Raw genomic sequence first — 44,215 nt, 5'->3', positions numbered from 1 at the left:
CCAGGATCAGGTGGGCGTGTAGGGCTATGGCTTTGCTTGGCATGAGTTATTATCTACATAGATTTGGTATTACTCCAGCACCCGCCACAGATACCAGGCCGCATGGGAGCGGTAGGGCCGGAAGCGCTCTCCCAGGGCTTCTAGCTCCTGTCGCTGGCTGAGGCCATATAGCTTCTGGGCCCCTTTGCGGATGCCCAGATCCAGCACGGGCCATACGTCGGGGCGACCCAAACCAAACATCAAAAACATCTGCACCGTCCAGACCCCAATGCCCTTGACCTGGGTCAGGTGGCCTATCAGCGCCTCGTCGGGCAGGCTTTCAATGCCCTGGAGGCCGCCTTCCAGGGCAAAGCGCGACAGGTCCTGCACGTAGCGGGCCTTGGCATAAGATAGCCCCACCGCGCGCAGGTCTTCGGTGGGGGCCTGGTAGAGCACCTCGGGCTCGAGCGCAAAGCGGCCCGTCAGGCGACGCCAGATAGTATCGGCGGCCTTGCCCGAAAGCTGCTGCCCCACAATCGAGCTCAAGAGCACCACATACGGCGGGCGCAGCGGGAAGGGGTGGGGCGCAAAAGGTGCGGGGCCGTGTTGCTCGGCCAGCCTTTGCATGGTGGGATCCGAAAACACCACCCCAAGCCTGGACGACCTCGAGCGGGCCATACTCAGGTGCCGCCCTCCCGCTTCCACTCCCCCGACTTACCCCCGGACTTATGCAAGAGGCGCAGGTCGGTAATTTCCAGGCCCTTGCTGGCTGCTTTGAGCATGTCGTAGACCGTGAGAGCGGCGATGGCGCAGGCCGTGAGGGCCTCCATCTCCACCCCGGTCTCGGCCTTGGTTTTGACGGTCGCGCTGATGTATACCCTGGCTTCTTCGGGCACAAAACGAAGTTCCACCTTCGCGCTGGTGATGGGTAGCGGGTGGCACAGGGGAATCAGCTCTCCGGTTTTTTTGGCGGCCATGATACCGGCAAGCTGGGCCACGCTTAGGGGGTCGCCCTTCCCTACCCCGCCTTCCCGCAGTGCCCCCACTGCTTCCGGGGTGAGCCGCACGGTGGCCTCAGCGGTAGCAGAGCGCAGGGTGGCAGTCTTTTCACTTACGTCCACCATGCGCGGCTTGCCGTCTTCAAAATGCGTGAGTTTACCCATAGCAAAAGCCTAAAGCCAAAGCCCGCTGGACGCCAGACTCTGGTCGGGGTGGGGTTATGCGAAATACCCTTGATTTGTTCTTTTTCTGGGGCACCCGCCTGAAGCGCGGGCAGCAACAGCCTGAGAAATGATGGTACTCTACCCATCCCTAACGGAACGATTCAGGCGGGGTTCATATTCAGATGTCTTTTCGCTCAAAAATCAGCAGGGCCAGCACCGCAAAGCCCACGGTGTAGATGATGAGCAGGGGCAAGCCCAACCCCACTGTATCCGGGCGGATATAGAGGTCGAGGTAGCTGGTCAGCAGGAAGGGTTGGATGGCGGGAAAGGCCACCAGCAGGCGCATCAACAGCAGGGTCGAGACCGCTGCCAGGGCCGCCGAGGTGGTGCTCAGGAAAACCACCGCATACAGCATGGCCAGAGCCGAAAGGGGCCAGAGCACCACGCCCGCCAGGGCATGGGCCTGCAATAGCTCCATCAGCGCCCCCGCGGGGGTGAGCTGGCCCACACCGGCAAAGCTGCCCGGGCCCAGGCCGGTGCCTCCGGTAAAACTCCCCAGGCCAAAGGGCAGGCCTGCCAGCAACGAGCCGACCAGGCTGGTGGTAAGCAAAATGAAGGGATAAGCCAGCACCACGAAGATTTTGGCCCCCAGCAGGCGGCTGCGGGGGCTGGGGCGCAGCAAAACCGACTTGAGGGTGCCCATCGAGACCTCCGAGCCCAGCACCTCGGCGGCAGCCATGGCGGTCAGGAAGGGGAACAGGAAGTCCATGCCGGTCAGGAGCGAAAGTGCCGGCACCTGCCAGCCCGAAACTAGCTCGAGGCCATACTGCGCCCGCAGCCCCGGCGCAAAGGCCCACAAAATGGGCAGCACCAGTGCCGCCAGCAGCCCAATCTGCACCGAGCGCAGCCGCACCAACTTGCCAAATTCCCAGATCAATACCCGCAGCATGCTTGGCTCCTTCCAGCAGGGCAACGGTAAAACTTCGAAGGGTGTGGATGGGTAGGCGGGAGGGGTAGGGGGCCTTGCATCTGTCTTTTTTCCGGGCCAATGGCCCAGGCCCCTAATCTCTGGCTAGGCATTTTTCACCCTTTCCCGGTAATAGTCGTAGAGGTCGAAGTAGTCGGGCTCCAAAAACTGCACCTGGTAGTTCTCACGCACCAGCGCCGCCAACGCCACGTTGGGCGAGCCCTCGAAAATTACGTTCACGTCGCGCAGGCTCACGTTTTGCACCCCGGGCACAGTTTTGAGGAAAGCTGCCGCTCTGGGCGGGTCGTCTACCCGCAGGCGGTAGGTTTCGCCCTTGGTGCCCAGCCTGACCTCCTCCAGCAGCCGCCCACCGCCCAGAATGCCCACCCGGTCGGCGTAGGCCGAGACCTCGCGCAGGTGGTGGGTGGACAGGAGCACCGCCACCCCCTTCCAGGCCAGTTCGGACAGAATCTCGTGCACCTTGCTGATGCCCTGGGGGTCGAGGCCACTGGTGGGTTCATCCAGAATGAGGATTTGCGGCTCGTGCAGAATGGCCGAGGCCAGCCCCAGGCGCTGGCGCTGGCCCAGCGAGTAGGTACGCACCGGTTGGTCGGCTACGGCCAGCAGCTCGAGCCGCGCCAGCACCTCGCGGATGCGGGCCTCGGCGTTGGCCATGCCGGTCAGGAAGGCCACCATCTCGAGGTTTTGCCGCCCGGTCATGTGGGGATAGAAGGCCGCCGGAGCCTCCACCACCGCCCCCAGCGCCCGCCGGGCTAGGTAGCCCCCGTTGTAAATGTCCTGCCCCAGCATCCACACCGCCCCCGAGGTGGGGAAGGCCAGGCCCGTGAGCAGGCGGATCAGGGTGGTCTTGCCAGAGCCGTTGGGCCCGGCCAGGGCGTAGACCTCGCCCGGCTGCACGGCAAAGGTAATGTTCTCCAGCACAGGTTTGCGCCCGTACTTTTTACCCAGTTGCTGGGCCTCGAGGGCAGCCCCAGGGGTGCTGGTTGCCACAGTTCCACTCATGGGAGTGATTATACGTACGCAAGGTGCAAGGATATGTTTACCGCAGGCGGGCTGGTCTGTGGTAAAAACCGGCCTGTTGGTGTGCTGGTAAGCGCTGCGGGGTTACTGGGAGTAGACTGTAAGGCGTGATTTTTTTGCTCGAGCAAGCCCCACCGCTGGCCGCCGAGATGGGCGAGGTAGCCGACCTGCAAAAGCTTTTTGCGGCGGGCCTGGCTGTAACACCCACCCTGGTGCTGGTAGGGGTGGAGGCCGAGTTTTACCAGCTGGCCAACCTGGCCGAGCAGATCCGGCGGGCCTTTGCGGGGGTGTTTGGCGCCCGGCTGGACGAGGAAAAACTGGAACAGGCCTGCGCCTTTGCCGAAAAACTGCTGCGCGAGTCGTACCTGCTGCCCGAGCGCGCCGACGAAATCAGGGCCGCTTTGCCAGAAGGCCTGGTGCTGGTGCGCTACGCGGGCGAGTCCCCTTTTGGCCTCGAGGCCGGCAAACAGGAAACCCTCTGGGCGCTCAAGCGGCTGTGGGCCAGCCGCTGGCAGGTGGATGCGGTGCTTTTGCGCGAACCCGAACTGGCCCCACCGGAGGTAGCCAGCCTGGTGCAGGTGGTGGGCGATGCGCTCTCCCCCGATGAGGCGCTGTCGGTTCAGGCCGGCCAGGTATTGGGGCGCCAGGCCCAAGTCTGGGTCAGTCAGGGCAAAATAGTACGGGTGCTGTGAGGGGCCGCAGGAGCGAACCATGTACGACAGCCACCTGCACACGCCCCTTTGCAAGCACGCGGTGGGTACGCCTGCCGAGTACGTCCAGGCTGCCCAGAAAGCTGGCCTTCTGGGCATCGTCATGACCGACCATAGCCCCATGCCGGCCTGGTTCGACCCCGAGGTGCGTATGGAGCTGGGGGAGCTGCCCTTCTACCACGCCATGCTGGAGCGGGTGCGGGCCGAGGCCGGTGATTTTTATGTGGGGATTGGCCTCGAGGCCGACTTTCACCCCGGTACAGAGTATTTCGTGCAAAGGCTTTTGGCCCAGTACGACTACGATTACGTCATCGGCTCGGTGCACTACATCGGGGCCTGGCCCTTCGATAACCCGCGCTATGTGGTCGAGTTCGAAGAGCGCGACCTGCGCGAAGTCTACCGGGCCTACTTCAAGCTGGTAGCCCAGGCCGCCCACACCGGTTTGTTTCACGCCATCGGCCACCTGGATCTGCCCAAGGTGATGGGCTACCGCCCCCCCCAGGGCTATGCCGACCTGGCCGAGGAGGCCCTGGAGGTTATCGCGGGCGAGGGGCTGGCCCTGGACGTCAACACCGCCGGCTGGCGCAAAAAAGCCGCCGAGATTTACCCCAGCCCAGAGCTATTGGCCCGGGCCCGGGCCCTGAACATCCCGGTGGTGCTCGGCTCCGACGCCCACCGGCCCGAGGATGTGGCCCACCGTTTTGCCGACGCGGTCGAAATTTTGCGTGCCGCGGGCTATACCCAGGCGGTGGTGTTCAAAGCCGGAAAGCCTGTGGCCTATGCTTTAGGCTAAGGTTATGAACCGGAAAGACCTGGCGGGGATGCTCGAGTACGCCGCCGACCTGATGGAAGTGCTGGGCGAGGGCGAGTTTCGGGCCAAGGCCTACCGCAACGCAGCCCGCAATCTGGAGCAACAGGAAACCGACCTGGCCGAGCTGGCCGCGCGGGGCTTTAAGGGCGTGCCGGGGATAGGGCCGGCGCTGGCCCCGATGTTGACCGAAATCGTCCAGACCGAGGAGTTTCCCTACCTGGCCGAGCTCGAGGGCCGCATACCGCCGGGGGTGCTCGAGCTCTTCCGGGTACAGGGCCTAGGCCCCAAGCGCATTCGGGCGCTATGGGACAACGGGGTGGGGAGCCTGGAAGAGCTGGTAATTTTTGCCGAGCAGGGCAAAATTCGCACCCTGCCCGGCTTCGGTGCCAAAAGCGAGGCCAGCCTCCTGGAAGCGGCCCGCTACGCCTTGAGCAACATGCGCCGGGTGATGCTGCCAGTAGGACTCGAGGTAGCCCGGCTCCTGCTGGCCGATCTGGAACATGCAGGCCTCAAGGCCGAACTGGCCGGCAGTGTGCGGCGCGGCCTGGAAACCGTGGGCAATGTGGATCTGGTGGTGGCGGGCACCCCCGCGCAGGTGCGTGCGGCGCTGGGCCGCTTTGTGGAGGAAGCGCAGGGCGAGGTGCTGCTGGGGCGGCTCGAGGGCCTGCCTTTGCGGGTTTTCTGCACCCCTGCCGCATCTTTTGGTTCGGTGCTGGTGCAGGCCACCGGTTCGCGGGAGTGGCTCGAGGCCCTCGGGCCTGTCCCCACCTCGCTTGCCAGCGAAGAACAGGTGTTCGAAGCACTCAAACTGCCCTTTGTGCCCGCTTACTGGCGGGAGAAGGAACACATCGGTCTGCCCGCGCCCCAGGCCACGCTGCAACCGCCACAGCTACGGGGCCTGATACACGTGCACTCGACCTACTCCGACGGCAGCGCAACCCTGCGCCAGATGGCCGAGGCCGCCCTGGCCCAGGGCTTCGAGTACATGGTTATCTGCGACCACTCCCAAACGGCAGCCTATGCCGGGGGCCTGCGCCCGCAGGATGTGCTGCGCCAGTGGGCCGAAGTGGAGGCGCTCAACGCCGAGCTGGCCCCCTTTCGCATCCTGCGCGGCATCGAGTCCGACATTCTGCCCGATGGTTCGCTGGACTATCCCGACGAGCTTCTGGCCCAGTTCGAGGTGGTGGTGGGCAGCCTGCACGCAGGGCTGAACCTGGGCAGGTCAGAACAAACCCAGCGCCTCTTGCGTGCCCTGGACAACCCCTACCTGAGCATCCTGGGCCACCCCAGCGGTCGCCTCTTGCTGCGGCGCAAGGGGGCCGAGGCCGACTGGGAGGCGGTGTTGGAACGGGCGCAGCAAAACCAGAAGGTGGTGGAGTTCAATTGCAGCCCCTACCGCCTCGACCTGGACTGGCGGCTGATGCTGGCCTGGCGCGACCGCCTCAACTTCTCGCTGGGCCCCGACGCGCATAGCCTCGAGGGCCTCGCCGACGTTCAGTATGGCCTGCTGTTTGCCCATAAGGCCGGCCTGCACCCCGACCGGATCATCAACACCTGGCCCGCCGAACGGCTGCTTGGGCTCAAGAAGATGGCCTAGCCCTAGGGGTTGGTCTCGGCCCCTACCAAGAGCTCGGCCTCGCGTTGCAAAAAGGCCTTCAGCACATCGGTGATGGTAATGATACCCACCAGCTTGCCCTCGTGCACGACCGGCAGCCCCCCCACCTTGTGCTCGAGCATCAGCTTGGCAGCCGCCTGGAGGGGTAGGGTGTCGGAAACGGTGATGGGGTCGCGGGTCATGATTTCGCCCACGGTGAGCTTAGAAATCAGGTAGTTGAGTTCCCAGATGGAAAGCGAGTTGGCATCCGAGGGCATGGCTTCTTTGAGGTCGCGGTCGGTAACGATGCCAACAACCCGATCTTCTTTGACCACAGGCAAGCGACGGAAGCCCCCTTTCTTCATGATTTGGGCGGCTTCGGGCACCGTAATTTCCGGCGTGACGACCTCTGGGTTGGGGGTCATAAAATCTTTGACCAGCATTGTGAGCACCTCGAGCTCAGGCTACTACACAAAACCGGGGGCAGATGTCTCTGGCTGCCAACGACCTGGGGCCCTAGCCTCAGGCTGTGCAGAGCTGGCGGTTCTAAAGACGACAGCTATCGCTTGCGTTTACTGCTACCCCCCAACAAGCCGCCCTGCACCCCCGCACAATGCGCTGCCCCTCACGGCTGGTCAGGAAGCCTATCGCGCTGGCGAAAACCAGCAGCGCCAATCGGGGGGAGCGCTGAAATTCTTGGGGATCGCCGCTTGCTGCTCTAGCCGGCAGGGAAAGCGTGCTCTAGGTAAGCCCGAATCTTTCCCCTTCGCCTGCACCCAGCCAGGCCCCAGGGCTTCCGGGCCGCAAGCTTGCGACAGCCCCCTTTAGTAAACCCGTCCCCCCAGCGGCACCTCGCGCTCGACCGAGAGCAGCACCACCCGCCCCTGTTCGTCGGGCAGGCCCAGCACCAGCACCTCGGACTTGAAGCCGGCAATGTTGCGTTCGCCTAGGTTGGTCGCGCAGATGACCAGCCGCCCCACCAGGGCCTCAGGGGTGTAGAGGTCGGTAAGCTGGGCACTGCTTTGCTTTACGCCAAACTGACCCAGGTCTACCCATAGCTTATAGGAGGGCTTGCGGGCTTTTTCGTGAGGCTCGGCCCTTTGAATACGTCCGACGCGCAGCTCGAGGGCCTGAAAAGCATCGTAGGGCGTCATGAGGCCAGTGTCCACGCCCCATTGCCCACAGTCAAGCCTGCCCCTGGTGTCAGGTCTTACAAAACTTTTGCATTTAGCTCTCCTGTGTTATTCTCTGGGGTGCGTCCTCGGTCTGACGCGGCGCACCAGCGTGAACCGGGTCAGGGCCGGAAGGCAGCAGCCCTAAGCGCCACGGAGCGGGTGCCGTCAGGGAGCCGGGGACGCTTTTTTTGGCCATCACAGGGCACCAGAACACGGTGTCCCCATGCTTTTAAGCGTTTTCAAGCAGGCAATTAAACCTGCCAACGGTAGACTAAACTGGGACAGTTGCTGCGCCTAAATTGCTTATCGTGGCCTTCGCTTTTTTGCCGCTGCACAAAAACGAGAAGTGCGCGTGACGTTGTTATTTGGTTATCAAAATCAACCGCTTCTCACCCAGCAGCACCGTATACTTCGCTCTGGGATGTTGCAGCGTTATTTGTTGCGCGAAACGTTGTCGCTGTATCTGCTGGGTGTGCTGCTATTCGTTGGGCTCATCACCTTCGACCTGCTCTCCTCGCTCTCGGGGGCCTTTTTGCGGGCCAAGACCCCTGTGGTTGAAATTGTTCAGATGGTGGCCTACCGGGTACCCTACACCCTGGGCATTGCGTTGCCGCTGGGTCTGGTGTTTGCCCTGCTGGTAGCCCTGGCCCGCTGGATTCGCCAGTCCGAACTCAAAGCCACCTATGCCGCCGGTGTTCCCCCGCGCACCTTTATTGGGCCGGTGCTGGTGCTGGGGCTGGTGGTGGGGGCTGTGGTGCTGTTCAACGAGGGCTGGCTCAAACCCATTGCCCAGGAGCGCTTCGAAGCATTGCAGTACAAGATTTACTACGGCTCTGAGCCTTCGGGCGTGCTAACCGACCGCACCTACACCCCCCAGGGCCTGGGTGTCTATTACGCCCAGCGCATCTATCCGCCTGCCCAGGGCGAGGGCGGTTCTCGCTTGGAAGGCATCCGGGTGGTGGAACCGGGCGGTTCGATCTGGAGCGCCGAGCGGGGTGTCTGGGTGAACGGGGCCTGGCGCCTGCAAAAGGCCTATCGGGTAGACCCCAGCGGCAAAATCTACCAGGAAGACGAGCACCCCCTGCCCTTCCCTGTCGGGGTACAGCCCAGGGCCATCTCCTACGAAGCCATGCGCATGCCCGACCTGCATGCCGTAGCGAAAGCCGACCCCGCCGCGCAGTTTCCCCTGGCCCGTCGGTACGCCAACGCAGCCGGGGCAGTGGTGCTGGCCTGGCTGGCCATTGTGATTGGCCTTTCGCTACGCGAGTCGGCCTGGGCCTTTATTGCCGTGGTAGGGCTTATTTTTGGCTACTGGACGCTTTTTACCCTATCGGCCCAGTTCGCCCGCTTCGACCTGTGGGGTGCTTATGGGGCCTGGCTGCCCAATATCGTGTATGGAGGGCTGGCCCTCCTTGGCACCTGGAGGCTAGCCCGATGAACCTGCCGGGTAAAGCTATTTGGAAGCGCAGCGCCGCAGAGCTCGGGAGGTTGCGGTGAACGTGCTCGACCGCTACCTGATCAAAGAGGTGGGCGCCTATGTGCTGGGGGCCCTGGCGGTGGTGGTGCTGGCCTTGCTGGGTGGCGCTTTATACGAGGTGCTGGCCCCGCTCCTGGCCAGGGGGGCCGACCCCTGGGTGGTAAGCCAGTACCTGGCCTTCCGGGTGCCCGAGGCGCTGGTACGCGGAACACCGCTGGCCTTCCTGTTTGCGCTCTTGCTGGTGCTCTCGCGCATGGGCGAGGAGTCCGAACTCAAGGCCATGCTGGCCGGAGGAATTTCCAAGCTGCGGGTGCTGTTTCCACTGCTGCTGCTGGGCACTTTTTTGTTTGTGGCGTGCCTGGTGGCAGCCGATAGCCTGGTTCCGCGAAGCCTGCAGCAAGGGCAAAACGTGCTGCGGCAGGCGGTGCTGCAAAAACCCCGGGCTTTGCTCCAGCCCGGCACCCGGCTGGTGGACGCCTATGGGCGCATTGTGTACGTGGGCCAGGTAAGCGATACCGGCATCGGCAAGGTGCGGGTCATCACTTCCGAGGAAATTCTGGTAGCCGAGAAGGGCCGCTTCGAGCAGGGCACGCTGGTGCTTTCCGAAGGAATGCGGGTGACCTACGGAGGGGCCCGACCCCGCACGGTCGCACGTTTTGAGCAGGCCACGGTTCCGCTGGTGGAGCTTTCCCTCGAGCCCCCCGGCGGTCTGTTTAGCCTGACCGTGGCCGAGCTGCGTCAGCGCATCGCCCAGTACCGCGCCCAGGGGCTGCCTTACCACGCCGAGCTGACCGCCCTGCACCGCAAGTGGGCCGAGCCCGCGGCGGTCTACTCCTTCGCTGTTTTTGCCGTGGGGCTGGCCTTCTTCCTGCTGGGGGGTAGCCGTAGCCTGGGCATGCTGGGGGTGGTGGTGCTCACCTTCATCTACTACGCCACCTGGAGCGTGGGGCGCATCATGGGTGAGCAGGGGGTGCTGCATCCTATTCTGGCGGCCTGGGGGCCCAATTTGCTCTACGCGCTGGCCGGACTGGCCCTTTTGCGAATGGGGAAGCGATGAAGAGCCGCAGAAAGCAAGGAGGCAGGGGGCACCAAAACGCAGCCCTTGCGCTGCTGGTATTGCTCTTGCTCGGGTGCTTCGCACCTGCCTTAGCCCAGGAAAGCGAGCAGGCCCCCACCTCGGGAGGCAAAAGGCTAAAAATCCTCGAGGCCGAGCGCTTAGAGCTGCGCAACGAGGCGGGCGAGGAGCTGGTGATTCTGGTGGGCAGTCCGGTCAAGATGGACCGGGACGGCGAGAGTATCGAGGCGCCTAGGGTCATCTTTAACCGCACCAAAAAACGCCTGCTGCTTTTGGGCGGGGTGCGATACCAGGACAAGCAGGGCCAGCTGATCGAGGCCCAGGAACTCGAGCTCTTCACCGACGACGAAAGCTTCGAGGCCATCGAGGTAAAGATCGAGTCGGGCGAGTTTTTTCTGAGTGGCCCCATCTGCCAACGGGCCGCCGGGCAGATTCTCTTGCAGGAAGGCTACCTGACCCCCTGCCAGCGCTGCGAGCAGGAGGTGGCCGACTATGCCTTCCAGGCCCGTGAGGTGGTGCTCTACCCCGGCGACCGGATCATTGCCCGGGGGGTGTGGGTCTTGTTGCGCGGCGAGCGCACCCTGTACCTGCCGGTGCTGCTTTTGTTTTTGAACGAGCGGCGGCCCAAGCTCGAGTTCGGCCAGAGCGAGAGCGACGGGGTGTTTGTGAGTGCCGACCTGCCCTACGTCTCCGACTTTGGCATCGGCTTTACCCTGCTGCGCTACTTCGAGCGGCGCGGCTGGGGCTTTGGCTTCGACCACTATGGGGTAGGAGCGGCTCAGGAGCGCTACCAGTTTCTGTACCTGCCCCCACCCGCCGGGCTGGTGCTGCCCGACAGCGACCCGCGCAAGGACGGCATCTTCAAGTACCGCTTTAGCTACAAGCTCGAGGAGCCCGGGTGGCGGCTGGAGGGGCAGGTTCTGCGCGACGATAGCCCACAGGCCGAGCCGCGTTTTTTGCAGGGGGCGGGGGGCCAGCCCGACTACACCACCTTTTTGCTTGAAGGGGCCACCCGGCAGACCCCCGCCAACCCCGAGCCCCTCTACCGCCTGACCCTGGACGGCTACATAGACCACAACCCCCTGGCCCTGCCCAACGAGCGCACCACCCCCAAACGCCTACCCGAGGCCGAGATCACCTTTCCCCGCGGCCTCGAGGGTGAGTTCCGGCTCAACGGGCGGGTCTTGCTGGGCTATTACGAGGCCCCCAGCAACCCCCTCAACCGCAGCGCCCGGCGGCTGGGGCCTTACATTGGGGCTGGGCGGCTGTGGGTGGAGCACCGCAGCAGCTACCGCCCGGCCACACCTCCCTGGCCTGGCTTTAGTTTTAGCGTTGAAAACACCTTTATTGGGCGCTACTACAGCACCCAGAACTTCGACCAGAACGAAAACCCCACCGAGTTCGAGCGCCTGATCCGCTGGAGCACCCGCGCCAGCCTGGGCCAGACCCTGGGGGCCTTGGGGGTGAACCTGAGCGTGAGCCGCAACGTGGTGGAGGGCGAGACCCCCTTCCAGTTCGACTTCGAGCGGCCCCAGCGCAACAGCCGCCTCGAGGGCTCCTTTAGCTTCAACCCCGACCCTATTTTTTCCTTTACCGCACGGGCCAGCCGCGACCTCGAGCGCCGCATCTTCGACCCCCTCGCCGAGTTCACCCTCAGCTCGCGCCCCTTTCCCTGGCTCAGCTTGACCGCCAGCGCCAGCCGCGACATAGAGCTGGGCCGCTGGGGCCTGTTGCGAGGCAGCCTGGCTCTCTCGCCGGCCCCCTTCAGCCTGAACCTGAGCTACGAGCGGCAGCTCGAGCTGGGCCTCGACCGCCTGCTCAGCCTGAGCGCCGCCTACAACCCCCAGCCCTTCAACTTCTCGCTGCGTACCGGCTACCGCTACTGGGAGGTGCAGGAAAAAGAAACCCGCCCCCGCGATCAGATTCCCCTGATTGCCCGCTACGACCCGCTCGAGCTGGCCGCCAGCTACAACCCCCCCGGCAACACCACCTCGCTCACCCACAGCCGCGACCTGAACAACGGACAGGCCATCCGCAGCGAGCTGAACGTGTTCTTGCAAGAACCCCCCAACTCCTTCCGTTTGCGCCAGAGCCTCACCCACCCCTACACCCCCCTGCCCTCCTTTGCCAACCCCAACCCCCTCCCCACCCCTGGGCTGCTGGACGGCCTGGCCCAGCTCACCCTGAGCCTGCACACCTTTGTGTTTACCCACAGCATCGGCTTTAGCCCCGGCAGCGAGTCCCGCTTCCGGCTGGGCTACCAGTACAGCGCCGACCTGGTGCAGGCCGACCTGCTGTGGAGCTACCGCGAGGGGCTTCTGCGCAACCCCCGCCTGGCCTTGCGGGCAGCGGTGCGCGAGCCCGAGGTTTTTATCAACGAAATTTCGGCGGAATTCCACCTCCCCGAAAGCGAGAACCCCCTCACCCCCGAGGACGACACCCAGGCCTTCCTGCGCTTTTTGCGTTTCCAGGGCGAGCTGGAGTTATTCCCCGCGCCCCTGCGGCCAGAAGACCCCCCCGGCCTCTCGCTGCAGGGCTTTGTGGGCCTCGAGCGCCTAACGGACAACAGCGGGCGCTTCCGCGTTACCCTGCGCGAGTTTGGCCCCACCTTTAGCTTTATGGGCCAGGAAAAGACCCGCCTGTTTTTTCGCATCGTCTGGAACGCCCCGGAAAGCGGGGGGGTAAACCCCAGGCAGTTCTTTTTGCCCAACCTCGAGGGCACCATCCTGCGCCCGCGCTTCGAGTGGATAGTTGACCGTTGCTGCTGGGCTTTCCGGGCCAGCCTGGACGCCCTTAAGCAGGAATTCAAGTTTTCCTTTGCCCTGGGGGGCGATGCCGCCGAGTTTTTGCTCAGCCAGAACAACATCGTCCTGCCCGGCGGCATCAAACTTCCCAGCCCTGGAGGACGTTAGATGAAGCGGCCTGTCCACGCCCTGACCCTAAGCCTGCTCGGCACCCTGGCGGCCTGCACGGGCAGCAGCGAAGAACCCACCCGCGCCCTGCTGGTAGCCGCAATCAACAACCCCAGCAGCCTCACCTACCAGATACGCTTTTTCCAGAGCAGCACCCTGCAGCCCGGCAATTTCGACCCGCCCCGCCGGGCGGGTAGCTGGGACATAGACGAGCCCATCGTAACGCTGCTCTACCGCCGCAGCCTGGACCCAGGGGTAAACGACCAGCTCTGGGTGCTGACCCCAAGCCGCCTGCGCCGGTACAGCGCCAGCAACCTGAGCGTGGACGATGTGGGCACGCCCCAGCTCGACGGCTTCGACCAGGCCCTGAATGTGGACTGCAGTGGGGGCTATCTGCGCCAGGGGCAGAGCCGCATCCTGCTGGTCTGCCCGCCTGCCACCCCAGCACGCCCCATCGAGGAGTACCGGGCCTGGCTGATTCCCTTCACCGCCACCGCCCTGCCCAGCCCCATCGACTTTCTAAACCCCAACCTGGTGCGCCTGAGCACACCCGCCCGGCTCACCCTGGGCCCAAACGACCAGTTGCTCTACCTGACACCCAGCCAGTTCGGGCAATACGATTTCGTTAACCCCTTTATCGAACGGCCCCTGAGCCTGAGCGGCTCGAGCCCCACCGACCTGATTTTTGCCAACGGCCAGGCCCTGGGCCTCTTCGACGACAACGACCCCACCAGCACCGATACCACCCTGGCTACCTGGAACCTGAGCCCCACCGGCGAGGTAGGGCTGGTGCGGGACAGCAGCATCGCGGCCCGCTTTTTTGCCAGGGGGGCGCCCCCGGTGTTTGTGCTGGGCAGCGGGCTGGCCCGCTTCGAAGGGGGCTTGCAGCTGCCACGCGAAGCGGAGACCGGACTCTCGCGCACCGCACGCTACCGCACCGCCACTGTGGGTATCGATCAGTTTCTCTACGCCGCTCGAGAGGACAGCCCCACCCTCGTGGTAATTGACCTGACCGTCAACATCGCCAGCGCCCTCACCAGCGCCGGTGTGCGCTCCTCCCCGCTGGGCAGCCTCCAGGAGCGCATCAGCGGGCTGGCCTTTATCCCGGTAGAGTAGCCGGGTGCCCCTGTACTCCCTGGCGGGACTGGGGTAGTTTGGGGGCATGGAGATTCACCACATCGGCATCGCGGTACAGGATTTGCAGGAGGCCGCCAAACCCTACCTCGAGCTGGGCTACACCCTCGAGGCCCAGGGCCAGGTCGAGAGCCAGGGGGTCGAGGTCTGGATGCTCAAGAGCGGGCCGAGCCGGCTCGAGCTCTTAAAGGCCACCCGCCCCGACTCAGCCATCGCCCGCTTCATCGAGAAGCGCGGGCCGGGCCTGCACCATATCGCCCTTGCCACGCCCGACATTGGGGCCGAACTCAAGCGGCTGGCTTCCAGCGGCGTCCCGCTGATTGACCCCACACCCCGCCCCGGTTTTGGGGGCCACCAGGTGGCGTTTATTCATCCCAAATGGTCGGGTGGGGTGCTGGTGGAGCTGGTGGAAGCCCATAGCTAGGTCACTCGGCCTTGCGCGTGGGCCAGCGTAGGTTGCCCGAGCGGTAGGCCCGCCAGGCCGCCAGCACCACCCCAAACCCCACCCCGGCCAGCAGAATCAGGTAGACGTAGCGCTCGAGGTGGGGGATTTTGGAGCCCACATAGTAGGCCGCCAGCGTAAGGCCCTGCGTCCAGAGCAGGCTCCCCAACAAACTCAGCACAAAAAAACGCGGCCAGGACATCTTCACGGTGCCGCACATAAAAGGCACCACCGCCCTGAACACCGGTATATAGGGGCCAATCAGGATGGAAAGCGGGCCAAAGCGGGCCATAAAGCGCCGGGTGCGCTCGAGGTCTTCGGGCTTGACCTTTGCCCGGTCGAGCAGCGCCAGCCCCACCTGGCGCCCCAGGTAGTAGCCCAGGTTGTTGCCCAATAGCGAGCCTAAAAACAAGGCCAGCAAGGCCCACGGCAGCTGTAGCTGCTTGGCGGCTGCCAGCAAGCCCACCGCAATCAGCAACGAATCACCCGGCAGAAAAAAACCCACCAGAAAACCTGTTTCTACTAATACCGTAGCAAAAATTCCCAGATAGCCCACGGCCTGCACATAGGCGGTTACATCCATGTGCTCCACCCTAACGCAAAAGACGCTCTATCGGCAAGCAAATTTGAACTATTCCATTTTGAAAGCAGTAATCGCTATCTTAGCGGGGCGGGAATATTTGCAGCTCGAGCACCCGGCCCCTGGGGCTGCGGCTGGCTGCGTAGACCAGGCTCTCGCCGATCTCGGCGGGGTCTACCCAGGCCATGGGGTCGGCATCGGGCATCTCTTTGCGGTTGGCTGGGGTATCCACCGTCCCCATCGGGTAGACAATGGCCACCCGTACTGCGGTGCCCGCCAGCTCGGCATCCAGCGAGCGCAGGTAGGTTGCAACCGCGGCTTTGGCGGCTGCGTACAGGGCTACCCCTGGCCCCACCCCATGCCAGGCAGCGGCAGCAGAAATCCCCGCGATAAAACCATCTTTTTGGCCCAGCAGCTCTGGCAAAATGGCCCGGGTCATGTAAAAAAGGGTGCGCATATTGAGGTCAAACATGCGGTCATACAGGCTGGGTTCGGTATCTTTGATGGGTGAAAAAGCAAAGCCACCCACGGTATGAATAAGGCCATCCACCCGGCCAAAGTGGGCCTTTACCTGGCGCACCAGCATCTCGGCATCGGGGTAGTGGGTCAGGTTGGCCACAAAGGCCCGCCCCCCCAGCTCCTGGGCCCGCTCGGCGATGGTGGTTTCGTAGGCATCGGCCAGGGCCAGCCTGGCCCCGGCCCTGGTAAAAGCCTGGGCAATGGCCCCCGCAATGGCCCCCCCACCCCCAGTGAGGATAAAAACCTTATCTTGCAGCGCTTGCATCCTTCAATTATGCGCCCTCGAGCAATCCGTTGCCTGTTCACACGCTTACATTCGCAAAGCCCAGGCCATCACCCCCATGGCCTTGCTGGGTGTTCCAGCAGCGCCCGGGATTCATGTGCTTGCGTCCAGCCCAAATCGGCAAGCAACGCCCCGCAGACCCACCCGCGATGTTTCGGGTGCGGTTCAGCGCACAATGTGAAGCAAGCGGGTCATTTTGCCCTTGGGCCTTGAATATGATTCAATCAGGGGGGCTTTGTGCACCCCACCGGCAAACTTGCAGTTCCGGCAGTTGATGGCAAAAACTGCGCTTAGGAGGTTTATGGCAACGAAAAAAGTGGTATTGCATCGCCTGGTAGGACACCGGTTTGTAGGCATCAACGAGCAAGGCGACAGGGTAATGGTAGACGGCGACCAGCCCGCGACCGGTATGCGCCCCATGGAACTCTTGCTGGCCGCGCTGGCTGGCTGCACCGCCTACGATGTGGTGGACATCATGGGGAAAAAGCGCCAGCCCCTGGCCCGTTACCGTGTGGAGGCGGTGGGTGAGCGGGCCGAGGAGCACCCCAAGCGCTTCACCCACATTGTGGTGACGCACTATGGCGCAGGGCCCAACGTCACCCGGGAAGCCCTCGAGCGCGCCGTAGAGCTCTCCCACACCAAGTACTGCTCGGTCTCGGCCACCCTGAACGCCCACATCGAGACCCGGGTGGTGGTGGAGCCCTGGCAGGAGGAAGCCCAGCCCCAAAGCGCCCCGTAGCGGCTTACCTAGGCCCAGCAGAAAAAGCCAAGACCGCGGCAGATGCCCTGCTCTGGCAAGAAAAACCTGCTGAGCAAGGCGCCAGCACAGAAGGTGGCAACCCCCGCCAGGCCAGCCTAGGCGGATGACCAAACCTCGTTCAGGGCTGCCTCCAGTTCGGGCCTTTCGAGCCTGAGCACCTCACCAAAGCGCAGGTACACCAGCCGCACCTCTGGCTCGATATTCCAGGCCTGGCGAATGGCTGCCAGGTAAATTCCCAGTTGAAAGTGGTAACGCTCGGGCCTGACCTCGAGGTCGGTTTTGTAATCTTCCAGGAACCACTGCGCCCCCACCCGGTACAGCCGGTCAATCACCCCCTGCCAGACCGTAGAACCCAGGGGCAGGGCCACCGCAAACTCGGGGTAGTCTTCGTCGCGGGGCCAGGGCAGTTGCTTGCCCAGCAGGTCATGGTAGCCCCGCAGCAGGGTTTGTACCTCATGCAGGATGCCCGCACGCTCGCTGGGGTCGTAGGGAAACATCACCTCCTGGGCCTCGAGGTTGGCAAGGTGGGTGGGGTTATCAGGGCTCCAGTTTTGACCGATGGCATAGTGCACCAGCGTCCCGATGGCCCGCGCCCGGCCCGGCAGGGCCTCCCCTTCCTCGGGGTCGGGTAGGGGCAGGGGCTCGGCTTCGAGGCGCTTCAAAGCCGAGGGCGAAAAAAGCAGAGGAAAGGGCTCGGGCTCGAAGCGGGCATTTACCCAGGGCGAAGCCTGAAGGGGCGCGGGGGGACTCGAGGCGGGCGCTGGCGGCACCGGCTTAAAGGGCCAGGTTTGCAGGAGGAACTCGGGCCTATGGAAGGGCTTGCTGGCTGGGCCGAGTTCTAAGGCCTCGAGCACCCTGCCCCAGCCTTCTGGCTGGCCTTCGCTGGCGCTGGCCGTAAGCAGCAGGGTGTCGCGGGCCCGCGAGGCCGCCACGTACAGCAGACGATAGCTCTCTTCTTCCTCCAACCGCTTGACCTGCTCTTTAAAGGCCTCAAACTGGGGGGTTTCTGGCAGGGCCACCCACTGGGTCAGCCGGTCGGTGCGCGCAACCTCCTGGGCAGTGCCCAGGTAGAGGGGCTGGGACTGGTGCGTATTCCTTCTCCCCAGGTCGAACACCGCCACCAGCGGCCATTCCAGACCTTTGGCGCGGTGGATGGTCAGAATCTGCACCCCCTCACCCGACTGGGGCACGTCGCCCGCATCGGCCTGGCGCGAGAGCAGCTCGAGCCGCTCCAGCAGGCCCTCGAGGTTCTGCGGCGGGCGTGGGGCAAAGTAGAAGAGCAGCGCATCCACGTTCTCGCGGGCGCGCGGGTCCAAAAAGTCGTGGTAGGGCCGGCCCGCCATCAGGGGCTCGCGAATGAGGAATTTGAGCGCCTCGAGCGGGGCTTCCAGCCGCAGGCGGGTTTGAATCTGGCGCAGACGCTGGTAGATGCTGGGCCAGTGCTGGGCCAGGCTACGCAGGGGGTCGTCGGCGCGCAGCACACTTTCAATCTGGGCCAGCTCGAGCGGCTTGAGGGGGCCATCCTCGGTGTGCTGCCCAAAAGGACTGCGTAAAAAAACCGCCAGCGACACGCCCCGGGGGTCGAGGGCCGCCCGCAGGGCGTGGTACAGGTCGCGCACCTCCTGCCGCTCGTAGTAGCCCCGCCCCTGCAGGAGCACATAGGGGATCTGGGCTGCCGCAAAAGCCTCTTGCAAAAAAGGTACGCTGTTGTAAGAGCGCACCAGCACGGCCATCTTGTCGTACTCGATGGAAGCACCAAGCTCCCGGAGCCGCTGGGCCAGCACCCAGGCCTCCTGCTTGCGTAGCGCGTCGAGGGGTGCTCTGCCCGCCACCCAGTGAATCTCCAGCCGCCCCTTTTCGGGCCGCTGCCCCTCCACCGGCGGGGCTTCCTCGGGGCCAAAGCCCATACCGTGGGCCGCCAGGTGCGCGGTCAGTCGGTTCAAAAAACGCACCAGAACCTGGCTGTGCCGGTAGGTGCGGGTCAGGGGGGGTTGGAGCTGGCCTTCCTGCAGGGCTTTGCGAAAGACGGCCACATCGGCATTGCGAAAAGCATAGATGGACTGCTTGGGGTCGCCCACGATCTCGATGGACAGACCGGCCCGCTCGAGGGCTGCAAAAAAGGCCCCTTGTAGGGGGTTTACATCCTGGTATTCGTCTACCAGCAGAATATGCACCCGCTCCAAAACGCGCTTAATCGCCCCTGGGTGGCGGGTCAGCTCCAAAGCCCTGCGCTCGAGCTCGGAGGGCGAAAGCAGGTTGGCCCCCAGGCGGGCTTCGTAGGCGGCGTAAAGGGTCTGGTAGACCCGCAAAAGCTTCTGGTTGGCTTCACCCTCGGCAGGCTCGAACACCTCGGCTAAGGAGCGCTTGGAAAAAAGGTGCAGCAGGGGCTCGGTAAGCTCGTCGGAGACCAGGCCATAAAGCGGGTGGCCCTGGTCAGTAGCCAGATACCGCAGGGTGCTCCACTCCTCCTCCCACAGGGCCACCGCTTCCCAGTCGCCCAGCAGGGAAAAGTCGGGGTCGAGGTGCAAAAGCGGGGCCGCCAGGCGCAGGCACTGGCCCATAAAGCCGTGGATGGTGCTGAGGGTGGCGCCGGGGAGCTCGCGCATGGCCTCCCTAAAGGCTTCGGTAGCGCCCGGCGAAGCCACAAAGTCCAGGTGTCGCCCGTGGGTCAGGACTTCCTCGATGGCCCAGCCCACCCGCACGCGCAGCTCGTCGGCGGCCTTGCGGGTAAAGGTTACCCCCGCGATGCGGCGCAGGGGTGTACCCGAAGCGATGAGCTCGAGGTAACGCAAGACCAGGCTGGCGGTCTTGCCGGTTCCGGCGGAGGCGACACGGACTTTCACAAGCGTGGGTCGGTATAGTCCTGATTACAGGCCATCAGCAAAAAAGCTCGAAATCCTTCTAGACTCAAGTAACCCGCTGCCATCAGCACCATGATATCTTCAATCTCGATGGCTGGGCGGCTGGTGTAATAGCCGTTTGCGTGGAGTGTGGTTTCAACAGCCAACCAGGCCGTTCGCTTATTGGCATCGTTAAAAGCGTGGTTTTTGACCAATTGAAAACCAAGGGCTGCTACTTTTGTAAAGAAGGTAGGGTAAGCATCCTGCCCACCCGCACTCGAAATCGGCGCGTGCAAGGCAGACTGTAAGGCCCGCACGTCCCTAACCCCCTCCAATCCGCCGAAGCGCACCAGGGCGTTGAGGTGTAACGTTGCAATCAGCTTTCCTGTAGGGTAACGGTGGCCTTTATAGCGATAAAAAAAGCTAGCGCTGGGCAAGGCCACGTAATACCTCGGTGTTACGCTCCAGGGCTTCGGCAATGATGCGCTCTTGTTCTTCTGGGGTAATCTCCTCGAATTCGACGTCCTCAACCTGAGGCAGCTCAACAGACGAGGCAACTTCCAGCAGAATGGGCTTGGCTTCGGTAGCTGACATGTAGCTCCTGTCAAAAAAAGTATATCAGGATACTGCTAGAATATCGAGCTATAGAGGGCTTGTGTGAGATACGCCAACATCAATGGAACCATCGTTGCACACGACCAGGCCAGCCTGCACATCTCCGACCTGGGCCTGCGGCGGGGGTATGCGGTATTTGAGTTTTTTCGCGTCTTGCGCGGCATCCCCGTATTTCTGGAAGACCACCTCGAGCGCTTCGAGCGCTCGGCCCAGCTTTTGGAGCTCGAGCCCCCCTTCAGCCGGGAAAAACTGCAAAACCTCATCCTCGAGCTTATCCGGCTCAACGACCTGGAGCAGGGCGGCATCCAGATGCTGCTTACTGGGGGCTACTCCCCGGACGCCTTCACCCCCACCACGCCCAACCTGGTCATCACGCCCATTGCCGTTACACCGCCCCCGGCCCAGCTCTATGAGCGGGGGGGCAAGGTCATCCTGCACCAGAACCTGCGCGAACTGCCCGAAGCCAAAACCACCGACTACCTGGTAGCAGTACGGTTGTCTAAGCGGGTGCGGGCCGAGGGGGCCACCGAGGTGATTTATCACGATGGCACCTGGGTCTCGGAAGGGGGCCGCAGCAGTCTTTCCATCATCAAGAATGGGGTGCTCCACACCACCCGGGAAGGGGTGCTGCCCGGCATCACCCGCAAGCACCTGCTGCAGGTGGCCCGTCCCCTGCTGCCCATCCTGGAGCAGCCCATTGCCCTGAGCGAGCTACTGGAGGCCGACGAGGTACTCCTGACCGGGGCCACCCGGCAGGTGATGCCCATCACCCAGATTGAAGATAAACCCGTGGGCAACGGCCAGGTGGGGCCTTACGCCCAGGCCCTGATGGCGGCCTTTCAGGCGCACCTCGAGGCCTACCTCAACCAGCGCGCGGTACTGCAATAAGCGCCCCCGGCGTAAGGTTTGTTGTACACACGAATATCCGGCGCCTTTTGTGCTGGGTAAATCGCGCTGCATACCTGGCAGCGCAATTGTGTGCAGGCCAGGAGGCTGTAAAGTCCCAAAGGGCATTTGAACTTGTGGACACCAGCTCGCCAAATAGAATGTCGGTGTATGAAAACCCATCATATTTTTGCCCTGCTGGCCCTTATATTCTCCGCCTGCGCCCCTTCTAACGTGGCGCCACCCGGTGCCATTGGCTACCAGAACGCCTTTGTGCCCTTTGTATCTACCCCTCAAGCCGCCAGGTTGCAGTCTGGTGGAGGTGCGTCCCTGGGCTTGCGCAGCGGCCCCGAGGGTTTTGGGTTTCAGTACATCCTGGGGCCCTGGGGCGCCGACCTGATTGTGGCCCCAAGGGGCGGCTCTTCGGCTTTTGCTCGAGCCTCGTATCTGCAAGAGGGATGGGCCGCCGCCTTTAGCGTTGCCTGGGAGACCTACTCCACCTACCGCTACGACGGCTCCACCTACGTCTACGAGGCCGTAAACAGCGGAGGCGTTGGGCTGGACGTGGGATACTACTGGCCCATCTCCCTGGAAACCGGCCAGGGCTACATCGGACCTCGTTTGTATAACTACGTGCAGTGCAATAGCCGCGACAATAACCCCCTGCGTTGCAGCGGGTTGCGTTTGAACCCCGGTTTTACCATTGGGGTTAACCTGCCACTGGGCCGCTTTATAGCCGCTCCAGAAATTTCGCTTTTCCTGCTGCCCCCCGACGAGTATTTCAGCGTGCCCCGGCTGGCCACACCCTTTAGCTTCTCGCTTTCGTTCAGGTTCTAAACCGAACGCTTCGGGTGTGGTTCGCATTACCCCAGTCTGCCTTCGCGGCACACATCCTTAACATTACAGCTCCGGCAGCGAAAACCGGGGTTGGGTTCGACCACCCCGGCTTTGTACTGGGTGTAGGTTGCCTGCGCCCTGTCCAGTAGCGCCTTCAGGGTATTCCAGAGTTTTTCGATGGGCTTGCCATAAAGCAGCACCGGCTTGCCCAGCACCGGCCAGGCCCACAGGTACACCCGCTGGACACGGCCCGGGTAAGCAGCCAGCAGGTGGGCCGCAGCCCAGCGCTCGCTCCAGCGGTTTCGCACCTGCTGTTCGGCATCTTCGGGGCGGGTTTCGGGGGCCACGAAGCGGTAGATGTGCACCTCGCCCCCCTTGCGCAAAACCCCGTCCAGACGTGCTTCCAGACCCCGACCCTCCAGCTTGAAGCCCAGGTTGAGTTCGCCCAGAAGGCTGTAATGCTGGCGCATCCAGCCTTCGGTCTGGGGGAACTGCCGGGCCAGGGCCTCGAGGCGGGCCGGCACCAGCTTTTCGGCCTTGCGCAACTCGCGTACCCACTGCTGCCACCACAGGGGCTCCTCTTCTACTGGCGTGAGTTGCTGGGCCCAGAATTGAAATCCGCACTCGTGGTAGTGGCGCAGGTTTTCCACCCGCGGCGAACCCAGGTTCACCTGCCCCAGTGGGGCCTTGTAGCCTCCGTTCTGGGCCAGCTCGAGCGGGCTGGCGGGTGGCAACTCGGGCAGGTAGGGTGGGTGAGGCCCCACCAGGATGGGCTCAGGCTCCAGCGGCCCTTCCTGGCTGGCCTCGGGGTAGGTAACGATAACCTCGTCGGCGCGGGTTTTTAGTTCGTGCAAGAGCAGCCGGTCGCGCCCCATAAAGCGCCTGGGCAGACTGCCCCCCGCCCGCCCCAAGGCCTCCTCGAGGCTCACCCGCCACTCCTCGGGAATGAAGTAGTCCTCCTGCTCACCGCTGCTGTAGGCCCCCTCCACCGCATAGGTCAGGTAGAGCTTCTTCCAGCGCTGCCCCGAGGCCAGGTTGGGGGTGAGCACCGCCACCCCCCCGGGCGGGCGGTGGGGCTCATAGGTCTCGGCCAGCAGAGCCGCCCACCAGTGGCGAAAATCGGGGCCGCTACCGATGCGGTGCGCCTCGAGGGCCCGTTCCATCAGGCTGGCCCGGCGTGGGCTGTGACGCACTTCCGGCAGCGAGTCCAGCAGCTCTTCGGCCCAGGCCAGCGAGGGGTGGAGGGTGGGCTGGTGGTTCTCAAAAACCGAGCCCTCCTCTCCGGGAGACCGCAAACGCGAGAGCCACGCGGCCCATACCGCTTGCATCCCCAGCTCGGCGGCCAGGCGGGAGATGGCCTCGAAACCCACCAAACCGCGCTCGAGGGCCGCCCGGCCCAGAGGGGCCAGGTCGGGCACAGCCAGCAGGCGGGTGGGGGTGGGGTAGTCGGGCAGCTCGAGCAGCTCGAGCAAAAGCCGGCCCTCGGGGGTGTCGGCGGCAGTACGGGGCAGGTGTTCTATAAGGGGCAGGCCGTACTCATCGGCCAGGGTGAGCAGCGCAGGAATCCGCGACTCCGGCGCCACCACGGCCACCTCCAGGGGCTTCATTCCCTGTGCCAGGTCGCGCTTGATGGCCCGCAGTACCCAGCGGGCCTCGCTCACCGGGTTCTGGGCGCGGTAGACCTGGGTGGGAATAGGCCGGTGGGAAAGTTCCTGGTGGGCTGCGAATCCAGGCGGGGCTTCCGGCAGGCTAACCCAGAGCGGAACATAGCGGGACAGGGCCAGCAAAAGCCGCAGTTCCTGGACGCTCAGTTCGCGGAAACCATCCACCACCACCAGGTCGGGCTCGAGCTGGGCCCGGCCCTGTTCCAGCAGCTCAAGTGCCCCCGCGCGAAAGTCGTCATAGTCCCAGCGCCCCCAAATCTGCTTGAGTTCCTCATAGCGGGCATACACCACCTGCAGGCGCCGGGTTTCTGGCCCCAGGATGGGAATCTCCTCGGGCCCGACCCCGTTGCGCTTGGCCTCGGCGATGGCCCGGCTGAACAGGCGGGCCTCGCCAGGGCTGGGCAATGGGCTGTCATCCGATAAAAGCGCCTCCCCCACCAGCGCCACCCGGCCCGGCCCGGTCAGGATGGGCTTCAGGCCAAAGCTGGCCGCCAGCAGCCGGTAGTAAAGCTGCTGCGAGCTGAGCACCTCGAGGCCCAGCGTTGCGCCCTGTTCGGTGGCCCGGCGGTAGACGTAGGCTTTTTGCGCGGGCAAACAAACCCACCAGACCCGCTTACGCTGCCGCAAATAGGCCTGGGCGACCTCGAGCAGACAGGTGGTTTTGCCAGAAGCAGGGGGGCCCACAATCAGGTGCACGGCCTCACTATAGCGGCCATCTTGGCACCCCGTGAAGCATCGAGGGTAGCCCATCACACTCTGTATTTGTGAAGAGCGCTCTAACGAATCGCCGGCTCCACCGCCGGAAAGCGCACCGGCGAGCGCTGGTAGGCCGTCAGCCAGCGGGGGTCGGAGAGGGGCTCGAGGTTCCTTCCCAGCGCCAGCACCCCCACCACCCGGCCCTGGAAGGTCAGGAAGCAGCGATACCCCCTGGGCTCCACCACATACCAGTTGCCCAGGTTGATGTTTTGCAGCACATTTGCAAAGCGGCGGGCCAGTTGGTTACGCAGCCGCACGGCATCCTGAGCCGGACGCTCGAGCGCCACCACCGCAATCTCCTCGAGTCCCAGTGGAACCGGGGTCAGGTCTATGTTGACCGTTATACGGCTTACCGGAAAGCCATCGCTCCCCAGCACCACCCGCAGCAAGAAGCGCTGGGGTGCAGCCCGCTCGGCATAGGCAAACTGGGGGCGCAGGGTCTGGAAAATGGCCTGACAGCGATCCAGCACTGCCGGGTCGTGGGACTGGGCCAGGCCAGCGGCTCCAGCCACCACCAGCATGACCGCCCAGCACCGCACGCTCCCCCCTACTCCCGCACCCCAAACAGCGAGCCCAGGCACATCTCGTCGGTAGTACCCTCCCCCCAGGTCATATAGCGGGGCTGCAAAGGCTCCCCACCGGGGCCGGGAATAGCCGATTTATTGTCGTAGACACAGGTTACCCGCACCCGGTCGCCCTGCCGCAGCCGGATGGGGGTCTGGTACCAGTACTCGCCCTGCCACTGGAAGTTCCACTGCGGAATGTAGAAGAGCGTCCGGGCGCCCGGCGTACCGGGGTTGACCTCCACCTTGAACTCCACCCCCCGCAGGTGCATGTGCGCGGTTACCCCGTGCACCTCGAGGGCGTTTTGGACCGTCCAGTCACAGGAGGTAGCCTGGCGGCTGCCATCGCCTATATCGCGGTTCAGGTAGCCCTCAATGCTGGTGTTGCACAGCATGTGAATCCAGTCGGCGATAAAGCCTAGCTCGGTGCGGGCTCGAGCGTAGGCACGGGTACACTGCTCTCCCGTCATACCCGGAGGACACTTTATTTCCACCGGGGCGGCCAGGGTCATGCCCACCAGCCGCTTGAGCTGGACGCCCCTGGGCGCCAGGTACAAAGCCATCTGGGTGGCGTCGGGGTTGGCGCCCGAGGCGGTGTTGTAGTGCACCTGCATCACCACCCGGCTACCCGCCCGCAAAAGCCGCCCCGTACCCTCCGGCAGCATGGTGGCCCCCCCGCCCGGTACCCAGAAACCCAAAATGCCGCCAGTGTTGCGTGGATCGCTGCTCAAGCCCGGCCCACCGAAGCACTGCCAGCCGGGGCCCGGCTCGGCGCGGTCCTTGGCTTCGGCGGCTTCTACCATATCGGGGCCAATCAGGAACAAGATCACGTGGTGCACGCTGCGCTTGTCGCCTGGAACAATCTTGTAGCCGGTCAGGTAGGTATCGCGGTCGAAGGTAGCAGGCATCAAAAAGCAGCGGTAATCGTCCAGAACAGAATCGTTGGGTGTGTATGGGGGGTTCAGGGTAGCCACCAGGTCAGGTTGCGGCGCAGGCGGCATGGCTTTGGCGGCAATGGGCCTGGGGTTCCCCAGGGGCGCACCAGCCTCGGCCCAGGCAATCAGCGCGGCCTTGGCACTGGCAGAAAGTTTGCGCTCGTCTTTGAGGGGGGGCGTACCCTCACCGGGGGGCCAGGGGGGCATCCGGCCCTGCTTGACCGAGTCGGCAATAGCCGTAGCCATATTGCGTGCCCAGCGGGCATCGTCCAGGGGAAAAGGCGCGATGCCGCCTTCGGTGTGGCAGCCCACGCAGTTGGCTTGCAGAATCTCGGCCACCTCCCCGTGGTAGGTAGGGGGCTGGGCCGGGCCCGCTCCCATCGAACCCAACGCTAGAAAACCCAACAACAGCAGCGGTATTCTCGGCATATTCACCTCAGCAACTGCGCTATTTCTTCTTTTAGTTTAGCGGTAGAAAGGCGGCTCGCTCCATACAGCATCCGCACCAACCTGCCCTGGGCATCCAACAAGGCCAGGGCATCGGTGTGAAAAACCAGTCGCCCGCCTGGCGCCAGGTTGTACTCGACCCGGGCAGCCTCGGCAATCTGGCGAATGGCCTCAGGTTTGCCGGTAAGGCCCAGCACCGGCATAAAACCCCGCAGGTATTTTTGCAGCGTCTGAGGGGTATCGCGTTCGTCCACGCTTAAGAGCAGCAGTTGAAGGTTTGGCGGCGCACCCAGGGCTTCATAAGCAGGCAGCAGGCGGCCCAACGTGAGGGGGCAGGCATCCGGACACTGGGTATAGCCAAAAAGCACCACCGCCGGGCCTTTGGGGGGAAACACAAAGGCCTTGTTCTCGTGGGAACGCAGCTCAACCACCGGCAGGGCCTTGGCGGGTTTGAAGTCGGTGGCCCCCGGCCCCGATGCGGGCAGGTAATGCCCCCCGTGGGCCCAGACCAGGCTGGTCAGGCCAAGCAGCAAGCAGCAAAGAAACGTTGGCATTTTTACCATCATGACTGGCACAGCTTAAACCTAGCTGAATATAGAGCAAACTGCCAGCCAGTCCAGCCCCTTCGCCCCTATCAGTGGCTTCTAGCGCCCCTCCTCCCGTTTAGCATTGCCAGTACCCCGCTTTCTGGCTATTTAGAGCACTCTTCACAAAATATTGAGCCGCTCACAACTTGATTGCTTTGTTCTAAACAGCACAATCTCCTCCCAGGGGGAGACCACGCCTGTGAAGAGTACGCTATGCAGCTCATGGGAGATGAATTTGGTGTACAGGCCCCCCTCTACCATCAGCATGTGGGCGGAAGATGCAGCTTGAGTTCAGGCAGAGGGAAATCTATTTTCAGGAGCGCCCGACAGCAAATGCATAAAGCCCCAGGCCACCGTAGGTCGGCCATAAAGGGTATCCGGCCAGACGCAGCTTTTCCCATATGCCCGCCACCACCTCAAAGCTGCTGAGAAAGGTTCCAGGGTAATAGTAGCCCAGAATCTGGCGGAAGTCCCAGCCCTGCAGGGCGAGTCCTCGAGCGCCCCACTGGCTCATGCCCACCCCGTGGCCGCTACCCTGCCCAAACACCTGCCAGCCATCGAAACGCACCCGTGTAGAAGGTAGCCCCAGGCCCCGCAGCAGGCGGGTAGACTGGGGCGCATCAAGCTCCGCGCTACCGTTACTGCCCACAACGCGAAGCCGCAGTGGACGCCCGCTCTCGCTCATAAAAAGCGGGGTGATGGACTGCACCGTGCCCACCTGGATACCCAGCCCAGCCAGGGCTTTGGCTACCGCATCGGGTGTTAGGGTACGGCTCCAGGTGCTGCTGGGACTTACTGCAAAAGGATCAGGGCGCGCGACCAGATAGGGTACGTTATTGCCCCAAACTTCGGCGGAGGCTGCTGTATAACCGCCAGAATCGGCGTGGTAAACAGCGGTAATGGGCTTGTGGTTATAGCTCACGATAAGGGAGCGCGTGGCATTTACAGCGCTGGTGTGGCGGGGGGTTTCTATCGAGCGCCCCAGGTAGACCTGGCAGCGTTCGGTGGCACAAAGGTCGTAGAGGCCCTTGGGGTTCAGGCGGTACAGTGCAAAGGTACGGGCCAGAATGGCCTGGGCCTGTAGCACCGAATCTGGAAATGAGGCTGGAACCTCGCCAGGAACAACGCCCAGCAGATAGTCCTCGAGCCAGACCCGATTGATAAAAAGTGCCCGGCCAGCCTGCCATACCACCAGCAGGTTGCCCCGGTAGCTTCGCCCCCCCAGGGTAAAACCGTCTGCCGGCACAAACTCCACCCAGGGACCTGCACTCTGACCATCGACCAAGACCTCGCCCAAACCTGCCGTAACCCGCAGGTTGGCCGCGTCAAAAGTACGCACACCGTAGGCACTTTGTCGCTGATGAGGCCCCATCTGAACAATGCCCGCCGAGGCTTCGGTCAGCAAGACCCGCAGCAGCAAATCCTGCTGGGCCTGGGCAACCCCCAACAAGAACAAACAGCAAAACACAACGCGCATCATGCCCGTAACCTTTCCCAAGTATATGCACACCCCCGGGATGGTCTGGTTTATCTGACCTCGAGCAGGGCCTGGCCCATCGAGCCCTGTGCCCAAAGGTGTCCAATGTCCTTACCCAGAAGCACTACAATTGGCGTGCGGAACAGGGCCAGTCCGCACTAGGTTGGTTGGAATTGGGGTTGCGGCTTTTGTATTTGCTATGGGATACTCTTATTAGTAATGATTATTATTTGCAATATGCTCCAAGATGCCAGAAAGGAAAACCAGATGAGCGCTGCCATCACGCCCTCCATACCCACACAAAACCCTTTGCTTTTGCTTTGGAACCACGAGGTCAAACGGGGCTTTTTACTGGCCGGCATTACCCTGCTGGGTCTGGTAGGAGGTTTTGTCGCGGAGGGCTACGAAATATCCTGGCTAAGAAACGGCCTGTGGGCGCTGGCCTTTTTGGCAGGCGGGGTTCCATCGGCCATCAAGGCCATGCGGAGCCTGTTTCAGCAGCGCAAGCTAGATGTGGATCTGCTGATGGTAGTAGCTGCGCTGGGGGCCGCCTCGGTAGGTCAGGCGGGCGATGGGGCCATCCTGCTTTTTTTGTTTAGCCTTTCCAACGCCCTGCAAAGCTGGGCCATGAACCGCACGCGACGGGCCATCGAGGCCCTCATGACCCTCCACCCCGAGGGGGCCAACGTGCTGCTGCCAGATGGTAGCGAGCTTTGGAAGCCGCTGGATGCCCTATTGCCGGGCGACATCCTGGTGGTACGCCCGGGTGAGCGCTTTGCCGCCGACGGCATTGTGCTGGAGGGCTACACCGATGTGGACGAGAGTGCCCTTACGGGCGAGAGCGTTCCAGTGGACAAAAAACCTGGCGACCCCGTTAGAAGCGGTACCCTCAACGGCCACGGCGCGGTGCGGGTACGGGTAGAACGCCCCGCCAGCGAAAGCACCCTGGCCAAGCTGATTAAGCTGGTTGAAAGCGCCCAGGCCAGCAAAAGCCGCACTGAGCGCTTTGCTGAACGCTTTGAAGGCCCCTACACCATCGCCGTGTTGCTGTCGGCTCCGGTGGTTTTTGTAGTAGCACATTTTGTTTTTGACCTCGAGGCTGCCCAGGCCTGGTACCGCGCCATGACTTTTTTGGTTGTGGCCAGCCCCTGTGCAGTGGTCATCGCTACCCCGGCGGCGGTGTTATCGGCGATGGCTGCGGGAGCTCGAGCTGGGGCATTATTCAAAAGTGGGGCGGCTTTAGAAGCCCTGGCCAAGGCCAGCATCTTCGTTTTTGATAAAACCGGCACCCTCACCGAAGGGCGCATGAAACTGGTACAGGTAGAGGTGCTGCAAGGCTCCGAGGCCGAAGCCAAGGCCCTGGCCGCCGGAATCGAGCGCTACAGTGAGCATCCCATCGCCCAGGCCATTGCCCAGAGCTGGGATGGCCCCACCCCAGAGGTCGGCGAGATACGGGCCGTACGAGGCCATGGGGTGGTGGGGACCCTGGCCGATGGTACGCAGGTCTGGGTGGGCAACCGGCGGCTGCTGGAAAGCCTGGGCGTAGCCCTGAAGCCCCAGGTCGAACGCCAGTTGCGGGCTATTGAGAGTAGAGGCCTGACCACCGCCGTGCTGGGAATCGATCACCACCCCATGGCCTTGCTGGGCGTGGCCGATACCCCCCGCCCGGAGGCTGCCCAGGCCATTGCCAGGCTAAAACGGCAGGGCGCACGGGTCATCATGCTCACCGGCGACCGCAAAGCCGTAGCCGAGCACATCGCCGCGCAGGTAGGCATCCAGGAGGTTTATGCCGAGCTCTTGCCCGAGGACAAGCTCGAGCGCATTAAACAACTGCGCCAGGAAGGCACGGTGGTGATGGTGGGCGACGGCCTCAACGATGCCCCCGCGCTAAACGCCGCCGACGTGGGGGTCTCGATGGCCGCAGGCTCCGACGTCTCGCTCGAGAGCGCCGACCTGGTGCTGATGAAAAACGACCTGAACCGCCTGGTGGGGGCCCAGCAACTAGCCCGTGCCACCGCCCGTACCGTCTATTTCAACCTGAGCTTTGCCCTTAGCGTAATTGTTGTGGTGGGGGTCTTTGCCCTGGCTGGCAAGGTGCCCCTGCCAATGGGGGTGGTGGCTCACGAAGGGGGCACGGTTTTCGTGGTGCTGGTTGGTTTGCGCTTGCTGGCCCACCGTGTAGGGAGCTAGGGCAGTTCTCAGAAAAAAGCAGGCGCACCCGAAAGAGCAAAACCCGTGGGTTACTTCCACGGGTTTCGACTGGTTTTCTTTGGTGGAGCTGAGGGGATTCGAACCCCTGACCTTCTGAATGCCATTCAGACGCGCTCCCAACTGCGCCACAGCCCCGCAAACAGCAATGGAAAGTATAGGGGGCCAGTGCAATCTAGTCAAGCCTTGTAAGTAACGCGGGCCTGGCTTTGGCGTCAGCACGGCATTTTCGAAGCCGTGGCCCAAAGCCTCTGCAGGCTTGAATTCCGCACCCTACCCGGTGCAGGGCGGGTACAAAGCACTGGGTTGTCATAAAAAACGCCGCACGAATGGCATTCCACATTGGTAAGATACAAGCGCTATGGCAGATAACACGCGGGCCTGGATGGAAGAACTTTTGGCCGAGATGGAAGAAAGGCGCAAACGCATCACCGCTGGTGGAGGGCCAGAACGAATCAAAAAGCAACACGAGGCAGGCAAAATGACCGCCCGTGAGCGCATCGAGTACCTGCTTGACCCCGACACTTTTGTAGAGCTATTGCCCTTCGCCGAACACCCCGAAAGCGAGCTGATGCGCGGGGTACAGGCCCCAGCCGATGGGGTGGTTACTGGCTACGGCCAAATTGGGGGCCGCACGGTTTTTATCTTCAGTCAGGATTTTACCGTACTCGGCGGGAGCCTTGGGAAAACACACGGGCAGAAAATTGCCCGCGTGATGGATATGGCCGCCAGGGTAGGTGCCCCCATCATCGGCCTCAACGACTCGGCGGGGGCGCGCATCCAGGAAGGCGTGGACAGCCTGTCGGGTTATGGCGAGGTGTTTTACCGCAACGCCATTTACTCGGGCGTGGTACCGCAGATCTCGGCCATACTGGGGCCCTGTGCAGGTGGGGCCGTGTACAGCCCGGCCATCACCGACTTTGTGCTGATGAGCAAGGGCAGTAGCTACATGTTCATCACCGGGCCGGAAGTGATCAAGAGTGTGACCCGCGAGGAAGTTACCTTCGAGCAGCTGGGCGGTTCGGAAGTTCACACCAGCAAATCGGGGGTGGCCCACCTCGAGTGTGAGGGGGATCAGGCCGTGCTGGACACCATCAAAAAACTTCTGGTCTACCTGCCGCAAAATGCCAAAGAAAAGCCCCCTCTACGACAAAGCAGCGATCCCAAAAACCGCAAAACCCCTGAACTGCTCGAGCTGGTGCATCCTGACCCCCGCCGCCCTTACAACATGCACCAGATTATCGAGACCATCGTGGACGAAGGGGTGTTTTTAGAGCTACACCCCAATTTCGCCAAAAACATCATTGTGGGGTTTGCCCATCTGGGTGGCCAGAGTGTGGGGATTGTAGCCAACAATCCTCGCTTTATGGCCGGAGCCCTGGACATCAACGCCTCGGACAAAGCCGCCCGCTTTATTCGCACCTGCGACAGCTTCAACATTCCCATCCTGACCCTGGTGGACGTAACCGGCTTTTTGCCGGGGGTAGCCCAGGAACACCAGGGCATCATCCGCCACGGGGCCAAGATGCTTTATGCCTATGCCGAGGCCACCGTTCCCAAAATTACCCTGATTACCCGCAAGAGCTATGGCGGCGCTTACCTGGCCATGAACTCCCGCGATATGGGAGCCGACGTGGTGCTGGCCTGGCCCACCTCGGCGGTAGCGGTGATGGGTGCCGAGGGGGCCGCCAACATCATCTACCGCAAAGAAATCCAGACCTCCCTCGACCCCACCGCCACCCGCCAGGCCAAAATTGCTGAATACAAAAAAGCCTTCGACAACCCCTATGTGGCGGCAGGCCGGGGCTACATCGACGATGTCATTGACCCCGCCGATACCCGGTGGCTTCTGGTACGGCACCTCGAGATGCTCTCCAGCAAGCAAGAGGAGCGGCCCTACAAGAAGCACGGGAATATCCCGCTGTAGAGCGCTCTTCACAAATATTGAGTTGCTCACAACTTTGGTTGCTTTGTCCTGCACAGCACAGTGGCCTCCCAGATGGCAGGCCACGTCTGTGAAGAGTGCGATAATTTGCGGGGCACCTGGGGGCAAGGCGATGTGTTTGTGTGTAGCCAGCCCGGTTTTTAGGTATAGGGCAGGGCAAGGGCAGTTTGGGAAACGATCTTGCAGTTTCCGAAAGAAGCCAAAAAGGGTTTTTGGCTTGTATTTGCCGCCAGGAAGCGTTCTGGGCCTTCGGCCTGGTCGGTACCGGTATTACCTCGAGCTCTTCACCCTACCCTGGCGGCTGCTGGACAACACCTGGTCAAAGCTGGTGCGGGCACGGGCCTTCATGGCCTCTACCGCTTTCCAGTTGGGCTGGCGCTGGGTCAGCACCGCCGAGGCCAGCAGATCAGGGTCGCCGGGCATGTCCAGATAGACTGCCCCGGCATCGCGACAAAAACCGGCCACCTTGGGGTCGTAAGCAATGCCCGCAAAGGGGGTTCCCGCCGCCGCAGCCAGAATGGCCCCGTGCAGGCGCACCGAAACCACATAACCCGCCTGGGCCAGCAGGTAGCTTACCCGGCGCGGATCCCAGGCCAGTTCGCGGGTGAAGCTACTAAACTTTTCCAGCACCGGCTCATCGAAGCCCGGTTGCAGGGCCAGCACCACCACCTCGAGGCCCTCTACCCGCAGCCGGTCGGCCAGTTTGTGCAGGTTGGCATTGGCCTCTTCGGTGCCGTACTTGGGAACCAGCACCACCATGCTGGGCTCACGTTCCACTGGCGGTGGGGGCAGGAGCAAAGCCGGGTCGGCGCCCAGGTGTACCTCCAGCCCCAGGCTGCGCCCGTACTCGAGCGAGCCCTCGTCGCGGAAATAACAGGACACCCCTCGCAAGGCCCGCCGAACCTGCTGTTCTCCTCGCCTGCTCAAAGGCCCCAGCGACTGGTTGAACACATACACCGGTTTACCCCGCCGCCGGGCCAGTCCGATGATGGTCAGGTAATACCACAGGCTCAGGCGAGAGGTTTTATCCTGCAACAAGCCACCCCCGCCAGACAAAAGCAGATCCACGCCACCCAGCGCCTTCCATACTTCTAAAGGCCGGGTGCGACGAACCGCCTCAACCCCGTAGCGCTGGGCGGTTTCGCTGGGGTTGTTGGAAAATACCACAGCTTGATGCCCCCGGGCCTTGATCTCCTGTACGATGGCCTCGAGAATGGCCTCATCACCCGCATTTTGAAAGCCATAGTACCCGCTGACCCCCACGCGCATACGAACCCTCCAGGTTTCTTCCATCTTGGCACGGCTGGGCATTAGATGTTTCTACCTGAGCCACCATTCGCGCAAGCGGCGGAAAGCCCAGACCCCCACCAAGCCCAGCCCGATGCCGATCAAAATTCCATTCAGCACCCGAAAAAAGGAGATGCTGAGGGGGGTATGGTAGTGTGCAAAGGTGTTCAGTATTGAACCCATACCCACCGCCACCAGCACCAGCAGCGTATTTCTGATCCAGGAGGGCCAGGGCAAGAGCAAGGCCATAGGGGCCAGGGCGTGGGCGAAAATCTCCTTGAAGCGGGGGCGCACCATGACGTCTTGCAAAAAGGCCCGGAGCTGCAACTCCCACTCCGGCACGATGGAGGGGGCCGCATCGTTGCCGCGCCGCAAAACGGCCAGGGCCACCACCGCCAGCCCCACCAGCGCGATGGCCACTTCGCCCAGCTTAAACGGGTGGTTATACAGGAAATTCAGGGCAGGCTTGTAGGCGGTGGGCAGAAAGGAGAGTGCAACCAGCAACGGCGGCACCACCAGGGTCAGCGAGACCCCCCGAAAAGGATCCAGCCCCAGCACGCTCTGGGGGGTGCTGCCCAGGGCGGCCAGAAAGACCACCCCCGCCAGCGAATAAAGCACCGCCGCCAGCCACAAGCGCAGCCCCTGCAGGTGGCGCTCGAGGAAGCCCAGGGCGGGAAAAACCATTGCGGCCAACAAGGGCGCTGCATCGCCGCGGGCTACCCCCAAAGCCAGCAGAACCAGCAGCACCACAGCCGGCATGCCAAGGGGCTGGGGCAGGCCCACAACCAGCAGGGCCAGCCCGGCCAGAACCCCCACCAAGGCCACAAAGCGCAACGGTGAAGGGTTAAAGTCGCGGACAGTGGGCGTACCAATGGGGATGCGCGAACGTTCCAGGTCGCGCTTCAAAATGGTTAGGAATTGCTGGGTATCCCCTGACTGCTTGTAGGGCCGCAGGTAGAGCAACTGGTGTCCCCGCTCGCGGGCCGCCAGCACAAACTTGTCGGCGGTCTCGGCGGGCGAGAGTTTGTCCTGCCACTCCGGGCGGATGCTAAAGAGCCGCTTGACCGGCAGGGCCTTGGCGAGCTGGGCAAAGCCCCGCTGAGGGGTACCCTCGATCCAGGCCACGGGCTTGCCTTGCAGACCTGCGGCCACAACCTCGAGGTTGTCCTTATACCCCAGTACGTCCAGCCCAGCAAATGCCACCGCGTCGGTCTCGGAAGGAACCAGCTCCACGTCGTACTTGCGGTAGGGGTGGTCGAAGGGTCGGGCCACGATGTAAAAGCCCTGGGCCTTTAGCTCACGGGCCAGGGCCAGGTCGTAGCCGGCAGGAAAAAAGTCTACGTTAACCGGGGTGGCCAGCCAGCTCTGGGTTCCAATCAAAACCCGCTCGGTGGGAATGTTCCAGCGGGCCACCATGGCATCCAGCAGGTCTGCCGGGCCGGTCAGGTAAAACCACCCCGGCTTGATCTGGGCGTTGGGGTAAACCAGTTGCAGGGTGTTGGCAGGGTGAAAGGTCAGGAGGCCCCGATTTACCCAATTGCGCACCGATTGCTCATACAGCGCAACCCCCTGCACCCCCAAAGCCCGGTACTCCTGCATGAGCTGCAAGAAGGTTTTGCCGGTGAAGCGGGCCTGCTCTATCGCTTCCTCACCGTCCATAATGAGCACCACCGGCCCCGGACGCTCGACCTGCATCCGGGGGAACAGTGCGGGCAGGCTCAGCAGCGCCGAGAGCAGCACTGCTATACGCAATAGGCCCCGCAGGTTCACGACCACCCCCCTTGCCCCACCTTGTTGTCCTGCACCAGGCTGCGCACCCGCGCGCTCAGCATGGCCAGGGCCTCTTCGTTGTGGCCCCCGTGGGGAATAATCACGTCCGCATAACGTTTGGAGGGCTCCACAAAGGACAGGTGCATGGGGCGCACCTGCTCCAGGTATTGCTGGATCACGCTCTCGACCGTGCGCCCGCGCTCGACGATATCGCGCTGCAAACGCCGGATAAAGCGCACATCGGCGTCGGTATCCACAAAAACCTTAAGGTTCATCTGGGCCCGGAGGGTGGCGTCCACCAGCAGCATGATGCCCTCGAGCACCACCACCGGGGCGGGCTTTACCAGAATGGTCTCAGGGGAACGGGTGTATTCCTTGAAGGAGTACACCGGAATCGCGACCGGCTGGCCCGCCGCCAACTGCCGGATGTGCGCAAGGTAAAGCTCGAGGTCGAACGCATCGGGATGGTCGTAGCTCAGCTTGAGGCGCTCTTCAAAAGGCAGGTGGGCGTTGTCTTTGTCGTAGTTGTCCATCGGCAGCAGGGCCACCTGCTCTGGCCCTACCGCGCCCATCACCGCCTCGGTTACGGTGGTCTTGCCGCTACCGGTTCCTCCGGCAATTCCAATCACAAAAGCCCGACTCACAAAGCCAATCATACGCTGCGCGGCCTGGCCTGGGTAGGCTTTGCTGGCTGTGCCAAATTCTGCCCCCAAATGCCTGCCGGGTGCGGCAGGGCTGCAAAAAACTTTTGCTAGCCAGAGGATTTGTTAGAGTATACGGCAAGCATGGTGGTTCTAAGCGGTGAAATTCTGATTGACCTGATCGGCGGCAATGCCAATGCACGGTCTGCCCTGTCCTACCAGGGAGCGCTGGGCGGGTCGGCCCTGAATACCGCCTCGATTTTGGCCCGCCTTGGTGTGCCGACGCGCTTTGTGGGCGAGGTCGGGCAGGATTTTTTGGGCGACTGGGCCCTGGCCCGCATGGCCGAGCAAAAAATCGAAACCCGCTTTATTCGGCAGCTTCCAGATATGGCCACCCCTTTGCGCCTTGCCGAGCTAGACGCCGCAGGCAACATCCGCTTTAGCTTCTACCACGCTTTTGGCAATACCCGCTTCAACCCGGATAGCGCAGCGATGGCCCGCGCCAGGTGGTTTCACTTTGGCTCCTTTTCCGCTTTCGATCCTCGCAACATCGCCGGAATCGAGGGTCTGCTGGAGATTGCCCTCGAGTACGATGTGCCGGTAAGCCTCGACCCCAAGCTGCACACAATCCCCAGCGCTGCTTACCGGGAGCAGCTTTTACGCTACATGCCTTATGTTTCGGTGCTAAAGGCCAGCCTGAACGACGTCAGGCATATGTACCCTCAAGCCCCTAACGACCCACAGTTCCTGCTCGAGCAGCTCGTCGAACTCGGCGCGCCGGTCACGGTCTTAACCCTGGGGGCTAACGGGGCTATGGCGGCCTTCCGCACCCGAATGATGCGGGTTCCATCCATCCGGGTAACGGTAGCCGATACCCGGGGTGCGGGCGATGCCTTTATGGCTGGCCTCATTTACGGAATGTTGAAGCAAGACATCGGCTCGAGAATGGATTTGCTTACCTGGGATGGCACCCAGCTCCCGGTTGTACTGGCTTCCTCCTGTCACCTGGCTGCCATTACCTGCACGGTGAAGGGGGCCAGCCCACCCGAGGAGCCCCTGCATGCCTGGTGGGAGCGGTATGGATGAACCCCATTCGGCCTGGAGCGGGTTTCTATCGCACTCTTCAAAGGCGTGGCCTCCCATCCGGGAGGCCACTGTGCTGCGCAGGACGCAATAGTAGTGTTGGTGGTGGGCTCAAGGGCTATGAACAGCGCTCTAGACTCGAGCCACCGAACGGCTGTCCTTGACCGTAGCGTGACCAATGGCCTTTTCGTGGCCGTCCACCTCGAAGGCGTGAAGCTTGCTGGTGTCCACCAGCAGTTCGACTGTATCGCTGGGCAGCACCATGGTGTGACCATCTACCTTGGCGGTCAGCATGTTGCCCGCCACATCAACGTGCACTTCGGTGTCGGCGCCCAGTGGCTCCACCACCTCGACCTTCCCTTTGATGACATTCTCCCCTTCTGGGATAGGGGTCCAGCCCTTGAGACCAAGGTGTTCGGGGCGGACGCCCATCCAGACTTCCTTGCCGTTGTAAGGCAGCAGGCTGGCACCCAGGGTCTCGTTGGCCTTTATCTTGAAGCCTTCCCCCACAAAGTAAGCACTGCCGCCCTCTACCTGCACCCTCGAGCGGATGAAGTTCATGGAGGGGGAGCCGATGAAGCCTGCCACAAACTTGGTCTCGGGGAAGTCGTAGAGGTTGAGGGGGGTGTCTACCTGCAGCATCTCGCCGTCCTTCATGACCACAATCCGCTGGCCCAGGGTCATGGCCTCAACCTGGTCGTGGGTCACGTAGACGGTGGTCACACCCAGGCGGCGCTGGAGCTTGGAAATTTCCGCCCGCATCTCCACGCGCAGCTTGGCATCAAGGTTGGAAAGCGGCTCGTCGAACAAGAACACCTTGGGTTCCCGCACGATGGCCCGGCCCATGGCCACCCGCTGGCGCTGCCCACCCGAGAGCTCGCGGGGCTTGCGGTGCAGGAGGTGGTCAATTTTGATGATGCGGGCAGCTTCCTTGACCCGACGGTCGATCTCGTCCTTGGGAACCCGGCGCAGCCGCAGGCCAAAGGCCATGTTCTCGTAGACGTTCATGTGGGGGTAGAGGGCGTAGTTCTGGAAAACCATGGCGATGTCGCGGTCTTTGGGCGGCACATCGTTTACCAAGCGCTCGCCGATGTAGAGCTTACCCTCGGTGATGTCCTCCAGACCGGCAATCATGCGCAGGGTGGTGGTCTTGCCGCAGCCCGAGGGGCCTACAAACACCACAAACTCCCCGTCTTCGGTCTCGAGGTTGAAGTCCTTGACCGCCGTCACTTTATTGCCATACCTCTTGTAGATATGTTCCAGTCGAATCTTAGCCATTATCGGCCTCCTGTTTTGCGCCGAGCCACTGTGCAGTCTCGGCCTGTACCGGCGCCCACGCTGTGAGACCTCGCCAGGGCGAGCCCATCGGGGATTCATCAGGTACAAAGCCAGTCTACCCAGTTTGCAACCACGACTTCAATACCTATCGGTTCTTACAGACCTCCTCTGGCCCAAACACCGGGCCAGAGCAGATTCACAGGAAAAGCGCTGGCTAATCGGTGGCCGGGCCGGTTTGCTTGCTCTTCAGGCGCTCTACCACCAGCTCGGAGATGTCCAGCACCCGAGGGGCCTGGCCTTCGGGCTCCTGGGCGGTCTCGAGGTTCATCATCTGCATACAAAAGGGGCAGCCCACCGCAATGGTCTCGGCCCCGGTGGCCTTTAGCTCGCGGTAGCGGTGGGTGGAAACCCGTTCGTTTCCGGGCTCCTCTTCTTTCCAGAACTGCGCCCCACCGGCTCCACAGCAGAAGCTATCCTTGCCGTGACGTGGGGGTTCCTGTAGCGCCAGCCCGGTAGCCTTTAGAACCTGGCGGGGTTCTTGCAGTACGCCGTTGTGTCGGCCCAGGTAGCAGGGGTCGTGGTAGGTGACCGCCCCGTTCATGGGGAGGAGCTCGAGCTTCTTGGCATCAATCAGCTCGGCGATATAGTCGGTGTGGTGCTTGACGGTATAGTGGCCGCCAAAGTCCTTGTACTCGTTGGCCAGGGTGTGGAAGCAGTGCGGGCAGGTGGTGACGATGGTCTTGGGCCTGGCCTCCATCACGGCATTCAGCGTCTCGACATTTTCAGTTGCCAGCTGCATGAACAAAAACTCGTTGCCGGCTCGCCGGGCCGCGTCCCCGGTGCATTTTTCTTGCTTGCCCAGCACTGCCCAGCTGGTGCCAGACTGGTGCAAAATCTCGGCAAAGGCTCGAGCGGTCTTCTGGGCCCTGGGGTCGTAGGCGGGCGCACAGCCCACCCAGTAGAGCACCTCGGCCTCGGGGTTCTCGCTTACCGTCTTGACCGGGAAGGGTAGCCCTTCGGCCCAGGCCAGCCGTTTGTCCGCCCCCAGGTTCCAGGGGTTGCCGTTGCGCTCCATGCCCTTGAAGGCGTTGTTCAGCTGGGATGGAAACTCACCCTGCATCATCACCTGCTCGCGCCGCACGTCCAGGATGTGCAGCATGGGCTCATTGCCCACCGGGCAGACCTCCACGCAGGCGTTGCAGGTGGTGCAGGCCCAGAGGGCCTCCTCGTTCAGAGCGAACTCCAGCAAGGGGCGGGGGCTATCCTGGCCTGCGGCAAAAGCGGGCAGAATCTGGTTAAGTTCGTAGCGCTCGTTGATCAGGATGGCCGAAGGCGAGAGGGCCTTGCCGGTGGTGTAGGCCGGGCAAACCTCCTGGCAACGGTTGCACATAATGCAGCTATAGGCATCCAGCAGGCGGGGCCAGCTAAAGTCCTCGAGCTTAGCCACCCCAAACTTCTCGAGCTTTTCGAGTTCCTCAAAGTCTTTGGCGATGGGCAGCAGGGCCCCTGGCTTTTCCTTCTTGAAGGCCAGGTTGAGGGGAGCCAGGAACAGGTGAATGTGCTTGGAGCGGGCAAAATAGGGAATAAAAACCAGGATGGAGCCAAGGGCAAACCACCAGAAGAGGTGCTCCAGGACCACCAGGCGGTCTACATCCATTTGCAGAAATACGTTAGAGACCAGCGTTGCAACAGGCTGGTAGGGGTCGGGGCCATAATCGAGGTTAGCAGCCTGGGCGGCCTTGTGCAGCAGGCGGCTGCCCACATGAAAAAGAATGAACCCACCCACAATGGCGCTATCGGTAGGGATTCCCTCGCGCACCCGCTCGTGCAGAAGGGTCTTCTCGTTCCAGCTAAAAGTTTTGCGCCCCACCCCGGAGTAACGCCGCACGAGGAGGCCGATAATGCCGAGCAGGATCAGGGCAGTGAGGAGGTCGGCCACCAGGTTGTAGCCATTCCAGAAACCACCCCGGGCCTTGAAGGGGAAGAAGCCCTCGAGCACATCCACCAGGTTCACGCTCAGGTAAAACACAAAGCCGTAGAACACAAAAGCGTGCAAAAGGCTTACCCAGGGCCGCTTCTTGAAGACCGTCTGCATGGTCAGGGTCTGCCAGAGGGCCCGGCCCACTCGAGCCGGCAGGTTATCGAAGCGGTCTTCCGGCTGACCCCGACGGATGGCTTTGTATACGCGGTAAAGCGCCCCTCCGCCAAAATAAAGCGAGGCCAGCAGCAGCAGCAAGAAGAGGATTTTTTCGGGGGTAGTCAGCATGGGGCTCCCTTCGAGCGAGTAAAAATTGTACTAGGTATAAGTTTATTGCTCCACCGTGTAGTTATCAAGTGCAGAGGCTACCGGACTCACGCATCGTACAATGTTGGGTGATGAATATCACCGTGAATGCCTTTGTGCTGGCCTGGGCCTTGCTGCTGGTGTTTGCTGCTTTCAACAACTACATCATCTATCGGCTCCTGCGGGAGCGAAACCGCACCGAGCTAATGTGGATTGGCGTGGTCGCTACCATCATTCCGGTGGGGCTTTTTGCCCTGTGGCCGGGGGCGCTCACCCTGATGTCGTTTCCGCTCATTCAGAGCATTGGGATGCTGGTCATTATGCGCCTGGTGCAACGGCAAGGCTAGCGCGGCTGGGCCAGCACCACCGCCCAGGCATGACCAACCCTCGAGAGCCCCGCGCCTGCTTCGGTGTAGTGGGGGTTCATGATGGCCCGGCAGTGCACCGGCGAACGCAGCCACCAGCGCACGGCCCGGGCCGGGTCGCTGCTGCGACCCTTGAAGATAATCTCCGACATGCGTAAATAGCCATAGCCAGCCCTGGCGACCCGCACCCGTGGCCCCACCCCTCTAAAATAGTGCGACATGAAGCCATAGCGCCCCATATTGAGGGCATGGCTTTTGGCAGCTTGAGCCAGGGTTGCCTCGTAGCGCAAAGGCGGGAGGCTATACCCACCCCCACCCCCACGGCAGGCCACACCCCTGGCCCGGGCTTCGTTCAGAAGCGAGAGAACTTGCTCCTCCAGCCGGGCGGCAGGCTGCGCAAAGGCGGGAAAACCCAAAGCGATGAGCAGCCAGCAGAGTCGCTTCATATTGGATCACCCAAAAGCTACCACAAGCCACCCATCCTGGCCCATACCCCCCCACCCCCAGGGCAGACCACTCGAGGTTTACAGTAGGCTAAAACTAAGCAGCGCAAAAAGAATGCCCAAAACAGCGCCGACGGCAACCTCGAGGTAGGTGTGGCCCAGCAGCTCTTTTAGGGGCTCGGGCCGCGGGCCATGTTCGAAGACTGCGCGAAACTCCTCAAACAGGTCGTTCAGGCGTTCGGCGTGGAGCCCCGCCGCCCGGCGGATGCCGGTGGCGTCGTACATCACGATGATGGCCAGCACCACCGCAATAGCAAAAAAGGCGCTTCCCAGCCCCTCGGTAATGCCCACCCCGGTAGCCAGAGCAGCCACCGTAGCCGAGTGGGAAGAAGGCATGCCCCCGGTCTCGGCCAGGCGCTCCCACTCCCAGCGGCGCTCTACCAGATAGTAGATAAAAAGCTTGAGAAGCTGCGCAAAAACACTGGCCAGAATGGCTGTCCAGAGCACCTGGTTGGAGAGCAAATCACCCATAGTCAGAGCTACCTGCTAGATTCTACCCCCTTGGCGCTTGCGGGATGGCCGCTACGGTCAGTGGGCATGCCTTGCCCGCCGCCGCATGGCCGCCACTACCGTATTGTGCAAAAGCATGGCCACCGTCATGGGCCCCACCCCTCCAGGAACCGGGGTCATGGCCGAGGCCACCGTAGCCACCTCGGGGGCCACGTCCCCCACCAGGATGTCGCGGCCCTTCGCGTTCTGGCCCACCCGATTGATGCCCACATCCACCACCACTGCCCCAGGCCGTACCATCTCGGGCGTAATGAGGCCCGCTTTTCCCACCGCAGCCACCAGCACCTCGGCCCGGCGACACACACCGGCCAGGTCGTGGGTGCGCGAGTGGGCCAGGGTCACGGTCGCATTTTCCCGCAGCATCATGGCGGCCAGGGGCTTGCCCACCAGGTTGCTGCGCCCCACAATCACCACTTCCTTGCCCGCCAGGGGAATCTGGTAGTGCTTCAGGATACGCATGACCCCGGCGGGTGTGCAGGATTCCAGGGCTTCCAGGCCCATCCACATTCGCCCGGCGTTGACCGGGGTCAGGCCGTCCACGTCCTTCAGGGGGTTGATGGTTTCCAGCACGGTGTTGAAGTCTACCTGTTTGGGCACGGGCGACTGCACCAGGATGCCATCCACCTCGGGGTCAGCGTTAAGCTGGGCGATGTGGGCCAGGAGTTCTTGCTGGGATGTGCTTTCGGGAAACACATCCACCTGGCTGGACAGACCCAGTTTTTTGGCCTGTCGGTCTTTTAGCCGCACATAGGCAACCGAGGCCGGGTCTTCCCCCAGCCGCACCACCCGCAGGTGGGGCACATACGGCAACTTAGAAAGCAGGTCTTGCAACTCCTGATAAACAGCCTCAGCAACTGGAGGGCCGGATAATTCAAGCATGGGCCACCTCTTGGATTGTTTGGCGCGAACGGTGATTTACTCGTTCTTGGTTACTGCCGACAACTCGCCCGCTTCGATGCGTTTGAGCAACCGGGCCAGTACTCCGTTTACAAAGCGCCCGGAGTCTTCACCGCCGTAGCGCTTGGCAATCTTGACCGCTACTTCGATAAGAGGGGCGTAAGGCGTGGGCTCAAAGAGCATCTCATAGGCAGCCAGCCGCAAGACCGCCAGGTCGGTCTTGGCCATCTGGCCAAAGCTCCAGCCCTCGATGGTACCTGCCAGCACCTCGTCCACGGTTTGTTGTTGGGCCCGATAGCCCTGCACCAGGCGATGGGCAAAAGCAAGCCCCTCACCGTCGAGCACGTCGGCGTCCTGGTCGGACTCCTCGGGTTCTACCTCCTGGGTGGCGTGCTGCCAGGCCGCCTCGAGCGGAACCCCACCCACTGCGTGCTCAAAAAGCACCTTGAAGGCCAGTTCACGCGCCTTACGCCGCATCTGGCCTCCAACCCACTTGAGAAGCAGCAAAGCAAGCCTGCAGCCTTTCCCTGGGGCAATTTTTGCCATCCTTGTCAGCGGCAAACAACAGCCGCTGCACGGTCATTTGAGCGCTGTGCCTGAGGCGGTTCTTACCGAAAGCCTTGCTAAGCTGCATTGGACTCCTTATATTCAACGGCCACCACCGTAACATTGACGGCCTTAACCTTGAGACCCGTAGAGGCTGTTAGAACGTCGCCAACAGTGCGCTGGGCTTCCTTGGCCGCCTCAATTACAGAGTTGCCGTAGTCCACACTCACGTTCAAATCCACCACCAGTGTGTCGCCCTCACGCTCGATACGTACCGGACGCGAGCGGCGCCCCGAAAGCACATCGCCCACACTCCGGTTACCCGCCTGGGCCAGCCGCAGCCCCTTTTGCCCTTCCAGGGCCAGCGTTACCAGGCTGACCAGGGCCGATTCGGAAAGGTCGTAGTCCACCATGCCCGTAGTTTACCCGCTAAGGGTAAAGAGCACAAAAGGCCCGCCCATCAAAAGTGCGGCGCTGCCAGTACCCCGGGTGTGGCTTGCCTGGAAATGAGCCCGCATCCGGGTTGTCAAAGGTTAGCGCACTCTTCATAGCCCCTGAGTCCGTCATCAACATTACTACTGTGTCCTGCACAGGCAGGGCCTCCCCTATGATACCAACCTTAGATAGATAGTCATTCTTCAGGAATCCACCCGAACCCCGCCACCCCCCG

Annotated in this window: 41 protein-coding genes, 1 tRNA gene and 1 other RNA gene; 16 read left to right on the top strand and 27 right to left on the bottom strand. The window is 62.5% G+C overall.

Annotated elements, in window-relative coordinates; genetic code table 11:
- Positions 1-69 precede the first annotated feature (69 nt).
- The 4 genes from ABWU19_RS06615 to ABWU19_RS06600 form a co-directional block, all read right to left on the bottom strand.
- The gene (locus ABWU19_RS06615; protein ID WP_435900927.1) at positions 70-657 is read right to left on the bottom strand and encodes a DNA-3-methyladenine glycosylase family protein; all 588 of its coding nucleotides are present in this window, start codon (positions 655-657) and stop codon (positions 70-72) included.
- Between the two features lie 2 nt (positions 658-659).
- Positions 660-1,142 (bottom strand): cyclic pyranopterin monophosphate synthase MoaC, encoded by a 483-nt coding sequence (moaC, locus tag ABWU19_RS06610; RefSeq protein WP_435900926.1) that lies wholly within the window; start codon positions 1,140-1,142, stop codon positions 660-662.
- Between the two features lie 178 nt (positions 1,143-1,320).
- Complete coding sequence (locus tag ABWU19_RS06605; RefSeq protein ID WP_027876165.1) at positions 1,321-2,091, bottom strand: ABC transporter permease; 771 nt, start codon at positions 2,089-2,091, stop codon at positions 1,321-1,323.
- Between the two features lie 123 nt (positions 2,092-2,214).
- Positions 2,215-3,132, bottom strand: coding sequence for an ABC transporter ATP-binding protein (locus tag ABWU19_RS06600; RefSeq protein WP_435900925.1), 918 nt, complete (start codon positions 3,130-3,132; stop codon positions 2,215-2,217).
- Positions 3,133-3,257: 125 nt separating this feature from the next.
- Here ABWU19_RS06600 and ABWU19_RS06595 point away from each other — a divergent pair, with 125 nt between their 5' ends.
- Genes ABWU19_RS06595 through ABWU19_RS06585 form a run of 3 tightly spaced genes read left to right on the top strand, consistent with a single transcriptional unit; the run spans position 3,258 to position 6,268 of the window.
- Positions 3,258-3,842 carry a hypothetical protein gene (locus ABWU19_RS06595; RefSeq protein ID WP_435900924.1) on the top strand — a complete coding sequence of 195 codons (585 nt, stop codon included), beginning with the start codon at positions 3,258-3,260 and terminating at the stop codon, positions 3,840-3,842.
- A gap of 19 nt (positions 3,843-3,861) precedes the next feature.
- On the top strand, positions 3,862-4,653 hold the full coding sequence (locus ABWU19_RS06590) for a histidinol-phosphatase (RefSeq protein WP_435900923.1): 792 nt from the start codon (positions 3,862-3,864) through the stop codon (positions 4,651-4,653).
- Positions 4,654-4,657: 4 nt separating this feature from the next.
- A complete protein-coding gene (locus ABWU19_RS06585; protein ID WP_435900922.1) occupies positions 4,658-6,268 on the top strand; it encodes a helix-hairpin-helix domain-containing protein in 1,611 nt (536 codons plus the stop codon).
- Positions 6,269-6,270: 2 nt separating this feature from the next.
- Here the strand turns inward: ABWU19_RS06585 and ABWU19_RS06580 are convergent, their stop codons facing one another.
- Positions 6,271-6,708 carry a CBS domain-containing protein gene (locus ABWU19_RS06580; RefSeq protein WP_435900921.1) on the bottom strand — a complete coding sequence of 146 codons (438 nt, stop codon included), beginning with the start codon at positions 6,706-6,708 and terminating at the stop codon, positions 6,271-6,273.
- Positions 6,709-7,089: 381 nt separating this feature from the next.
- A complete protein-coding gene (locus tag ABWU19_RS06575; protein WP_435900920.1) occupies positions 7,090-7,419 on the bottom strand; it encodes a tRNA-binding protein in 330 nt (109 codons plus the stop codon).
- Positions 7,420-7,523: 104 nt separating this feature from the next.
- Here ABWU19_RS06575 and ffs point away from each other — a divergent pair.
- The 6 genes from ffs (at position 7,524) to mce (ending at position 14,462) form a co-directional block, all read left to right on the top strand.
- Positions 7,524-7,623, top strand: an RNA gene (gene ffs, locus ABWU19_RS06570) — signal recognition particle sRNA small type.
- Positions 7,624-7,861: 238 nt separating this feature from the next.
- Positions 7,862-8,878 (top strand): LptF/LptG family permease, encoded by a 1,017-nt coding sequence (locus tag ABWU19_RS06565; RefSeq protein WP_435900919.1) that lies wholly within the window; start codon positions 7,862-7,864, stop codon positions 8,876-8,878.
- A gap of 55 nt (positions 8,879-8,933) precedes the next feature.
- Entirely contained in the window at positions 8,934-9,974 is a 1,041-nt protein-coding gene (locus tag ABWU19_RS06560; RefSeq protein WP_435900918.1) for an LptF/LptG family permease, read from the top strand.
- Complete coding sequence (locus ABWU19_RS06555; RefSeq protein WP_435900917.1) at positions 9,971-12,904, top strand: LPS-assembly protein LptD; 2,934 nt, start codon at positions 9,971-9,973, stop codon at positions 12,902-12,904. The genes ABWU19_RS06560 and ABWU19_RS06555 overlap by 4 nt, the downstream gene beginning before the upstream one ends.
- Complete coding sequence (locus ABWU19_RS06550; protein WP_435900916.1) at positions 12,905-14,020, top strand: hypothetical protein; 1,116 nt, start codon at positions 12,905-12,907, stop codon at positions 14,018-14,020. It abuts the gene before it with no gap.
- A gap of 46 nt (positions 14,021-14,066) precedes the next feature.
- A complete protein-coding gene (gene mce, locus ABWU19_RS06545; protein ID WP_435900915.1) occupies positions 14,067-14,462 on the top strand; it encodes a methylmalonyl-CoA epimerase in 396 nt (131 codons plus the stop codon).
- A gap of 1 nt (position 14,463) precedes the next feature.
- On the opposite strand, the gene ABWU19_RS06540 is transcribed toward mce, so the two are convergent.
- Together ABWU19_RS06540 and ABWU19_RS06535 are read right to left on the bottom strand one after the other, a co-directional pair.
- Positions 14,464-15,063, bottom strand: coding sequence for a DedA family protein (locus ABWU19_RS06540; protein WP_435900914.1), 600 nt, complete (start codon positions 15,061-15,063; stop codon positions 14,464-14,466).
- Positions 15,064-15,142: 79 nt separating this feature from the next.
- Positions 15,143-15,844 carry an SDR family oxidoreductase gene (locus tag ABWU19_RS06535; protein ID WP_435900913.1) on the bottom strand — a complete coding sequence of 234 codons (702 nt, stop codon included), beginning with the start codon at positions 15,842-15,844 and terminating at the stop codon, positions 15,143-15,145.
- Positions 15,845-16,163: 319 nt separating this feature from the next.
- Here ABWU19_RS06535 and ABWU19_RS06530 point away from each other — a divergent pair, with 319 nt between their 5' ends.
- Complete coding sequence (locus tag ABWU19_RS06530; RefSeq protein ID WP_435900912.1) at positions 16,164-16,601, top strand: OsmC family protein; 438 nt, start codon at positions 16,164-16,166, stop codon at positions 16,599-16,601.
- Between the two features lie 116 nt (positions 16,602-16,717).
- Here the strand turns inward: ABWU19_RS06530 and ABWU19_RS06525 are convergent, their stop codons facing one another.
- From ABWU19_RS06525 to ABWU19_RS06515, 3 genes are read right to left on the bottom strand one after another with little or no spacing between them, the layout of a single operon-like run.
- Entirely contained in the window at positions 16,718-19,465 is a 2,748-nt protein-coding gene (locus ABWU19_RS06525; protein WP_435900911.1) for a UvrD-helicase domain-containing protein, read from the bottom strand.
- On the bottom strand, positions 19,462-19,905 hold the full coding sequence (locus tag ABWU19_RS06520; protein WP_435900910.1) for a type II toxin-antitoxin system death-on-curing family toxin: 444 nt from the start codon (positions 19,903-19,905) through the stop codon (positions 19,462-19,464). Before ABWU19_RS06520 ends, ABWU19_RS06525 begins: the two co-directional genes overlap by 4 nt.
- Entirely contained in the window at positions 19,886-20,056 is a 171-nt protein-coding gene (locus ABWU19_RS06515) for a hypothetical protein (protein WP_435900909.1), read from the bottom strand. Before ABWU19_RS06515 ends, ABWU19_RS06520 begins: the two co-directional genes overlap by 20 nt.
- Positions 20,057-20,119: 63 nt before the next feature.
- Here ABWU19_RS06515 and ABWU19_RS06510 point away from each other — a divergent pair, with 63 nt between their 5' ends.
- Both ABWU19_RS06510 and ABWU19_RS06505 read left to right on the top strand, forming a co-directional pair.
- Positions 20,120-20,965: an aminotransferase class IV gene (locus ABWU19_RS06510; protein WP_435900908.1), complete on the top strand. Its 846-nt coding sequence runs from the start codon at positions 20,120-20,122 to the stop codon at positions 20,963-20,965.
- A 168-nt stretch (positions 20,966-21,133) separates the two neighbouring features.
- A complete protein-coding gene (locus ABWU19_RS06505) occupies positions 21,134-21,799 on the top strand; it encodes a hypothetical protein (RefSeq protein ID WP_435900907.1) in 666 nt (221 codons plus the stop codon).
- A 26-nt stretch (positions 21,800-21,825) separates the two neighbouring features.
- Here ABWU19_RS06505 and ABWU19_RS06500 read toward each other — a convergent pair whose 3' ends face one another.
- The 5 genes from ABWU19_RS06500 to ABWU19_RS06480 all read right to left on the bottom strand — a co-directional run bounded on the left by ABWU19_RS06500 (position 21,826) and on the right by ABWU19_RS06480 (position 28,231).
- A complete protein-coding gene (locus ABWU19_RS06500; RefSeq protein ID WP_435900906.1) occupies positions 21,826-24,159 on the bottom strand; it encodes an ATP-dependent nuclease subunit B in 2,334 nt (777 codons plus the stop codon).
- 80 nt (positions 24,160-24,239) lie between these two features.
- Positions 24,240-24,758, bottom strand: a complete 519-nt coding sequence (locus ABWU19_RS06495; protein WP_435900905.1) for a hypothetical protein — start codon at positions 24,756-24,758, stop codon at positions 24,240-24,242.
- Positions 24,759-24,766: 8 nt separating this feature from the next.
- Complete coding sequence (locus tag ABWU19_RS06490; RefSeq protein WP_435900904.1) at positions 24,767-26,146, bottom strand: c-type cytochrome; 1,380 nt, start codon at positions 26,144-26,146, stop codon at positions 24,767-24,769.
- Positions 26,147-26,148: 2 nt separating this feature from the next.
- A complete protein-coding gene (locus ABWU19_RS06485; RefSeq protein ID WP_435900903.1) occupies positions 26,149-26,718 on the bottom strand; it encodes an SCO family protein in 570 nt (189 codons plus the stop codon).
- Positions 26,719-27,064: 346 nt separating this feature from the next.
- The gene (locus ABWU19_RS06480; RefSeq protein WP_435900902.1) at positions 27,065-28,231 is read right to left on the bottom strand and encodes a SpoIID/LytB domain-containing protein; all 1,167 of its coding nucleotides are present in this window, start codon (positions 28,229-28,231) and stop codon (positions 27,065-27,067) included.
- Positions 28,232-28,495: 264 nt separating this feature from the next.
- Between ABWU19_RS06480 and ABWU19_RS06475 the strand changes: the two genes are divergently transcribed.
- A complete protein-coding gene (locus ABWU19_RS06475) occupies positions 28,496-30,418 on the top strand; it encodes a heavy metal translocating P-type ATPase (RefSeq protein WP_435900901.1) in 1,923 nt (640 codons plus the stop codon).
- An 80-nt stretch (positions 30,419-30,498) separates the two neighbouring features.
- Here ABWU19_RS06475 and ABWU19_RS06470 read toward each other — a convergent pair.
- Positions 30,499-30,574 (bottom strand) — tRNA-Ala (locus ABWU19_RS06470).
- 223 nt (positions 30,575-30,797) lie between these two features.
- On the opposite strand from ABWU19_RS06470, the gene ABWU19_RS06465 reads away from it, so the two are divergent.
- Entirely contained in the window at positions 30,798-32,363 is a 1,566-nt protein-coding gene (locus ABWU19_RS06465; protein ID WP_435900900.1) for an acyl-CoA carboxylase subunit beta, read from the top strand.
- 288 nt (positions 32,364-32,651) lie between these two features.
- On the opposite strand, the gene csaB is transcribed toward ABWU19_RS06465, so the two are convergent.
- The 3 genes from csaB to udk are packed head-to-tail and all read right to left on the bottom strand — an operon-like array spanning position 32,652 to position 36,094.
- Positions 32,652-33,650 carry a polysaccharide pyruvyl transferase CsaB gene (csaB, locus tag ABWU19_RS06460; protein ID WP_435900929.1) on the bottom strand — a complete coding sequence of 333 codons (999 nt, stop codon included), beginning with the start codon at positions 33,648-33,650 and terminating at the stop codon, positions 32,652-32,654.
- A gap of 51 nt (positions 33,651-33,701) precedes the next feature.
- Positions 33,702-35,432, bottom strand: coding sequence for a DUF5693 family protein (locus tag ABWU19_RS06455; protein ID WP_435900928.1), 1,731 nt, complete (start codon positions 35,430-35,432; stop codon positions 33,702-33,704).
- Positions 35,433-35,434: 2 nt separating this feature from the next.
- A complete protein-coding gene (gene udk / locus ABWU19_RS06450) occupies positions 35,435-36,094 on the bottom strand; it encodes a uridine kinase (RefSeq protein ID WP_435900899.1) in 660 nt (219 codons plus the stop codon).
- A gap of 129 nt (positions 36,095-36,223) precedes the next feature.
- On the opposite strand from udk, the gene ABWU19_RS06445 reads away from it, so the two are divergent.
- Complete coding sequence (locus ABWU19_RS06445) at positions 36,224-37,165, top strand: carbohydrate kinase family protein (RefSeq protein WP_435900898.1); 942 nt, start codon at positions 36,224-36,226, stop codon at positions 37,163-37,165.
- Positions 37,166-37,294: 129 nt separating this feature from the next.
- Here the strand turns inward: ABWU19_RS06445 and ABWU19_RS06440 are convergent, their stop codons facing one another.
- Both ABWU19_RS06440 and ABWU19_RS06435 read right to left on the bottom strand, forming a co-directional pair.
- On the bottom strand, positions 37,295-38,440 hold the full coding sequence (locus ABWU19_RS06440; protein WP_435900897.1) for an ABC transporter ATP-binding protein: 1,146 nt from the start codon (positions 38,438-38,440) through the stop codon (positions 37,295-37,297).
- A 214-nt stretch (positions 38,441-38,654) separates the two neighbouring features.
- Positions 38,655-40,706, bottom strand: a complete 2,052-nt coding sequence (locus tag ABWU19_RS06435) for a (Fe-S)-binding protein (protein WP_435900896.1) — start codon at positions 40,704-40,706, stop codon at positions 38,655-38,657.
- 110 nt (positions 40,707-40,816) lie between these two features.
- On the opposite strand from ABWU19_RS06435, the gene ABWU19_RS06430 reads away from it, so the two are divergent.
- On the top strand, positions 40,817-41,071 hold the full coding sequence (locus ABWU19_RS06430; RefSeq protein WP_435900895.1) for a hypothetical protein: 255 nt from the start codon (positions 40,817-40,819) through the stop codon (positions 41,069-41,071).
- Here ABWU19_RS06430 and ABWU19_RS06425 read toward each other — a convergent pair.
- The 5 genes from ABWU19_RS06425 to ABWU19_RS06405 all read right to left on the bottom strand — a co-directional run bounded on the left by ABWU19_RS06425 (position 41,068) and on the right by ABWU19_RS06405 (position 43,958).
- Positions 41,068-41,535, bottom strand: a complete 468-nt coding sequence (locus tag ABWU19_RS06425; protein WP_435900894.1) for a CAP domain-containing protein — start codon at positions 41,533-41,535, stop codon at positions 41,068-41,070. The two genes, ABWU19_RS06430 and ABWU19_RS06425, sit on opposite strands and share 4 nt — an antisense overlap.
- A gap of 78 nt (positions 41,536-41,613) precedes the next feature.
- Positions 41,614-42,063 (bottom strand): divergent PAP2 family protein, encoded by a 450-nt coding sequence (locus ABWU19_RS06420; RefSeq protein WP_435900893.1) that lies wholly within the window; start codon positions 42,061-42,063, stop codon positions 41,614-41,616.
- Positions 42,064-42,120: 57 nt separating this feature from the next.
- A complete protein-coding gene (gene folD / locus ABWU19_RS06415) occupies positions 42,121-42,981 on the bottom strand; it encodes a bifunctional methylenetetrahydrofolate dehydrogenase/methenyltetrahydrofolate cyclohydrolase FolD (RefSeq protein WP_435900892.1) in 861 nt (286 codons plus the stop codon).
- 36 nt (positions 42,982-43,017) lie between these two features.
- Positions 43,018-43,476 carry a transcription antitermination factor NusB gene (gene nusB / locus ABWU19_RS06410; protein ID WP_435900891.1) on the bottom strand — a complete coding sequence of 153 codons (459 nt, stop codon included), beginning with the start codon at positions 43,474-43,476 and terminating at the stop codon, positions 43,018-43,020.
- 146 nt (positions 43,477-43,622) lie between these two features.
- Positions 43,623-43,958: an Asp23/Gls24 family envelope stress response protein gene (locus ABWU19_RS06405; protein ID WP_435900890.1), complete on the bottom strand. Its 336-nt coding sequence runs from the start codon at positions 43,956-43,958 to the stop codon at positions 43,623-43,625.
- Positions 43,959-44,215 lie beyond the last annotated feature (257 nt).

The sequence above is a fragment of the Meiothermus cerbereus genome, assembly GCF_051297115.1.
GTDB lineage: Bacteria > Deinococcota > Deinococci > Deinococcales > Thermaceae > Meiothermus > Meiothermus cerbereus_A.
Note: the sequence above shows the minus strand (reverse complement) of the source record. Positions and strands in the feature narration are given on the sequence as shown.

What these genes read in the sequence shown, in the direction of transcription:
- ABWU19_RS06615 (WP_435900927.1), bottom strand. Translation starts at nt 657, where the DNA reads ATGGCCCGCTCGAGGTCGTCCAGGCTTGGGGTGGTGTTTTCGGATCCC.
- moaC (WP_435900926.1), bottom strand. Translation starts at nt 1,142, where the DNA reads ATGGGTAAACTCACGCATTTTGAAGACGGCAAGCCGCGCATGGTGGAC.
- ABWU19_RS06605 (WP_027876165.1), bottom strand. Translation starts at nt 2,091, where the DNA reads ATGCTGCGGGTATTGATCTGGGAATTTGGCAAGTTGGTGCGGCTGCGC.
- ABWU19_RS06600 (WP_435900925.1), bottom strand. Translation starts at nt 3,132, where the DNA reads ATGAGTGGAACTGTGGCAACCAGCACCCCTGGGGCTGCCCTCGAGGCC.
- ABWU19_RS06590 (WP_435900923.1), top strand. Translation starts at nt 3,862, where the DNA reads ATGTACGACAGCCACCTGCACACGCCCCTTTGCAAGCACGCGGTGGGT.
- ABWU19_RS06585 (WP_435900922.1), top strand. Translation starts at nt 4,658, where the DNA reads ATGAACCGGAAAGACCTGGCGGGGATGCTCGAGTACGCCGCCGACCTG.
- ABWU19_RS06580 (WP_435900921.1), bottom strand. Translation starts at nt 6,708, where the DNA reads ATGCTGGTCAAAGATTTTATGACCCCCAACCCAGAGGTCGTCACGCCG.
- ABWU19_RS06575 (WP_435900920.1), bottom strand. Translation starts at nt 7,419, where the DNA reads ATGACGCCCTACGATGCTTTTCAGGCCCTCGAGCTGCGCGTCGGACGT.
- ABWU19_RS06565 (WP_435900919.1), top strand. Translation starts at nt 7,862, where the DNA reads ATGTTGCAGCGTTATTTGTTGCGCGAAACGTTGTCGCTGTATCTGCTG.
- ABWU19_RS06555 (WP_435900917.1), top strand. Translation starts at nt 9,971, where the DNA reads ATGAAGAGCCGCAGAAAGCAAGGAGGCAGGGGGCACCAAAACGCAGCC.
- ABWU19_RS06550 (WP_435900916.1), top strand. Translation starts at nt 12,905, where the DNA reads ATGAAGCGGCCTGTCCACGCCCTGACCCTAAGCCTGCTCGGCACCCTG.
- mce (WP_435900915.1), top strand. Translation starts at nt 14,067, where the DNA reads ATGGAGATTCACCACATCGGCATCGCGGTACAGGATTTGCAGGAGGCC.
- ABWU19_RS06540 (WP_435900914.1), bottom strand. Translation starts at nt 15,063, where the DNA reads ATGGATGTAACCGCCTATGTGCAGGCCGTGGGCTATCTGGGAATTTTT.
- ABWU19_RS06535 (WP_435900913.1), bottom strand. Translation starts at nt 15,844, where the DNA reads ATGCAAGCGCTGCAAGATAAGGTTTTTATCCTCACTGGGGGTGGGGGG.
- ABWU19_RS06530 (WP_435900912.1), top strand. Translation starts at nt 16,164, where the DNA reads ATGGCAACGAAAAAAGTGGTATTGCATCGCCTGGTAGGACACCGGTTT.
- ABWU19_RS06515 (WP_435900909.1), bottom strand. Translation starts at nt 20,056, where the DNA reads ATGTCAGCTACCGAAGCCAAGCCCATTCTGCTGGAAGTTGCCTCGTCT.
- ABWU19_RS06505 (WP_435900907.1), top strand. Translation starts at nt 21,134, where the DNA reads ATGAAAACCCATCATATTTTTGCCCTGCTGGCCCTTATATTCTCCGCC.
- ABWU19_RS06490 (WP_435900904.1), bottom strand. Translation starts at nt 26,146, where the DNA reads ATGCCGAGAATACCGCTGCTGTTGTTGGGTTTTCTAGCGTTGGGTTCG.
- ABWU19_RS06485 (WP_435900903.1), bottom strand. Translation starts at nt 26,718, where the DNA reads ATGCCAACGTTTCTTTGCTGCTTGCTGCTTGGCCTGACCAGCCTGGTC.
- ABWU19_RS06480 (WP_435900902.1), bottom strand. Translation starts at nt 28,231, where the DNA reads ATGATGCGCGTTGTGTTTTGCTGTTTGTTCTTGTTGGGGGTTGCCCAG.
- ABWU19_RS06475 (WP_435900901.1), top strand. Translation starts at nt 28,496, where the DNA reads ATGAGCGCTGCCATCACGCCCTCCATACCCACACAAAACCCTTTGCTT.
- ABWU19_RS06465 (WP_435900900.1), top strand. Translation starts at nt 30,798, where the DNA reads ATGGCAGATAACACGCGGGCCTGGATGGAAGAACTTTTGGCCGAGATG.
- csaB (WP_435900929.1), bottom strand. Translation starts at nt 33,650, where the DNA reads ATGCGCGTGGGGGTCAGCGGGTACTATGGCTTTCAAAATGCGGGTGAT.
- udk (WP_435900899.1), bottom strand. Translation starts at nt 36,094, where the DNA reads ATGATTGGCTTTGTGAGTCGGGCTTTTGTGATTGGAATTGCCGGAGGA.
- ABWU19_RS06445 (WP_435900898.1), top strand. Translation starts at nt 36,224, where the DNA reads ATGGTGGTTCTAAGCGGTGAAATTCTGATTGACCTGATCGGCGGCAAT.
- ABWU19_RS06440 (WP_435900897.1), bottom strand. Translation starts at nt 38,440, where the DNA reads ATGGCTAAGATTCGACTGGAACATATCTACAAGAGGTATGGCAATAAA.
- ABWU19_RS06435 (WP_435900896.1), bottom strand. Translation starts at nt 40,706, where the DNA reads ATGCTGACTACCCCCGAAAAAATCCTCTTCTTGCTGCTGCTGCTGGCC.
- ABWU19_RS06430 (WP_435900895.1), top strand. Translation starts at nt 40,817, where the DNA reads ATGAATATCACCGTGAATGCCTTTGTGCTGGCCTGGGCCTTGCTGCTG.
- ABWU19_RS06425 (WP_435900894.1), bottom strand. Translation starts at nt 41,535, where the DNA reads ATGAAGCGACTCTGCTGGCTGCTCATCGCTTTGGGTTTTCCCGCCTTT.
- ABWU19_RS06420 (WP_435900893.1), bottom strand. Translation starts at nt 42,063, where the DNA reads ATGGGTGATTTGCTCTCCAACCAGGTGCTCTGGACAGCCATTCTGGCC.
- folD (WP_435900892.1), bottom strand. Translation starts at nt 42,981, where the DNA reads ATGCTTGAATTATCCGGCCCTCCAGTTGCTGAGGCTGTTTATCAGGAG.
- nusB (WP_435900891.1), bottom strand. Translation starts at nt 43,476, where the DNA reads ATGCGGCGTAAGGCGCGTGAACTGGCCTTCAAGGTGCTTTTTGAGCAC.
- ABWU19_RS06405 (WP_435900890.1), bottom strand. Translation starts at nt 43,958, where the DNA reads ATGGTGGACTACGACCTTTCCGAATCGGCCCTGGTCAGCCTGGTAACG.